Below are 57671 nucleotides of genomic sequence, written 5' to 3' on the forward strand. Positions count from 1 at the left end.
CAATTTTGCGCACAGCTTCGAGCAGCGCGACGTCGTTGGCCTCGCCCGGATTGTAAGGCAGACCGAGCCGCTTGGCGTTCGGCAGGAGCTTCCTGGTGAAGTCGAGCACCGCCGCCATGTCCTGGCTGTCGGTCGCACCGGTGATGCCGTCATCACCGCTTTCGCGGGAAGGCACGAGCTTGGCCGCGACCGGATCGGTCACGGCCGTGAAGATCACCGGGATGCCGGAGCCTGCGAGCGCCTTCTTGGCGATCTGCGAAACCGGGGTGGTGACGGTGTAGACGAGCTTTGGCTGTTCGGCCTGCAGCTTGGCGATCATCTGCGGCACCAGCGAGGCGTCGAAATTGGTGTGGCTCTCCGTGTAGACGACGTCCTTGCCCTCGACGAAGCCGTTTTCGGCGAGCGCCGCCTTGAAGCCGGCGATGGCGGCGTTGAGCGGTGGGTGTTCGCCGAAATTGGCGATGCCGATGCGGATCGGATCGGCAGCCGCCGAACCGATGCCGGCAAGCACCAGGCCCGCCGCCATCAGGCCTGTGATGAGTTTCGATTTTGTCGTCGCCATGTGTTCCTCCTCCAGCTGTTGCAGTGACAGCACGAGCGATGAGGAAGCGCAGCCCAACGGCAAAGTCAACGATATAGTATACAATTATAGCAATTGGCGATTATCATATATTATTCTCGCATATATGATTACCGAACATTCGGGCGGTGAATTTTGGAGGTGCCTTTGGTCGACGAGCAGGAAAACAGCACAAAAACAGAGGCCGCCTACAGGATTTTGCGGACCGAGATCCTCATGGCCCGCCTGCAACCGGGGGCGCCGTTGCGGCCCGACCTTCTGAGCAAGACCTATGATGTCGGGCGGACACCTCTTCGAGAGGCACTGTCACGGCTGGAGGCCGAGCGGCTGGTAGTGGCGATCTCCAACCGCGGCTTCACCGTCGCACCCGTGTCGCGCAAGGGGCTGGAGGATCTGACAAAAGCCCGCGCAGTCGTCGAAATCCCTCTGTTGCTGGAAGCCATGGAGCGCGGCGGCTCGGAATGGGAATCGGCGATCGTCACGGCGCACTACCGTCTGTCTCGTTGCAAGACGATCGTCGAGGATTCTTCCGACCTTGCCGTGGATACCTGGATGGAACGGCACGAGGCATTTCACGCCGCCCTCTTGAGCGCTGCGCAATCGAGTTGGCTGATGCACTTCCGCTCGACCATCTCCGACCAGCTCCAACGCCACTACCGGTTCCTCGCCTTCGCCCCTGTTCTGCGCGCGGCGCACGGAGAGACGACCGGCTACGCGGAGGCCATGGCCGCGCTGCATAAGGCGCAATCCATCGGTCCGCACACCGAGCTGATGGAGGCCGTACTCGACCGCAACGCCGAACGCGCTCGGATCCTGATGGACGAGCATTTCGGCTATCCGCTCGAAGTCTACGCCGTCGAGGAAGGGGAAGTTGCGTCATCTGGATCCCGCAAACCATCAACACGCCCGGGAACTCATAAGAAATCCGCATGAATTAATGCTGATTAAGGCGATTGTTATGGGGAAAGCGACCCTGTTTCATGGCGCCTAAGCAAACGGAAGCGGCGTGATTTGCGCGGGCATGAGGAGGCCTTCGCGATCAACTGACACGACGAAAGAAGAATTCGGAACGCGACACAGGGGTGTGTTCGCCGCCGAGCTGTCGTTTGCTTGCGCCGCTGCCAGCCTTGGACGCGTCCGTTCACCGATATTCCAGGAGGAGACCAACATGCCGAGAAGGCTGATCATCACGTGCTCAATTTTGTGTCTGGCCGCGGGCACTGCGCTTGCCGCGGGTTGGGAAAAGGAAGTACCGACGGAGATCAACATCCAGGATCCCCACCTCAAGCGCTGGTCGGAACTGACCTACGACAAGCAGCCGCCGGCGCTGACGCCGGGCAAGGACTACGGCATGGATCCGGCGACGGGCAAGTTCAACGCGCCGCGCGCCACAGCACTCGGCGCATCGCCGAACTTCCCCGGCCAGCTCACCCATTGGGACGACAAAACCTACAAGAGCAACGTCGAGGAAATCGCCTTCTACCCGCACATCACATCGCCCTGGCATGCCTGGCCCGACGTCGCGGATTTTGACGGCAAGCGCTACATGTACCTGCATGACCGCGACTACATGCGCGTGCTCGACATCACCGACCCGGCCAAGGCCAAGGTCGTCTATTCCAAGGGCGGCGTCTGGGGACAGGACGGTTCAAGCGAAGACTGGGACGCCAAGACGGTCCAGGACTATTTCGGCGGTATGACGATTGCCTGGAGTGAAAAGCTCCAGAAAAACGTCGTCGTAGCCTCCTACGAGATCGGCCGCTTCGGCATTCTCGACAACAAGCGCACCCAGCCCGACATCGTCGAGACGCTACGCCACTACAATTCGCTCAAGGGCTTCAAGGTCTACGAGATGAACGGGCCGCTGCCGAGTGACTGGACGCTGATCGCCACCCGCACGACCGACATCAACAACCCGGACGCGCCCATCGGCAAGCAGCAGGGCTCCGGTTCGCTCGACGCACCCGCCTGGTTTGGCGGCAAGTACATGTACCTCTCGTCGGCGCCCGACGACAGCTACGCATTGACCGAGTATCCGGACTACCTGCATTCGCCGGGCTACCAGGCTTGGGACATGACGGACCCGGCCAATCCTCTTTTCGTCAGCCAGGTCACCGTTCCCGGACAGGTCGTCGGCGACAAGGCAAGCGAGGACGCCTACCTGATGAACCCGCGCGCCGGCAACCGCACGTCTTGGATGGGCTCGCGCATGCCGCTGTTCCTGCCGAAGCCGGTGGAAAAAGGTGGCAAGATCGGCTTCGGCGCGATGGGCGGCCTCGGCTTCTACACCTTCGATCTCACCAATCCCGGCACGCCGGAAATGATGGGCCATCTGAGCATCCCGCCAAGCTTTGCCGGTACCGAATTCGACAATGCCGATACCAGCCAGTACGAGCGCACCGGCTATGTCTTTGCCAACGGCTACCCGATGAACTCCAACTGCTACGAGCCCTACAAGGACGTGCTGGTCATCGACGCCAAGGATCCGAAGGACCCGAAGGTCGTCGCCACCTTCCCGCGTCCGACACCCCCGGCAGAGGCCGAATTCACCGACTATTGCCAGCGGCGCGGCAGTTTTGGTCCGAAGCGGTCCGGCACGACCCACCAGCCGGGTCACAGCCGCGACGGCATCCTGCCCTATGCCTTCTACAATGCCGGGCTGCAGATCTTCGACGTCAAGGACCCGAAGGATCCGAAGATCGCCGGCTACTACGTGCCGCGCTTCCCCAAGCCTGAGGAAATGCCCGAATACACCTATGAAAACGCCAGCTTCGCGGTCTTTACCGAGTACGACCGCAACATCATCTGGCTGATCAGCATCGACGGCATCCGCGCCCTGAAGACGCCGCTTCTCGGTGTACCGAAAACCGGCCTTGCCGGCGAAGTCTGGCCGCCGCGCGGGTAACCCCCGACTGGCCGGTATCGCAAACGATACCGGCCCTTTTTTCTCTCATTCCATACAGACCCGCTCAGCACCCGCTTGTCCCGCACGCCACGGACGGAGCCGGCGAAGCTTTGCCAATTTTCAAGAACCGACAAGGGAACGAACTCGATATGTACAAACCAACCAGTGCTACGGCACTTCTCCTCCTGAAAGGTGCCGCAGCGGCGCTCTGCCTGATGGCCGCCACCCAAGCGGCAACGGCTGCAGACGCGGAACCGGTCGAATATGTCCGCGTCTGCGATGCCTATGGCAACGGTTTCTTCTATGTTCCGGGCACCGAAACCTGCCTGAAGATCAGCGGCTACCTGCGCCACGAGGTTGCGGCCGGCGACGATGTCTACTGGGGCGGCTCGCTCGATGGCTTGCCCGGCAAGGCGCGGGCGACACTACGCTTCGACGCTCGCAATGAAACCGAGTTCGGTACGCTGCGCTCCTATCTGGAGACGCGCTTCGAGCACAAGGCATCGGGCGAGCGCATCTACATTTCGGAAGCGCTTATCGAGCTTGCCGGCTTCTCGGTCGGCATCGCCGATTCGCTCTTTGCCAACTGGACCTGGGGTGCCGGCAACGTCATCTACGACGACGTCATTTACTACTCGGGCGACCGTACGATGCAGGCGAGCTATACCCACGACTTCGGCAACGGCTTTTCCGCCATGGTGGGCGCAGAGGAAGGCAATGGCTCCTGGGAACTGGAGGTGGTCGACGCGTCCGGCGTGGCAAGCCGCGAGTGGTTTGACCTCCGGGCCGACAGCATTCCCCACCTCCTCGGCGGGGTGAAATACGAAGCGGACCGGATGACGCTTTTTGGCATGGCGGCCTATGACACGCGCTATGATGCCTGGGCCTTCAAGGCGCGCGTCAACCTCGACGTCACCGACACGCTCTCATTGTTCGTCATGGCTGCCTACCAGTCCGACCCGAGCCGGCCGAACTACTACGGCAGCTGGTACGGCGACTGGGCAATGTGGGGCGGTGCTTCCGTGAAGGTCAGCGAAAAGGCAACCATCAACAGCCAGATCGACTTCGAGGAGGATGGCACCTGGAACGCAGCCCTCAATGTTGCCTATGAGATCGCGCCGGGCTTCAAGATCACGCCGGAGCTCGACTACACCGCTTTTCGCGGGTTTCGCGGACACGAGGACGCCTTCGGTGGTGTCGTGCGCTTCCAAAGAAACTTTTAAGCTTCGCGTTGAGGAACCGGCGGCGACCTTGCTGCCGGTTTTTATCCGGCTGCAGCAACGATGCGGGCTGCCCTTGCCAGAGAAACCTTCGCGCTGTGCAACTCCCTGAACGGAATCGAACCCCGCCACCAGTTGTTTCAAAGCTTACGAGTATCTCACCACTCCAAGATGAGCATTCCAGGCGGCGACTGCTCGCGGCCAGGGTCCGTTCGCACGCGGCTTGACCGGTTGAAGGGTCGTGCGCCAAAGGATTTCAGCATAGGGCATGCCATCGGCCGGGAACCGGGCGCGAACTTTCCCTAGCAACGGAAAGAATTACCATCGCTAGGCTGTCAGCCTTTTGGCAGCCCCTCTGGCCTCAGGTACTTTCGTAGCGCTGCAATGCGAAAAATCGCGTTGGCGGCTCCGTAGCCGCGATAGCCCCGTCTTTCGACGATCTCGAAGAAGAAACCTTCGCCAAAGGTCGGGCTGTAGAGCTGGTAATACTCGCCGTCCTCGTCGCGGTCATAGAGGATGTTTTCGGACTTCAGCCTTTCGACGAGTTGAACGTCGAGACCGAAGCGCGCTTCAACGTCATCGTAGTAGTTCGGCGAAATCGGTAGCGCCTTGAAACCATTGGCGCGCAATGCCTGCGCAGTCGAAAAAATGTCATTGGTGGCAAAGGCCAGATGCTGGACGCCGGAACCGAAGGTTTCGGCGATGAACCGGCCGGCCAGCGTGTTGCGATTTTCCGCGCCGTTCAGTGTCAGGCGCAACGTGCCGGCGTCATTTTCCACGACCTGGCTGCGAACGATGCCTGCTGGATCGACGATGTCGATCATCGGCGTCTTATGAGCATCGAGTAGCGATGTGTAGAAGAGCAGCCAGGTCAGCATTTCCTCATATTTTACGGTCTGAGCGATGTGATCGATGGAGCATAATCCGGCCGCGATGACAGAGCCGCCGTCGCGCACTGGCTCAAACTCGATCTCCCAGATCTTGGAGAGCTCGGATTTGTCGTCCAGAAAATAGATGAGCCCTCCGCCCACTCCGTGGATCGCCGGAACCACGAGCTCGCCTGGACCAACCGGCTGCTCGAATGGTTCTGCCCCAAGCACCCGTGCCCTTTCTACCGTCGCCGCAGCATCATCCACCATGAGGCCGAAGGCATAGGCGGACGTGCCGTGAACGAGATAGGAAGCGCTGGCAAAGCCTTCGCGCTCGGTGTTGACCACCAAGTTGATGGCGCCCTGGCGATAAACCACCACTTGTTTCGTCCGATGCTGTGCTGTTTTCGTGAATCCGATTGAAATGAGCAACGCTTCGAGTTCGCTTGCTTCCTCTTCCGAGGCACTGAACTCCACGAACGCTACACCTCTCACGTCGGCGCGGGGGGGCATTATGGGGACCGGCAAACGAGTATCCGGTTCGGCGCGCCTAACCTGATCCCCGAGATAGATCAGCGAGCGATATCCGTCGACAGCGATCGCATTGGCATTGCCTCCACGAAATTGGTCGTTGAAGATTTCGAGCGATAGATAGCCGTCATATCCAGTTGCCGCCACCGCGCGGGTAAAGTCTGTCACTGGGAGATCGCCCTCGCCCGGCATATTGCGGAAGTGCCGGCTCCAATACAGCAGATCCATGTCGATCAGCGGGGCGTCGGCCAACTGGACTATGAAGATCTTCTCCTTCGGGATGGAGCGGATCGAGTTGATCTCGATCTTGCGCGACAGCGTATGAAAACTGTCGAGAATCAGCCCGATACTCGGGTGATCGACGCGTCGGACGATTTCCCAGGCGTCTCGATGATCGCTGATATGACGTCCCCAGGCGAGCGCTTCGTAACCGACGCGCAAGCCCCGCTTTGCGGCCCTTTCGCCGAGTTCGCTAAAGTCCGCGGCCGCCCTGTCAATGCCACCAACGGCAGCCGGCGAGACATTGGAACAGACAAGGACGAGGTCCGTGCCAAGCTCCTCCATCAAGTCGAACTTGCGCTCGGCACGGTCGAACGTTCGGGCTCTCAACGGCTCCGGCATGCCCTCAAAATCCCGGAACGGCTGGAACAGACTGATCTCCAAACCGAAATCTCGCACCATGCGGCCGACCTGACGCGGGCTCTCGTCAAAGGCGAGGAAATCGTTCTCGAAGATTTCGACACCGGCAAAGCCCGCCTTGGCGATGGCACGCAGCTTGTCCTTGAGGTCGCCGCTGAGCGAAACCGTTGCTATCGAGGTCTTCATCACTTGCTCCTCGGTGGAATTTTCGGGAATCAGCCGGTCATTGCCTTGAAATGGGCAAGCATCCGCGTTGTGTCGGGCTCAAGACCTGTGAACAGGCGAAAAGCGCCAACTGCCTGGAATACCGCCATTCCCCCACCGTCGAGCGCGCGGCATCCGCGTCGCCTCGCTTCTGAAAGCAGCGGCGTTTCGAGCGGGAAATAGACGATCTCGGCGACCCAGTGCCGCGGATCGAGAAGTTCGGCGTCAAGCGGCATCCCGGGATAGTTCGCCATGCCGGTCGGCGTGGCGTGAATCAACCCGGATGCCGATCGCATCGCAACAGAAAGGTCCGTACCGGCGGTGATGTCGGCTTCTGGAAACAAGGCGGTCAGCATCGCGGCAAGCAATCGCGCCCGTTCCGGCTCGCGATCGAAAACGATGAGACGCTTCAGGCCAAACGAAAGCGCGGCATAGGCTGTTGCGACGCCCGCACCTCCTGCTCCCAGCTGCACGCCCGAGGAAAGATCTGCATCGGGCAATCCGCGCCTGAAGCCTTCGGCAAAGCCCCACCAATCGGTGTTGTGGCCATATCGTCGCCCTCCCGTGAGCACGACCGTGTTGACGGCACCAAGCCTGTGTGCGTCTGGCGAGAGTTCATCGAGATGGGCAATGACCGCCTGCTTGCACGGATGGGTTATGTTGAGGCCGGCAAACCCCTGCCTCTCAGCGTGGGCGAGCAGCCGCGGCAGATCATTTTCCGTCGCACCAATTTCGGAAAGATCGATAAGCTCATAAGCATAGCGGAGTCCCTGAGCTGCACCTTCGGCCATGTGCATGGCGGGCGTCAACGAGGCCTGGATGCCTGCACCGATCAGGCCCGCCTTCAAGGGTCTTACAAGCGTTTCGGACATTGTTTCCGTTTCCATCTTCTGAGCCCGTTGCAAAGGGCAGCCAGCCTGCGGCCCGCCGCGACTTTGCGGGCGGGCCGAAGTATTCGCGCGGTTACTGGCCCCGCGCGGCACCTATCTCCTTGAACAACAACTGCACGGTGTCAGCGCCGATCTCGGCGCTAAACTTCTCGATCACCGGCTTGACGGCGTCGCGCAGCTTCTGCGTCTCCTCGGGACTGAATTCGCTGACCTCCATGCCTGTCTTGCGGATTTCCTCAAGGGCTGCGGTATCCGCCTCGCGCGAGACCTTGCGCTGATAGTCGCGGGCCTCGGTCGCGGCCGCCTGCAGGACGGTCTTTTCCTCGTCGTTCAGGCCGTCCCAGAACTTCTTGCTGACGAGCACGATCTGCGGATTGTACTGGTGACGGGTCAGCGTCATGTATTTCTGCACTTCATAGAACTTGGCGTTCAGGATGTTTGAGGCGGGGTTTTCCTGGCCATCGACCGTTCCGGTCTCGAGCGCTGTATAGAGTTCGGTGTAGGGCAGCGGCACGGCGTTGGCCCCGAGCGTGTTGAAGAGCTCGATCGGGATCGGGGACTGGATCGTGCGGATCTTAAGGCCCTTGATGTCTTCAAGCTTGGTCACTGCATGGCGATTGTTTGTGAGATTGCGGAAGCCGAGTTCCCAGTATCCAAGTCCGACTAGGCCGGTATCGGGCAAAAGCTTGCTGAGGCTCTCGCCAAAGGGGCCATCCATCACCTTGTCCGCCTCCTCGCCACTATTGAAGAGGAAAGGAAGGTCGACGGCACCGAATTGCTTGACGTTGTTGGCAAGAATACCGGCGTTCAACACGGTCATCTCGATAACGCCGCCCTGGAGAGCGGAGACGGTCTGCACGTCACCACCAAGCGTGCCGCCGGGGAACAGCTTCACCTCGATCTTGCCGCCACTCTTTTCATTCACGAGCTCGGCGAACTTCTCCATGCCCGTCACTTGGGGGTGACCCTTGTTGTTGGCTGACGCGAACTTGATGGTCTGGTCGCGTATCTCTGCAAGCGTTGGCGCTGCTGCAAACAAAACGATCGGCAGGGCGACGCCCAGTGCCATTTTTGTCAATCGGTTCAACATGTTATCCTCCCAGATTGAGCCGGTAATCCCGCCGGCCTGTTGAAGCGCAATAAAAAGTTGCCGTCAGTGCCCAAACCAGGAGACCGGTACGGTCACCAGTTCTGGGAACAGGACGAGCAGGAAAAGGACGATCAGTTCGGCAATGAGGAAGGGCCACACGCCCTTCATCAGGTCCTCCATCGTCAGTTTCGAGACGCCGCAGATAACGTTGAGAACGGTGCCCACTGGCGGGGTGATCAGGCCGATCGAATTGTTGATGATGAACAGCACGCCGAAATAGACCGGGTCGATCCCCGCTTGCTTGATGATCGGCATCAGAACCGGCGTCATGACGAGGATCGTCGGCGTCATGTCCATCGCTGTCCCGACGACGACGATCAGGACCATGATTGCGATGAGCAAAAGGGTCTGGTTGTCCATAAGCGGTTCGACAAGCGCGGCAAGCGCACCGGGGACGTCTGCAACCGTAATCAGCCAGGCGGAAACGGCAGCGCAGGCAACCAGGAACATCACGACGGATGTAATTTTCGCGGCCGCTACGAAGACATGGAAGAGCTGGCCCGGCGTCAGCTCGCGGTAGATGACCATCGAGACGAACAGGGCGTAGACCGCGGCAACAACGCCGGCTTCGGTTGGCGTGAAAACACCAAACTTCAGACCAACGATGATGATCACCGGCAACAGAAGCGCCCAGACACTGTCGAGCAGCGCTCCAAGCCGCACGCGGGCGCTTTGTCTTGGCGGGAGCTCGAACTGCTCCTTGCGAGCGACGATAAGCCAAGTGATGCAAAGGGCCGCGGCGATCATCAAACCCGGGAAAATGCCCGCAAGAAAGAGTTTGGTGATCGAGACGCCGCCAACCACACCATAGAGGATGAAGCCGATCGACGGCGGAATGATAGGCCCGATGATCGATGCAGAGGCAAGCAGCCCTCCGGCGCGCGCCGGATCATGACCGCTCTTCAGCATCATCGGCAGAAGCAGCGCGCCAAGGGCCGCCGCGTCGGCGACAGCTGAACCAGAGAGGCTGGAAAGAATGCAGGCGGCAAAGATCGCCACGAAGCCGAGGCCGCCGCGGATGTGACCGACCATGGCCATCGCCAGGGCGACGATGCGGCGGGAAAGCCCGCCGGTGTTCATGACCTCGCCTGCAAGCAGGAAGAAGGGCACGGCCATCAACGGAAAGCTGTCGGCGCCGTTCAAGACATTTTGGGCGACGATCTGTGCATCGAAGAGCCCGAGAAAGAGCATCAGGGCGACGCCGCTGATGATCAGCGCAAATGCAATCGGCACGCCGAGCGCCATGGGGCCGAGAAGTGCGCCAAGGAAGATGGTGACCGTCATCGGCTCGTCCTCAGCGTTTGACGGGCAGCGGCCCGAGCGTGGCCGTGGGGTGTGGGTCAAGCGCCACTTCGTCTTCGCTGTCGCGCACCAGTTCCGCCGTCGTCACGTCGATGCGTCCGGTCGCGATGGCGAAAGCGTCGGCAAGCAGGATGAGGAATGCGGGTACCCCAAAGGCGAGACCGGCCCCGTAGAAGAAGCCCATGGAAAGCCCAGTCGCAGGCGCGCCGACATGCAGGTTGATGAGCGTCTGCGTCCAGCTGCCGCTGATCATCAGCCAGGTAGCGTAGAGCATCAACACATGGCCAAGAAGCACCGCGACCTTCGCGGCGGCCGGCGGCAGTCGTTTGATGAGCGTATCAACGCCGAGATGCCCGTGTTCGCGCAAGGCAACCACGGCGCCAAGAAACGTGAGCCAGACGAAGAAGATGCGTGATAGCTCCTCAGAGACCGTGATGCCCTGATTGAACGCATAGCGCAAAACGACGTTGCCGAAGACGAGGACGACCATGCCGGCAAGCAGCAAGGCAATCGCCACCTTCAGCGCGAAGAAATAGAAATCGATAATGCGGATCATGCGCTCCTCCCAAAGCGGAGTGCCGTCTTGGCGCCCGCGCATCACATTGGCGTCACGGGGCGGCGTTAGGGCACCGGTGCGAACACATCCTCCTCAAGTTGTCTTCGCCACTACAAAATGTACGAACTAGTACGTATGTCAAGCAGACTCTCTTGAAAGACCCCCGTAACCTCAATATGAATCTCACGGGAGGCGGTGTGGCGAGCCTCTGCGCTCGCCCGTTTCGATTTGGTTTCATTGGAAAATTTCGGCGAGTGCCGGGGGAGTGATCAAAAAGAATGGCGGGGCGGGTTGAGGCAAGTCGGAAGAACGATCCGGAACGCACCAAGGAAGACATCCTTGTCGTCGCCACGGAAGAGTTCTCCACACACGGCCTTGCGGGCGGACGCGTTGACGCGATCGCAGAACGGACCCGAACCTCCAAGCGCATGATCTATTACTATTTCGGGGGCAAGGAGGGACTTTACCTGTCCGTGCTTGAGCGCGCCTATCGCAAGATCCGCACGCTCGAGGAGGACCTGAAGCTTTCAAGCCTTGCCCCGGAAGAGGCGTTGCGTACGCTAATTTCCAGCACATTCGACCACGACGAGGCCAATCCCGACTTTGTGCGATTGGTCAGCATCGAAAACATCCACCACGCAGCGCATATGCTGCGGTCGGAAGCGATCCGTGATCTGAATGTCTCGGTCATCGAAACGATCGCGGGCATTCTGGAACGCGGTATCGCTGAGGGTGCATTCAAGCGAAAGGCCGACCCGATAGATGTGCATATGCTGATCAGTGCCTTCTGCTTCTTCCGGGTTTCGAACCGATATACATTCGGAACTATCTTTCGCAGGGATCTTTCCGAATCGGCCACGATCGGCCGCCATCGCCGAATGATCGCCGACGCCGTGATCAGCTACCTCCAGACGGAGGAAGGGGCAGCGAACCCCATATCCTAGGGCTATCGCGCATGGGATGGGAAGCACTCAGGCAATGGGGTGTTAATGCCAGAACGCTGCCGATCTCAACGACGTGCAGCCCAGACCTCGATAGGCCTCGTCGGCAAGCGCTTGGCTGACGCACGTCACCGTCCACCGTTGGCTTGACGTTGTCGATGAGAGTGTGTCAGCTTTCCCGTCAGGAGGGCGCTCGATGTCGACGTCGCTGTCGCATATTCGTGAGATAGAACGAGTCGCCTCCGGGGCCGCGAGCCCACGCGACGAGCCCGTCGTCCAATCCTGGCTTCGCTGCCTCAATGATTACAAGCTGGATCCGACGATCGCGCAGGAAGCCTATATCGTTCCGGGATCGAAGCTGCGCGAGCATCGCGAACAGGCGGAAGAACTGATCCGCATCGGGCGTTCCGGGCTTGAAGGGCTGTTCAACCAAGTCGCCGAACAGAACTATGTCCTGTTGCTGTCCGATGCCCGCGGCGTCACCGTCGATTTCATGGGGGATCCGACCTTCGACAATCAGCTGCGTAAGGCGGGCCTCTATCTCGGCTCGGAGTGGTCTGAGAGCCGGGCGGGCACCTGTGCCGTCGGGGCGTGCATCGTCTCCGGCCAGCCGGTCATCATCCATCAGGACGATCATTTCGACGCGAGCCATATCGGTCTGACCTGTACGGCGGCGCCGGTCTTCGACACGCTTGGCGACCTGACCGCCGTGCTCGACATCTCCCAGCTCCGGTCGCCCACTGCCAAGGCAAGCCAGCAGCTGGCGCTGCATCTGGTATCCGCCACTGCGCGGCGGATCGAGCTTGCCAACCTCATGACCCGCACCCGCAACGACTGGGTCCTGCGGCTTGCCCGCTCCCCGGAATTCCTGGATGTCGACCCGGACGCCGCCATCGCCCTCGACGGCAGCGGCCGCATCACCGGCATGACCCATGGTGGCTTCGGCGCACTCGCCCGCTCGATGAACATCCGCGGCCTCCAGACACGCAATTTCCTCGGCCTTCCGCTCTCGGAGGTGTTCGATATCGACGTGGACGATTTGCCCAACTTCATGCGCGGTCGTCCGAACGGCGAACGCTTGCTGAGAGCCAAGAGCGGCCTAGTCCTATTCGCCAGCGCCATCGCGCCCGTCGTCAGCCTGCGCACGCCCGCCGCGCCCGAAGCGCGCCTCCCCCGGGCCCTGCGCGATCTCAGCCAGGGCGACGCGACAATGGAACGGGTGCAGACCCGCGCGGCAAAATTGGCCACACGCCGCATCCCAATTCTCATTCAAGGGGAGACGGGCAGCGGCAAGGAGTATCTTGCTCGCGCGATCCATGACAGCTGCGGCGACAATGGCAATTTCGTCGCCGTAAATTGCGCAGCCATTCCCGAACATCTCATCGAATCCGAACTGTTCGGCTACGCACCCGGTGCATTCACGGGCGCCAGCCAGAAAGGTAAGCGCGGCCTGATCGAGGATGCGGACGGTGGCACCCTGTTCCTCGACGAGATCGGCGACATGCCGTTCACGCTGCAAAGCCGGCTGTTGCGCGTGCTCTCGGAAAATGAGATTCAGCCGATTGGGGCGCTGAAGGCCCGGCCAATCCGCCTGCGCGTCGTCTCCGCCTCCCACCGCGATCTGGCGGAACTGGTTAAGCAGGGCCGTTTCCGGGAAGACCTCTATTACCGCCTGAACGCCGCAACGCTCTCGCTCCCCGCCTTGCGAGAGCGTCAGGATCTTAGCTGGCTGATCGATCAATTACGCGCTCGTGTCGAGAAGGAGAACCACGAGTCCTACCGCATCGACAAGACGGCTCGGGCGGCCTTGCTCGCGCATGAATGGCCCGGAAATCTGCGTGAGCTTTCCAATGTTCTGCGCGTGGCCGCGGCCCTTTCCGAAAATGGTCTCATCGATAGCGAGTGCCTGCCGGAACATCTCTTCTCCGAAGCCATCCACTCGTTGCCCGGCGAGGATGATGCGTTACGCCAGGCACTCAGGGACTGCGGCGACAACGTTTCGGCGCTTGCGAGAAAGCTCGGCGTCAACCGTTCCACGATCCACCGCCGTCTGAAGCGGCTCAACTGACGCAACGCCTGCAACACCTGTTGCACCCGGACTGTTGCATTTTCGGTGACTTTCGCTCCCGTCACGTTTCAAGCCTTTGATATCACAAACAAAATAGACGCAGTTGCGATCTGGCATGCTGCTTGCTGCCTCTCCTGTGCAAGAACAAACAGGAGGAAACACAATGAAAGCTCTGCGCTTTCACGCCGCCAAGGACCTACGCATTGACGATGTCGACGCTCCGCCTGCCCCTGGCCCCGGTGAGGTACTGGTGGAAAATCGTTTCTGCGGCATCTGCGGGACCGATCTGCACGAATACGCCTATGGCCCGATCTTCATCCCGAAGGAACCGCATCCCTTCACGGGTGCTCATGGACCGCAGATCCTCGGCCATGAATTCGGCGGCGTCGTGAAGGCGATCGGCGAAGGGGTTAGCCATGTGAAGCCGGGCGACAGGGTCTCCGTCCAGCCGCTGATCATGCCGCGCCGCGGAGACTATTATGCCGACCGTGGTCTGTTTCACCTGAGCGCCAACCTGGCACTGGCCGGCCTATCCTGGCACTCCGGCGGAATGGCGGAAGCGGCGCTGCTCAACGACTACAATGTCCAGCCCATTCCCGATGCGCTATCCGACGAAGAAGCCGCGCTGATAGAGCCGACCGCAGTCGCCGTATATGCGTGCGATCGCGGCAGCGTCACCGCCGGCAACAGCGTGCTGGTCACGGGCGCAGGACCGATCGGCATTCTCGTTGCCATGGCAGCGCGGGCGGCCGGCGCGTCGAAGATTTTTCTCTCCGATCTCAACGAGACGCGGCTTTCACTGGCGAAGGAAGCACTCCGCGAGGTCCGCACCATCAATCCCAAGATCGAAAAGGTCAGCGATGTTGTCCAGGCCGAAACCGAGGGCGGCGTTGGCTGCGATGTCGCCATCGAATGCGTCGGCAACGAACATGCGCTCAAGAACTGCGCGAGCGCGGTGCGCAAGCAGGGCGTCGTCGTGCAGACCGGCCTTCATCCAGGCGAGAACCCGCTGAACTGGTTCGACGTGACCTTCAAGGACATCGATATCCGCGGTTCCTGGGCCTATCCGACCCACTACTGGCCGCGCGTGGCGCGCCTGATCGCGAGCGGCCAAATACCGGCTCGCCGCATCGTCACCAAACATGTCTCACTGAGCGAAGCTGTTTCGGCAGGCTTCGACCAGTTGCTCGATCCCGCCGGTACGCACCTGAAAATACTGATCGACCTCAAGCGTTAGGCCGGTCCCCATTGCGGGACGGTTGAGGAGCCGTTCCGTTTGTCATCACAGAGCAGGAGGATAAAGGATGCTCGAGAAGACCCCCACCACCCGCGTTCAGGCACAGCTTGATGCCCTTGGCGCTGCACTCGAAACCGGCCGTATCGACGATGCGGTCAACCTCTTTGCAGAGGAATGCTACTGGCGCGACCTCGTCGCCTTCACCTGGAACCTCAAGACTGTCGAAGGCCGGGACGAGGTGCGCGACATGCTTCAGGCACAGCTTGCCTCGGCAAAACCCTCCAACTGGCGCGTCGCCGCCGGCGAAGAAGCAACCGAGGCGGATGGCGTGCTTGAAAGCTGGATCTCGTTCGAGACTGCGACGGGACGCGGCTACGGCCTCGTGCGCATCAAGAACGGCCTGATCTGGACGCTGCTGACGGCACTGGCCGAACTCAAGGGCCACGAGGAGAAATCCGGCTTTACCCGGCCGCTTGGCGCCAAGCACGGCCAGAATGTCGGCGCGAAAACCTGGAAGGAGGAGCGCGAGCACGAGGAGCGCACGCTCGGCTATGAGACGCAACCCTATGTCGTGATCATCGGCGGCGGACAGGGCGGCATTGCGCTCGGGGCCCGGCTTCGCCAACTTGGCGTGCCCACCATCATCCTCGAAAAGAACGACCGGCCAGGCGACAGCTGGCGCAAGCGCTACAAGTCGCTCTGCCTGCATGACCCCGTCTGGTACGACCACCTGCCCTACATCGATTTCCCGAAGAACTGGCCGGTCTTCGCACCGAAGGACAAGATTGGCGACTGGCTGGAATTCTATACCAAGGTGATGGAGCTGAACTACTGGACACGCTCCACCGCCAAATCGGCAAAATGGGACGAAGCCGCGAAGGAATGGACCATCGTCGTTGACCGCGACGGTGAGGAAGTGGTGTTGCGGCCAAAGCAGCTCGTCTTTGCGACCGGCATGTCTGGCAAGGCCAACATTCCGAATTTCAACGGCCGTGAGCGCTTTGTTGGTGACCAGCATCATTCCTCGCAGCACCCGGGGCCGGATGGCTACAAGGGCAAGAAGGTCGTTGTGATCGGTTCCAACAATTCGGCCCACGACATCTGTGCCGCGCTGTACGAGGCGGGCGTCGACGTCACGATGGAGTTGCCCCCAAAAGACCGGACATGCTCAGGTTTGAGATTGCGAGCTGATGAACTCGCGCGGCGATTGATATCCTAAAGCACTGTGCGGGTGAAGATTGTTGTAGTGCTCGAACCAGAACGGCAGTTGCGCCATGACGGTTTCGGCGTCGGGGGTTGGATTCACCGAGACGTAATCGCGCTTGAAGGTTTTGACGAACGCCTCGGCCATGCCGTTCGACTGTGGGCTTCGCACCGGTGTCGTGCACGGTTCCATGCCGATCTCGCGCAGCAAGGATGCGGTGTCCCTGGCGATGAAGCAAGAGCCGTTGTCGGTGAGCCATTCGATGGGTTCGGACAGCATGTTGATGCGGTACGAAGCGGTTCTCGACAGCGGTGATCACGAGGTCCTGCACGTCTTCGCTCTTGATACCTTCGGTGGTGGCGACATGGGCGATTGCTTCACGGTCGCAGCAGTCGAGGGCGAAGGCGACACGGACCTTCTCCTTGTTGTCGCAGCCGATCTCGAAGCCGTCGGAGCACCATCTGATGTTCGAACGCTCGACGGCGACCCTGCCGTCGTGAAGGCGATCATCGACCGCTCCGGTATGACGCACCAGCAGCAGATTGTGCAGCTTCATCACCCGGTAGACCCGCTTGGCATTGGGCCACGAACGCCCCAGTTTCCGGGCATTCCGACGCAGGATGGCATGGACACGCCGATAGCCGTAGGTGGGCGTATCGGCGATGACGGCCTTGATGTCCTCCACCAGCTCGCGATCAGGTAGAGGCGGGCGTCCTCTGGCTCTGGAAGGGGAACCTGCGGCACGCGCAGCGATATTCGAGCGGGCGACACCTAGAGTTTCGCAGACGGTCTTCATTCCAAAATCCCCCTCGGAAGAGAGAGCGAGCGCAACAGATGTTTTTTTGGGCCACCGGCGATTTCGAGGGCTTCCTTCAGGATTTCGCTCTCCATAGTCTTCTTGCCCAACAGGCGTTGCAACTCCTTCACCTGGGCCTGAAGCGCCCGGTATTCGGAAGCCGGAACGACCTCCTCTTCGGCGGCCTTCGCCGTCAGTGCCCCTTGGGACGCCAGCTTGCGCCAGGCGAACAACTGGTTCGGCTGGATGCCGTGCCGACGTGCGACGATGCTCACCGTCGCGTCCGCCTCATAGGTCTCATGGATGATCGCCAGCTTCTCTGCCGTGCTCCAGCGCCGCCGACGCTCCGGCCCGGAGAGAACTTCCATCTTAAAATTGCTGCTAGTCATATTACCAACATTACTCCTACCCACTTAGCTAAGTGGGGGAGCATGTCCGGGCCTTTCGGGGGCTAATTCAGGCGTCGACGTCACGATGATCCAGCGCTCGACGACCCATATCGTCAAGTCCGACACGCTGATGGATATCGGCCTCGGTGGGCTTTATTCGGAACAGGCGCTGGCCAACGGCGTAACGACGGGCAAGGCGGATCTCATCTTCGCGTCGCTTCCCTACCGGATCATGCACGAGTTCCAGATCCCGCTTTACGACAAGATGCGCGAGCGCGACGCCGATTTCTACGCGGCGCTGGAAAAGGCGGGCTTCCAACTCGATTGGGGCGCGGATGGCTCAGGTCTCTTCATGAAGTACCTGCGCCGCGGGTCCGGATACTACATCGATATCGGCGCGTCGCAGCTGATCATCGACGGCAAGGTGAAGCTTGCCGCAGGACAGGTGGAAGAGATCACCGAAACCTCGATAAAACTGGCTGACGGCAAGGAGATCCCGGCCGACGTCATCGTCTATGCGACGGGCTACGGCTCGATGAATGGCTGGGTCGCCGATCTCATCGACCAGGAGACAGCCGACAGGGTCGGCAAGGTCTGGGGACTTGGCTCCGATACGCCGAAGGACCCCGGCCCCTGGGAGGGCGAGCAGCGCAACATGTGGAAGCCCACGCAACAGGATGCCCTGTGGTTCCATGGTGGTAACTTGCACCAATCGCGCCATTATTCGCAGTACCTGTCACTGCAACTGAAGGCACGATTGGAGGGTATTCAGACGCCGGTTTACGGTCTGCAAAGCGTCCATCACAAGCGCTGAACCATTTAAGAGGCAGAGGGAGCTTGAGCGCCCTCTGCCTGTCGGTCGTGTCCGCGTGCAGGCACCCCAGTGCGGCTGTGTGCCATGCGGACATAGCCAGGAGATTGACGCTGAGCCCGCACTTAATCCTCGTCCGAGACTTGCCAGACCCTCCGGTCCGAACATTAGAGACATCACCTAGCTGGAACCCTGGCCATCGGGTTAGGGCGCATCTGCGGAGACAATCAAGACTGACAGGAACCAGTAGCAGCGAGGAGCGTTAATGCAACGGATCCTTCATGTCGTCTTCAGGTTGGGTCCAACGCGAGCCCCACACGCTTCGGGCCCCTAAAGTCGCCTTCGGGGCCATTGTACCGGGTGTGGCCGGTTGCACCCTTGTCTTAAGCCAGGAGCTCCCATGCGCATCGCCTTCCTTGTCAACGCGATCGAAACCGAAAGGCCATCCTATACGACAACATCCTTGGCGCTTGCTGCGCTTGCTCGTGGCCATGAGGTCCTCTACATCACGCCGGGTGATTTCATACTTGGGCCCGACGACGCATTGATGATCCGGGCGGCACATCTTGGCGACGCACGCCCCAAGAAGTCCGAAACACTGCTACGCGCTTTGATCGCGCCCGAACAGCAAAGAGCCCTTGTCAATGTTGAAGAGGTGGATGTTCTGTTCTTACGGAACGATCCGTCGCTGGATGCCGATACTCGCCCCTGGGCCGCGCATGCGGGTGCAAATTTTGGTCGGCTTGCCGCAGAAAGAGGCACGATCGTCGTCAACGACCCATGTGGTCTGGCCTTGGCGCAAGACAAGCTTTACTTCCAGGATTTCCCGGCCATCGTTCGTCCGACCACTTTGATTTCCAAGGACATCGAGGAGATCAGGGCGTTTATCGACGATCATTCAGACGGCGTAATCATCAAACCGCTACAGGGATCTGGCGGCAAGAACGTTTTTCGGGTCGGAAGCAGCACCGAATCCAACCTCAATCAAATCATCGATGCGGTGGGTGAGGTCGGCTATCTCATTGCGCAATGTTACCTTCCGAAGGCGTCGGAAGGAGATACCAGATTGTTTCTCATGAACGGGCGACCTTTGCAGCGCGGCGACGTCTACGCTGCGTTCAGGCGCGTTCCCGCGAAGGGAGACGTGCGCTCCAATATTCACGCGCGTGGGACGCCAAAACGGGCGCATGTGACAAAGGAAATGCTGGCGATCGCCGAGACCTTGCGCCCGAAGCTTGTCGAAGATGGCATGTTCCTGGTCGGCCTCGACATCGTCGGCGACAAGCTGCTTGAGATAAACGTGTTCACGCCCGGTGGTCTCCAGACCATTCGTGAACTCTACGACGTCGACTTCTGCGAGGACATCCTCGAGTCGCTGGAGAACAAAATTGCGACCAGGAAGACGTATCAAGGAGCGTTGAACAACCGGATCTTGTCGACCCACTAGGACTTTGCCGAAGAACTCTGGGCACAAGGTCGCTAGCAAATTGGTGCTTTAAAAAAGATCTTTCCAAGGATTCGGAACCGATGGCGCTGTCCTCGGTTTCTCCTGCATACGCGATAGGAGAAGAAGGCGATGGCCAAAGACGACGATCTAAAAGCCGGCTTTACCGGCACACCCGAAGAACCTCTCGCTGGCGTTCGCAAAGCTGCGCAGACAGCCACCGAAGCAGTGAAGAGAGAGACGAGCGCTGTCGCGACTGCCGCAGCAGATCATCCTCACACCGCGACCACTCTCGGATTGCTGATCGGCGCCCTCGCCTTTACCATCGGCTACGTCGTGGGACGGTCATCGGTCGATACCGGGCGGGGATACTGGCGATAGATCCGCCAGCCGGCGAAGCTGATGTTCGCCGCCGCCTCTCAAATCACGATAACTCCCTCGTTACCATGAATTTAGGCGCCGCTAATATCTATTGACTATAGCGTGCACTATGCAAGGCTGAAAGCTCTTGATTGTGTCGTGACGCTGTAGGGTTTCTTCATGTTCTTGGTCCGCACCGATCTCGATGTCGCCATCACACGATGGCGCGAGATCATCTTGACTTCCTTGCCGTGGGACCAACTTGGCGGCTACGTTGCGTTGCGCAAGCATGATTTGACAATCGAACTTCACAACCTCGATGAGGATAGCGATCTGCTCGTCTTTGCCACCGATGGCGAAGTTCTGGCCAGCCGGTTCCGTTCAGCTTATCCCTTTGTGGTGACATACGGGAGGAATCCCGGCTACCCGCTGGAATACCTGGTCTGGCTTTCATTCCACATGCAAGCGAACTTCGATCGGTTGGGTGTCCTGGAGATGAGCGCGACTTACGAGGACGAAGAGGGCGACATCGAAAGCATGTCTGCCATGGCGATGGGCTTCTCGCGTCAGGCCGACCTTGACGACTTTATAGCGCGGTTCGACGGCAAGGACCTGAGCCAGGATTTGTTGTTCGGCTATGACGCTTATCTATTGGAGGTGGGAGAGAAGATCGGCTAAGGCATCCTTCCCCAAGGAATATCTCGCTCCCGCCCCTCGACTGAAGCTCATCTCGCTGAACCAGCGCCGGCCACTCGATTTTCTAGCGTGCCTGACGGTGAGCGTTCGCCGGCGTCGGTTCCAGCGACTTCTGCTCGGCCGATCCGCCAGTCTCCTCCCATCCAAACACACTGCGACCGCCCCATTCGGGCGAGTGGCGAAACTCTCCGGCAACAATTTCCTTGAGGTCCGGGCCGGTGGCGTATCTTTCGAGCTGCCGTGCCTGGTCGTCAAGACGCTTCAGCGCCTCCAGTTCCTCGCCAAGTCCGAGCCGCGCTTTCGTCACGGCCGATCGCATGACCGCGATCGTGTGGTCGTACACCTTGAGGGGCACGGGAAACGGATGGCGGTCCTTGCCACCGTGCGCAAGCGAAAACCGGGCCGGATCGGCGAAACGGCAAGGCGCGCCATGAACGACTTCAGCCACCATCGCGAGCGCGTTGACCGTGCGGGCACCGACGCCCGGAACCATCAAAAGCTGCTCGAAATCTTCCGGCCCGCGATCGGCAGCCGCAGAAAGTGTCGCATGCAGCCGTCGCATGTTGACGTTTTCCTCCCGTACGTCGTGATGTGCCGGCATCACGAGATGTGGGAGCAACGGCTGATCGGCCTCCTTCGGTTTAACCTTCGGATCCATAGCGACGACTTCCCGGACAATTCGGTCAGGCCCAAGCGATGCCAAAAGCTCAAGCTGCCCGTGGCGTGATGCGGCAGCCCGTCTGTCTGCGAGATTGACGATTTCCCCCTGACCTTTTCCCTCGATCGCGGCATGGGGAGAGTCGACGAAGCTGGAAACGCCCTCCGACAACCAATGATAGCGCCGGGCCTGGCGTTTATCGCCGTTCATGCCTTGCTGTACCACCACCCATTTGCCATCGTCAGCGACGATGAAACCGTGCAGGTAGAGGTCGAAGCCGTCCTGGACCGCGGCACTATCGACCTTTGCAACAAGCCGGCTGGTGGCCGCAAGGCCGGCACCATCGATGCCGACGCGGTTGCCGATGGCGATCAGTTCGTCTGGCGTCTGCCGCGAATGTCGTCCGCGACCGCCGCAGACGCTTATCCCGAGATCCCGCGAACGAGGAGCGAGACCGCGCTTGAGAGCGCCGATGACGCTGGTGGTGATGCCGGATGAGTGCCAATCCATGCCCATGACGCAGCCGAAGGACTGGAACCAGAAAGGATGGGCCAGACGGCGCAGAAACTCGTCACGGCCGTATTCGATGACGATGGCTTCGGCGATGATCGTCCCGAGCTTCGTCATGCGATCGCCGAGCCACGGGGGAACCCTGCCGCCATGAAGAGGGAGATCTGCACTTCCAGCTCGCTGAACCATTCGTGTCTTATAGGCCGCTTACAGGCATTGTGACAGGGGAAAGTTCTTCAAACGTTCCTACCGCCGGGAACAAGTCGCAACCCTTGCTGTTTTGTGGTTGGAATGTTGCGAGGCGCCGTTGCGTCACGATGAGATGGGCCAATCCCTGCGGAGGCCTTCCAATGCAAAACCGTTTCCCGTGTGCGGCAGTCGTCATCCTCCTAACCGCAGCTTTACTGGCGGGTTGCGCCAACGTCTCAGCCAGGCAGACAGCGAGCAACACCGGCAAGGTTGGATACGGTTCGGATCCGGTTCTGCCAAAACCACGCCCAACCGTGATCCCGACGGTCAACATCGCCGATGCGACCGGGTGGCGGGGCGGAGAACATCCACTCGCTGCCAAAGGATTGAAGGTCAACGCCTTTGCGACGAATTTGGACCATCCGCGCTGGCTGCGCGTCCTTCCCAACGGTGACGTTCTGGTGGCCGAAAGCAATGCTCCGGCCAAACACGACGAGGGCTTCAGCCTGAAGAAGGTCTTCATGAGCGCGGCCATGAAGCGCGCTGGCGCCGCCACACCAAGCGCAAACAGGATCACGCTGCTTCGCGACACCGATGGCGACGGGGTGGCCGACCTGCGGACCACGTTCGCCGAAGGTCTCAACTCGCCTTTCGGCATGACGCTGTCGCGGGGCAAGCTCTATGTCGCCAACACCGACGCTCTCGTCGCCTTCCCCTATTCGAACGGACAGACCCGGATCACGGCGCCGCCGCAAAAGATCGCGGATCTACCGGCCGGCGATCTCAATCACCATTGGACCAAGGATGTGATCGCAAGCCCGGACGGCCGCAAGCTCTACGTTACGGTCGGCTCCAACAGCAATGTTGCCGAAAACGGCATGGCCGTCGAACGGCACCGTGCAGCCGTGCTCGAGATCGACAAGGCAAGCGGCCACATGCGCCCCTTCGCCTCGGGCCTGCGCAATCCCAACGGGCTCTCCTGGAACCCTCAGAATGGAAAGCTGTGGGTCGCGGTCAACGAACGCGACGAACTCGGTGACGATCTCGTCCCGGACTACATGACATCCGTGCGCGATGGCGCCTTCTATGGCTGGCCCTACAGCTACTTCGGCCAGAACGTCGACACCCGCGTCAGGCCGCAGCGTCCTGACCTCGTCGCAAGGGCCATCAAGCCCGACTACGCGCTGGGCGCCCACACGGCATCATTGGGACTGGTGTTCTCGAGGGGCTCGTCGCTCGGCCCCACCTATTCGAACGGCGCATTCGTTGGACAGCATGGCTCCTGGAACCGAAGCGTACCCAGCGGCTACAAGGTCATCTTCGTCCCGTTTTTGAATGGCAAGCCCAGCGGTACCGGCCAAAAGATGTCCTCACCGGGTTCGTCGGCAAAGGCGGCAGCGCCATGGGGCGCCCCGCCGGCGTGGCAATCGATAAGACTGGTAGTTTGCTGGTTGCCGACGATGTCGGCAATGTCGTGTGGCGTGTCAGCAGAGAATGACCTTTTGCCTGTTTCAAAAGCGATCAATGTGCATTTGGTCGTCCCGCGTCGGCAATCGCCCGATGAGAACGGGATGCCGCGCGCCGGCGCTCTTGAGTTCGGGCCTGTTTCCTGGAAACCCGCAATTCCTCCAGATCTGGAAGCCACCAGCCGCTGCAATGATCGGGACCGGTGCGTGCCGACCATACAGAGATCAATTCCGGTAGTGTTGTGGGCCGCCAGGAGGCCCAGACAAACTCCATCAGGCTATTGTTCATGAATGGATACGAGCAGGAGAAAGTTCGAGGAACAATCTCCTGTGAAATCCCGATGAATATTATGACGCCGTAGGTTTCAGTGGAGACGGCACGCCCGAGCCGCGGTGGAAAAACCGCAGGAACAGGATATCGCCGTCTTCTCCGTTCGACGCTGCGACTTCTCGCTTCCAATTCCTCGGCGGACCCCCGCGACGCAAGTCGGCGTTGCTTTCGTGCATCCGGTTCATTGCGGCGGGCGGCCGCTTCGATCACAGGCCACCGTTTCCGCAATTCCTCGTAGGAGCGGAACGGAACATGCCACGTCCTGGAATTGTCATCCCAACGCGCCCACGGCACCTGTCGCAATTCCTCAACGATGGTGCGGGAGAAAGGTGTCCGCAGGCAAAGGTCATCGCCTGCCTCCAGATACGGACTGCCGATGGGATCGAAGTCGTAAGCGTCCCTGCCCTTTGATTCACCGAACGGATCTCGTTCCGACAATTGGCCGTCCATCCATCTGGTAAACCGGCGGTCGGCAGTCTTGCCCGGAATAAACCAATTGCGCCTATCATCGCTCCATATGGCCCGGGGAAAAGCCCGTCGAAACTCTCCCAGCATGGTTCGGTCGTAGGGAAACGAAATATACGCACCGGGGCGATTTGATGGCTCACCCGACATTGCTTCGCGAACCCCTCCTCGTTCCGACACATTCTCCCGTCTCACTCAACGAATAGGCTTGGCCCGCTGTTCCCCGATTGCGCAAAAAAACGAGAGCCGAACGGCTTTTTTCGATGCTGTAAACCGAGGCGCGAAGTCCACATCGCGCCCAATGGCGGACATCGAACCGCGTTCGGATGAGGTGGGCCGAAGCAAATCCCGGTGAGAGGATGAGCGGACTACGCCGCAAAGGCGTGCACGCCCGCGCGGACTGTCTCCGGGTCACGGTTTTCGACGCCGTACAGAATGTCGAGAAGCGGAAAGGTCATTCGATAAAAACCCATACGATCCCTTGCCGCCGTGTCTGGGGAAAAGTGCGCGAGCACCAGGTCGACGAACGGGTCACCAAGCCCTGCCGCGAGGCTCGCAAAATCGTAAGCTGGGTCGCCGGGGCCGCAGCCGGAGAAATCGATGACGCCTGAAAGTCTGCCGCGATCGACGAGAATGTTTCCGGTCCCAAAATCCCCGTGAATAAGGCACTGCGGAAGCGCGTCGCAGGTCGCTAAAAAGTCGGAAAAGCGCTTCCGCAGACCGGTAACGACATCAGGCGAAAGCAGAGGAAAGGCCACTGCTTCGCATTGCGCCAAAAGGCCATTCCACTCGGATGAAGACGCCTCGGCAGGCTCGGCCTCCACGCTGTCGATGGGGAGCGAATGCAGAGCCTTTAGAAAGGCGGCAAGATCCGCGGCCAAAACCCTCTGTGCGCCTATCCTCAGGCCGGTCAGGTCCGAAAGCGATTCCCCCAAGATCTTGGCGTGCAGCGAGACGAATTGGCCGTCGATGCGGCGCACCTCAAGATCAGGTACCGGCACCGGGAGAAGCGGCCGCACCGCGCGAAGCGCCGCGGCTTCGCGCACCAGGTCGCGTTCAGCGCCGCAATGACGCGGCAATCGAAGGATCCTGCCGTCAAGCTCGTAGGCCACCGAGTTCTGCCCCGAGCCGATCAGGACAGCCGCAGGCTCGGATGGCAAGCCAAGTTCCGCAACGATCCTCTGAAGGGGCATCGCATCGGTACCGCCACGAGTGGCGTCGACTTCCCTCTCAACGGAGGCGGTCGCGATTGGCTCTAGGGATAGATCCTTCACTGCGTTCGTCCTTTGCAATCCCACCCGGCAGGCCCTGGCCGCACGTCTGAATTCTGTAGCCGCTATTCTTCGCGATGACGGCCGGAGACCGACACCGAGACGAAGTCCGTGGCCGACGGGCTGGCTGAAATACTACGCCCGCTAAAGGGGGGTGTTGGGCTCGTGCTCCTGGCACCTGCGCAACCGCCCCCTCACAAAGTATCGAGGCCCATTCTTCGGCCGGCTTCGATTGGGGCCATGCGTGACGGCAAGCGAAACGCGCAAGGGATGGAACGGCATTCGTTCCCTCACCCTCGACCATATCTCATTGGTTGTATCGTTAGTAATTTATCGCAAGCAATGCGAACGCATGGCAGCGATATCCAATTGCGAAACGGACGAAAAAACTGCACCGCCAGTTCAAAGCCCTTCCGCAGCCGTTCTTGATTTGAGACCGATGGTCACGATCGCCACAAGCGCGGCCACCGCGTTGGCGCCTCCGCTGATCGCAATGGCCGGGAAGTAACTGTGGCTGGCGTCGTAGATAAAGCCGGCGAGGCTCGGGCCGATCAGCGTGCCGATTGCGACGCTCGTGTAAAGAAGCCCGATGATCCCGCCCACATTGCGGCGGCCGAAATGATCGGCAACCACGGCCGGCAGCACCGCGACCCAGCCACCGTAGAACAATCCGAACAACAGAGCGAAGGCAACAAGGGCCAAAAGCCCGGTCGCAAAGGCCCAAACCGCAAGCGACACGGCGATGCCCGCGTACATTGCCGCCAGGAAAGTGTCGCGACCCAAACGATCGGCAAGCCCCCCAAGGCAGAAGCGCCCCGCCGTGCTCCCAACACCGATCGCGCTCAGGAGGAGAACGGCGACCGTCGGAGCGATCTGGTGATCGACTGCAAACGGGACGAGATGAACAAAGGGAACGAACACGCCGACTGCACTCAACAGGCATGCGACATACATGCCGACAAATTGCCGAGTCCGTATCGCATCCTTGACCGAAACGCCCTCCTTTGCTGCCGAATTCACGACGCCCGGTTCGACGAAGACTCCGTCCGGCCGAAGACCACGTCGCCCCGGATCGTTTTCGAGCAGCAATGCGGCGCCTATGCCGAAGGCCGCGGCCGCTCCACCGAGCACCAGATAGGCCTCTCTCCAGCCCAAAGCGGCGATCAACCAAGTCGCCAGCGGCGGCATGACAAGCGTGCCCAAGCCGATACCGCTGACCGCAAGACCCGATGCCAGGCCACGTCGCGCGACGAACCAGCGCTGAACGGCCCCAAGGGCCGGCACATAGGCACATCCCACGCCCAGACCTATTCCGAGCCCATAGGCGGCATAGACCTCGGCGATGGTGCGCGCCTGGCCCGCCAAGGCAAGGCCGAAGCCGACAAGCACCATGCCGACAAGGCAAAGCGATCTTGCTCCGAACCGATCCGCAAGGGGACCGGAAATCACGCCCAGGGCGAAGTACAAAAACCCTGCCAAAGAAAAAACAAGCGAAACGGAGCCACGCGATGCCCCGAGATCCTGCTGCAATACCTCGATGAAGGCGCTGAAGGTATAGGCGCTACCAAAACCTACGAATGTCAGCGTAAACGTCGCGGCGACGACGACCCATCCGTAGAAGATGCCTTGGCGCTGGCGGTGAGCGTTCATGATCGTTCGTCTCCGTCACCCTTTTCCCGGGTGTCTCTGGTGCCAAGCCGTATGCCCCTGGAATGCCGCTCCGGCGCGCACAAGGGTCAGTTCCTGGAACTGACCAGCCAGCAATTGAAGGCCGATCGGCATCTCGTCGTTTGCGACACCTGCAGGGAAAGTCAGTGCCGGATGGCCGCTCATATCGAGGGGGCAGGTATAGCGCTGCAGCCTAGCGATCAGATCCGGCTGCTCACCAAGTGTCGCGATGGCAGCGAGTGTCAGGGGAGCGAACGGCTGAACCGGGGTCAAAATCAGGTCGACGGATGCAAACAAGGCTTCGACGTCACGGCGGAAAATCGCGCGTCGCAGAAGGATCTGCCGATACTCCGCCTCCGAGACGGCTTTGCCCTTTTCAATGACGCCGGCAAGGATAGGCCCGTACAAGTCTTTGTTCGCAGCAAAGTCTCGCGCGTGAACGGCTGCCGCCTCCACGGCGCAGTTCGGCACCCAATCGGCAACGGCCTGGCTCACGTCCGGGAACCTGATCTCGACCATGTGCGCGCCAAGATCGGAAAAAACGTCCGAGGCAGCGGCGAGTGCGGCCTGTGTCTGAGTCTCCACGTCCTCGCTGTTCCAACGTGGATCAAAGCCTATCCGCAGACCGCCGACCCCGCTTCGCGAAGCGGAAGCGAAATCCGGCACCGGTTGCGCTGCCGCCGTCGGGTCCTTCGGATCACTTCCCGCGATGGCGGCAAGAATGATCCCCGCATCCATGGCGTTTCGCGCAATCGTACCGATGTGGTCAAGGGAGGGAGCGAGATCGAAAACGCCGTGCCGGCTGACGCGCCCCCATGTCGGTTTGAGGCCCGTGACACCATTTGCGGCCGCCGGCCAGCGGATCGAGCCGCCGGTGTCGGACGCGATCGCACCGAAACAAAGGCCCGCTGCCGCCGCGACAGCTGAACCGCTCGAGGAAATCCCGGTCCAGTAGTCCGCGTTCCATGGATTGACAGACGGGGTTATTGCCGGATGGTAGTCCGAATACGCTCCCTCGGTCATTTGCGTCTTGCCGATAATGATCGCGCCTGCTTGCCTGAGGCGTCTGACGACAGTGGCGTCTTCGTCCGGAACAAAATTGCCATGGACGAGTGTGCCAGCCCTGGTTGGCACGCCTTCGATCCAGCACAGGTCTTTGACGGCGATCGGAACGCCGTGCAGCGGGCCGCGATGGCGTCCAGCGGCGATTTCCTCATCCGCCACCTTCGCCTGTTCCAGCGCGCTTGCGTCCATCACCTGCGCATAGGCGTGGAGGTCCGGTTCCAGTCGCGCGATGCGCCGAAGCTGCGCCTCGGTGATCGCCAGCGAGGAAATGCTCCCTCTTTTGATTCTGTCTCCGATCTCCGTGAGGCTGAGCAAAGTGAAATCATCCGAAACTATCGTCATTCAATTTTTCCCGACTGCGGTGAGCGACATGCATTAGAAAATCTACTATCTTCAATCGCGCCTCCTGTTCCTCGTGAGGAGCGAGACAAGCACAGCTTAATGTGATAAAGCACGTCATACTCGGCCGACAAACCAGATTTAATCATCCCTATAACTTAGAAGATCTAAATCATGAGCCGCCACCTTCCCCCCCTCAATGCCCTGAAGGCTTTCGAGGCGGCCGCCCGCCATCTCTCGGTCAAAATGGCGGCCGACGAGCTTTGCGTCACTCCGGGCGCTGTCAGCCAGATGCTGAAATCGCTCGAGACACATCTTGGGGTGAAGCTGTTCGAACGAGTGACACGCGGCATCTATTTGACCGATGCGGGCCAGGACTATCTGCCAGCGGTCCGCAATGCCTTTCGCCAGATTGCCGAAGCCTCGCGACGCGTCATGGCCTCCAACGACAGCGGCATGCTGACAGTCAGCGTCACGCCATTCTTCGCATCGGCATGGCTCCTGCCGCGCATGCATTCCTTCCAGGAGATCAGCCCCGAAATCGATCTTCAAATCGTCGCAAGCAGCACCCTTGCCGATTTCTCCCGCGGCAGCGTCGATGTCGCGGTGCGTCATGGTGCCGGCCGCTATCCGGGCTTGCGCAGCGACCGCGTCGTAACTGTCGAGATGGTTGCCGTGGCAGCCCCTGATCTCGTCGATCGCCTCGGCGCCCCTCGATGCGCGGACGATCTCATCCGCTGGCCGCATGTCCATGATGCCGACCGCAAGGGATGGAGCCTTTGGTTCCAGGCAAATGGCGTGGAAGAGTTCCGTTCTCCCCGCGGTCCGTCGTTTGACGATAGCAGCCTTATTTTGAAGGCGATCCTGTCTGGCCATGGCGCAGGGTTGCTGCCCGCTGCAATGATTGCAGCGGAACTCGCCAGCGGTGAGTTGGTACAGCTCCTGGACGCAGCTTTGATAGACGAGTTTGCCTATTACCTGGTGTGTCCCGAGCATGCCCAGAACAATCCAAAGATTGCGACCTTCCGGGATTGGATACTCAATGCGGAGAAGACGCAGCTGGCCGAAACGTCCGGCAAGGCTCAGAAAAGCCTCCATCCTGGCTGATGCGCTGCGGATCCCGACCGTGACAGACTCAGCATCCTGATCGATGGCGATGTCTCTGAGCCTCGAAGGACGATGCATCGGAATTACGCCAGAAGTGCTCGAGCGCGAGACTACAGCACTCGCCGGAATTCTTGCCAGGCGCCCGAACTGGCGCGCTCATTGCCGGTTTCAGCGAGATAGATCGCGAACTGGTCGTAGTGATAGTCAAAGGACAACAGGGAAGCGGAGGAGGATAATCAGGCGATCTTGAAGCGCTGGACCTTGGTCAGGCAGATCGGCGAAGATCCATTTCGTAGCGGGTAGCCCGCACCTGGTGCGGGCTACCCATTTGTCTCTGTCAAACTGGTTGCGTCCAAGCCGGTTATTGCTGTGTCGGAGCGGTGTCTTGGAGTTTTGCCTGAACCTTCTTGGCGACTGCCGGATCACTCTGTGCAGCTGTAAGGATTGCCGAATACTCTTCGATCGAAATGGCCGGTGAGGCTTGTACCGCCTCGACCATTTTCTTGCTGGCTTCGGTCTCCAAGTCCTTCTTCGCCGTTGCATCCGACGTTGCTTCTATCTTGGCGGAATATTCCTGCCTGACCTTGTCGACCTGAAGATAGGCAACCGCGAAGGCCTCGATTTTCTGGTCGCTGATCGCAGCGTCCGGGCCCTTGCTGCCAGCCTGGCCCTGCGTCGGCTGGGTCGTTTCGGCCTGAGCGATCTCAAGGGCGGATGCGGGACTGACGACCATGAAGCTAAAGACTGCCGCCGCGAGCGACGCGACGGGTTTGTAACCGGTGATCATATTCATTCCTCTCTGATGCGCATGACGTGATCAGGAGCGACACTGACTTTCAATCGCCCCTAAGGTCGGCCGGATACCGAATGCGCCGCGACGATGGAACGTTGGAATGGGCTCGATGCGGCCGTATCGGGGCCATTTGCTGACCATTCCACGGCAGCTTTACGGCTCACCCGACGGCTCCGGTCCCACACTTTCTCCCGGTCCCGGACCGACTACTTCTTCCCCACCCGTTCGCGCCGGACCCGGCGCGTCAGATTGAACGCGTCATGGCCGGCACCGGAAACGATGTCGCGATGGGAGAGTTGACGCTCTCTCGCGCTTGCTCTAACGGCCCCGATCAAATCGCGATCGAAAGCGATCCCCGGCGAGTGCCACGTCAGACGCCCCTGAAGATCGATCGCGCCATGGCAACGCCGCCGACATCGACGTCGCCTGCGATATCGCGGCCACGCGGTTTCGACAGGGTGTCTGTTCGCGCATGCCGCTCCGGCGGCGGACAGACGTCCTCATCCGTTTTTCCGAATTGATCGCCGAGAGCCGTGACATCCTGGCGGTGCTCGATACGATGGAGATGGGCAAGCCGATCGCCAAAATGGGTGCGAAGAACCGGGACCGATGCCGGTCGCCAAGATCGAGTACGTAGTCAACGAGGCGCAGGCGACGGTTGAATTCGCCTGAAAGCTGACGGCGGCACCGGCATCAGTCGCCGCCCGACGCTGCCTGATCCATGCGCATCTGGCGCAGCATGTTCCGCCCGGCGATCAGCATCTCGAACAGGAAAGCCAACAGCGACCCGATGAGCGAGACGATCGCGCCGCCGAAAAACCAGAAAAGGTTCTCCTCGCGAAACCCGAAGGCAAGCGCGCCGGCGAGCAGATTGAGAATGGCGCAGCCCGTGCAGATCGCCGCGAAAGTCCCCAGCGCAACGGCGATCTCGAGCGCCAGCGTCCGCCGGCGCAGATAGTCAAGCTGCATCCGCCGCGCGTCGTTCTGCTCGTATTTCTCCCCGATCTCGTTGACGCGATCGGACACCCTGCCAAGCCGGGAGGCATAGACACTGACAAAGCCGGCAGTGCCGGCGAGAAGAAAGACGGGCGCCAGCGAGGTTTGGACGATCGAAGCGAGATCGATGACGGTCGACGGCGTCTCCATGCTTGCCTTCATTTTGCGTCGCTCGCTTCCGGCGAGACCGGGAGGAGCACTCTAGTCAGTTTTGACGGATATAGTAGCGATACAAACACCGAGATATGGCGCAGATAGAAGCGCTTCATACCCTTATCAAGGGAATACGGGAGCGACCCAGCCCGACGTTCACACGCCCAACAGTAACGTCCGCACCAGGGGATGCTTGGCGTCGGCAAGGCCGTCGACGACGTTGAAGTGGTGCCGGTCCGGCTCCGCGACAGCAGCCGTCGTTGCACCCAATCCGGTCCAGATATTGGCAAGAAGCGCGTTCTGACGCAGGAACTCCGCACGCTCGCCGCCTCCGACCCAGCAGGTGATGCGGGCGTCTGGCATCGGCCGCAGCAGTGCCGGGCTCTGTGAAAGTGCCTCGGCCTCGTCGATCGCGAGCTTCTCGTTCATGGCCGTCGACATGATCGGGCGCAGGTCATGCACGCCGGAGATCGAGACGACGTTGCGGATCCGGCCCTGGACATCAGGCGAAAGCGGCGCGGTCGTCGTGATCATTCGGCTGACGAGGTGGCCGCCGGCCGAATGGCCGGTCAGCATCAAGGGACCCTCGACGCGTTTCGATGCCTCGCTTATAGCGGCGGCGACCTCTTCGACGATCCCGGCAATGCGAATCTTTGGGCAGAGCGTGTAGGACGGCATCGCGACGGCATAGCCGCGCTCCACTGCTCCGGCCGCCAGGTGCGACCAGAAGCTCTTGTCGAGCTGTAGCCAGTACCCGCCGTGGACGAAGACCACCAGGCCCTTGGGCGAACCGTCGGGAAGAAAGAGATCCATGCGGTTCCTCGGCCGATCGCCATAGGCCAGGTCGAGTTTGGCGCGTCCGGCGCTCAAGAGGGCGTTGCGGAACGCCTCGGCCGGTTTGACCCAGGCTTCCGGCCAGCGATCGCCGCGCGCGATGTTCGAGCCGTTCGCATAGGCGTCGTCCCAGTCGGAAATGCGGTGTTCCAGCATCGATTTCATCCTCCCTTTGATGTCTCCTCACAGATAGCAATCGCCTGCCCCACCGGGAAAGGCAATGCCGGTCGAAAAAAACTTTAGGCTTGAAATAATTTTGGACTGGTGCGATGCTGCCCCATGTTCAGCCGAGAAGTGGAGGTCTCGCTGTGCCTATCGCCATAACTGGAGTCGCGTCGCCGACGGCCCGTGTCACTTTGAATAGTGCCGCGACGCTTGCCGCTTGTCCGCAGACCAGGGCTTTGAACCACCGCAAGACTTTCAGCCGGCTTTGAACAATGCCTGGGCAACAGGCACGAACGAAATTAGGGAACAGCCGCCACATGCTTGGACCGACTTCGCACGTCGATACGTTCACCCGCGACCATCTTCCGCCACAGGAAGAATGGCCGGAGTTTCTTCTCGAAGGTTTTGACTACCCGGATCACCTCAACGCCGCCGTCGAATTGACGGACGCCATGGTTGCCAAGGGTTTCGGCGATCATACCGCGTTGATCGGCAATGGCCGCCGCCGGACTTACAAGGAACTGTCCGATTGGACCAACCGTCTCGCCCACGCGCTGGTTGAGAATTACGGTGTGAAGCCCGGGCACCGCGTGCTCATCCGCTCCGCCAACAATCCGGCCATGGTCGCCTGCTGGCTGGCGGCCACCAAGGCCGGCGCCGTCGTCGTCAACACCATGCCGATGCTCCGGGCCGGGGAACTCGCCAAGATCGTCGACAAGGCCGAAGTCAGCCTGGCGCTTTGCGACACGCGGCTGATGGAAGAAATGATCGTCTGCGCCAAGGACAGCCGCTTCCTGAAGCAGGTCGTGAGTTTCGACGGGACCGCGAACCACGACGCCGAACTCGACCGCATTGCGCTCGACAAATCAGTGGTCTTCGAGGCGGTGCATACCGGTCGCGACGATGTGGCGTTGCTCGGTTTCACCTCTGGCACGACGGGGATTCCGAAGGCGACCATGCACTTTCACCGCGATCTCCTGGCGATCGCCGACGGCTATGCCCGCGAAGTGCTCGGGGTCACGCCCGACGATATCTTCGTCGGCTCGCCGCCGCTCGCATTCACCTTTGGCCTTGGCGGCCTTGCGATCTTCCCCTTGCGCTTTGGAGCCGCAGCGACACTGCTCGAGCATGCGACGCCGGCCAACATGGTGGAGATCATCGAGAAGTACAAAGCGACGATCTCGTTTACCGCCCCCACCGCCTATCGGGCAATGATGAAGGCGATGGATAACGGCGCCGATCTTTCATCACTGCGCGTCGCGATCTCGGCGGGCGAGACCCTGCCCGGTCCGGTCTTCGAGGAGTGGACGGCCAAGACCGGCAAGCCGATCCTCGACGGGATCGGCGCGACCGAGATGCTGCATATCTTCATTTCCAACCGCTTCGAGGACCGCAAGCCCGCCTCGACCGGAAAGCCGGTCGGCGGCTACGAAGCGCGGATCGTCGATGACGACATGCAGGAAGTCCCCCGCGGCACGATCGGCAGGCTTGCGGTGCGTGGCCCGACCGGCTGCCGCTACATGGCCGACAGCCGACAGCGCGACTATGTGCGCGACGGCTGGAACCTGACCGGCGATGCCTTCTATCAGGACGAGGACGGCTTCTTCCATTTCGCCGCCCGTTCGGACGACATGATCATCACCGCCGGCTACAACATCGCCGGCCCCGAGGTCGAAGCCGCCCTGATTTCCCACCCGGAGGTCGCAGAATGCGCCGTCGTCGGTGCGCCCGATCAGGAACGCGGCCAGATTGTCGAAGCCTATGTCGTTCTGATATCTGGCGTGTCGGCAGACGACGCAACGATCAAGCGTCTGCAGGATCATGTGAAGGCGACGATCGCGCCTTACAAATATCCGCGATCGGTAAAGTTCCTGGACAACCTGCCGAAAACAGCCACGGGCAAGATCCAGCGGTTCCGATTGCGGTCGGAGAACTGAAAACATGAGCAAATCATACGACCCTTCGAAAGAAGGCGCCCAGATGTCGTTCGAGGGACGCATGTCCTATAGCGACTACCTGATGCTGGAAAAGGTACTGGATGCGCAGGAGCCGCTTTCCAAAGCCCATGACGAGATGCTGTTCATCATCCAGCATCAGACGTCCGAGCTCTGGATGAAGCTCGCGCTGCACGAGATCAACGCGGCGGTCCGCTCGATCCGCGACGACCGGCTGGAGCCCGCATTCAAGATGCTGACGCGCGTCGCCCGCATCTTCGAGCAGCTGAACAGCGCCTGGGATGTGCTGCGAACGATGACCCCCAGCGAATACACCACGTTCCGTGAATCGCTCGGCCAATCCTCCGGCTTCCAGTCCTGGCAGTACCGGGCGATCGAGTTCCTCGCCGGCAACCGCAATGTCGCGATGCTCGGGCCGCATGCGCACCGCCCCGACATCATGGAAAAGCTGGAAGCGATCCTGGCAGCGCCGTCGCTCTACGACGAGGCGATCCGGCTTCTTTCGCGCAACGGTTTCGATGTCGGCGCGGAGGCGGACAAGAGCGATTTCCGCGAGACGCGCACGGAAAGCGAAAAGGTCTTCGCCGCCTGGCAGATCGTCTACCGCGATCCCGAGCGCTATTGGATGCTCTACGAGCTCGCCGAGAAACTGGTCGATTTCGAGGACTACTTCCGTCGCTGGCGCTTCAACCACGTCACGACCGTCGAGCGCATCATCGGCATGAAACGCGGAACCGGGGGCACATCCGGCGCGTCCTATCTGAAAAAGATGCTCGAAGTGGAACTTTTCCCCGAGCTCTGGCACGTGCGCACGGGTCTCTGATAGAACACAACCCAAAAGGGAACCAACAAAGAGGAGAACAGCATGAACCGCATTCTGGCAGCAGGCCTTCTTGGCCTTTCACTTGCAACGTCAAGCCTTGCCCATGCCGAGCCGGTGAAGATCGGCGTCATCACCACGCTGTCGGGCGGCGGCGCCGGCCTCGGCATCGATATGCGCGACGCCTTCACGCTGGCGATCAAGCAGTCGGGCAACAAGGACGTGGAACTGGTGATCGAGGACGATGCCCAGAAGCCGGAACTTGCGGTGCAGATCGCCGAGAAGATGATCCAGGGCGACAAGGTCGACCTGATGACGGGCATCATCTGGTCGAACCTTGCGATGGCCGTCGTGCCGAACACGGTGGCACAGGACGTGATCTATCTGTCGCCGAACGCCGGTCCCTCGGCACTTGCCGGTGCGAACTGCAATGCGAACTATTTCAACGTCGCCTACCAGAACGACAATTTCCATGAGGCGATGGGGCAATACGCCAACAAGGATTACAAGAACGCCTTCATCCTCGCCCCCAACTATCCGGCCGGCAAGGACGCGCTGACCGGCTTCAAGCGCTATTACAAGGGCGCGCTTGCCGGCGAGATCTACACGCAGGTCGGGCAGACGGACTACGCTGCCGAAATCGCCCAGATCCGCGCCTCGGGTGCCGACACCGTCTACTTCTTCCTGCCCGGCGGCATGGGCATCGCCTTCATGAAGCAATATGCCCAGTCGGGTGTGAACATCCCCGTCATGGGCCCGGGCTTCTCCTTTAGCCAGGACGTCCTGCCGGCGATCGGCGACGCGGCGCTTGGCGTCAAGAACTCGGCGACCTGGTCGAAGGACCTCGACAACGAGGCCAACAAGAAGTTCGTCGAAGCCTTCAAGGCCGAGTACAAGCGCCTGCCCTCGATCTACGCGGCGCAGAGCTGGGATACCGCAAACCTGATCCTCGCCGCGCTGTCCAAGGCAAGCGTCAAAGACAAGGACGCCTTCCGCGCAGCACTTAAGGCAGCAGACTTCCAGTCGGTGCGCGGCAAATTCGTCTTCAACAACAACAACCACCCGATCCAGAACATCTACGTCCGCGAGGTGGTGAAGGAAGCCGACGGCGTGCTCACCAACAAGATTATCGCCACCGCCTTCGAAGACCACAAGGACGCCTACGCCGAGAAGTGCAGCATGTAGTGCCCTGCACCTGTCGTTGCCCGGGTGCGCGGCCTTGATGCCGCCATCCGGTCGATGATCCATGTCCTCCTGACATCAAGCTTGGACCGGTCTCTTGTTCACCGCACTTCTGATCGAACAACTGCTCAACGGGCTCCAGCTCGGTGTGATGCTGTTTCTGATGGCCGCCGGCCTGACCCTGATTTTCGGGGTCATGGGCCTCATCAACCTGGCGCACGGCTCACTGTATATGATCGGCGCGTTTGCCTGCGCCACGGTCGCAGCCGCCACCGGCTCCTTCTGGATCGGCCTCATCGCCAGCCTTGCAGCTGCAGCTGGTGTCGGCGCGATCATCGAGGTCGCCGTCATCCGCAGGCTCTACGACCGCGATCATCTCGATCAGGTCCTTGCGACCTTCGCCCTGATCCTGATCCTGTCGGAAGGCGCCCGCTGGCTCTTCGGCTCCTTCCCGCTCTATCTCGACATTCCCCCCTTGCTCCAGGGTGCCGTACCGCTGCCGGGCGGCGGCCAGTACCAGCTCTACCGCCTGGCGATCATCGGCGTCGGCATTGCCGTTGCGATCGGCCTCTATCTGTTGATCTCCAGAACCCGGCTCGGCATGCGCATCCGGGCGGGCGAGTCCGATCGAGAGATGATCGGAGCGCTCGGTGTCGACATCGGCACGCTCTATACGGTCGTCTTCGCACTCGGTGCAGCGCTTGCCGGGCTTGCCGGCGCGTTGGTGGGCGCATTGCAATCGGTGCAGGTCGGCATGGGCGAACCGGTCCTCATCCTCGCCTTCGTCGTCATCGTCATTGGCGGTATCGGCTCGATCAAGGGGGCACTGGTCGGCGCTGTCATCGTCGGTGTCGTCGACACGATGGGCCGTTTCCTGCTCCCATCGCTTCTGGCACTCACCATGCCCGCATCGCAGGCGACCACGATCGGGGCGGCGCTCGCCTCGATGCTGATCTACGTCGTCATGGCCCTTATCCTCGCCTTCAGGCCGAGTGGCCTGTTTTCGGCACAGTCGTGAGGCCAAGATGACCCGCGAAACCACAATCAACCTGCTGCTCGCCCTGCTGCTTCTCGGTGCGCCGATACTGGCTGCAAGCTTGGGCGAACCCTTCTACGTGACGCTCGCAACCCGCATCGTCGTGCTGGCGCTTGCCGCCGTCGGCCTCAACATGGCGCTCGGGCTTGGTGGGCTGCTCTCTTTCGGGCATGCGGCCTTTTTCGGCCTCGGCGGTTATGTCGCCGGCATCCTCGCCACGCACGCCTTCAATGCCGAGCCGCTCTTTGCCGGCATTCCGGCGACGACGTCCATGCCGCTGATCTGGGTCGTCGCCGTCGCAGTCGCCGGGCTCATCGCGTTGCCGATCGGTGCGATCAGCCTGCGCACCTCAGGCGTCTATTTCATCATGATCACGCTCGCCTTCGCGCAGATGATCTACTACTTCGCGATCTCCTGGCCGGCCTATGGCGGCGAGGACGGCCTGTCGCTGTCGATGCGCAACGCCTTTCCTGGCGTCAACACGGCCAAGCCCCTGCCCTATTTCCTGATCTGCTACGCGGCACTGATGGCGGCGCTGCTTCTGTTTCGCGTGGTCGAGGGGTCACGCTTCGGCAGCGCCCTGCAGGCGGCGAGACAGAACGGTACCCGCCTTGCCGCAGTCGGCATCGCACCTTTCAACATCCGCCTCGTCGCCTTCGCCGTCTCGGCGATGATCACCGGGTTTGCCGGCGCGCTCTATGCCGACCTCAATCGCTTCGTCGGTCCCTCTATGCTCTCCTGGCACATGTCGGGTGAACTGATCGTGCTGATCATCCTCGGCGGCAAAGGCCGACTGTTCGGCCCGGTTGCCGGCGCGATGATCTTCGTCTTCTTCGAATATGTGCTCGGCGGCATCACCGAGCGCTGGCAGTTCTTCCTCGGCCTCATCCTGCTCGGCATCGTGCTGTTTGCCCGCGGCGGTCTGCTGGGTCTCCTCTCCGGAAAGCCGCGCCATGTCTGAGCCCGTTCTCGAAACCCGCGACCTCAGAAAATCCTTCGGCGCCCTCAAGGCGACTGATGGCGTCAGCCTCGAGCTTCACCCGGGGCAGATCCATGCGCTGATTGGCCCGAACGGCGCCGGCAAGAGCACGCTGATCCACCAGATCGCCGGATCGCTCAAGGCCGACAGCGGCACGATCCGTTTTCTCGGCCAGGATATCGGCGGCCTCGATATGGCCGCCCGCGCAAGGCTCGGCCTTGCCCGTAGCTTCCAGATCTCCTCGCTGGCGCAGGAATTCTCGGCTCTTCGCAACGTCATGCTGGCGGTGCAGGCGCGCCACGGCAGCAGCTTCCACTTCTTTCGCCAGGTCAGCAACGACAAGGAACTGACCGAACCGGCGATGGCGATGCTGGAGCGCGTCGATCTTGCTGCGCGTGCCCACGTGCCGGCGGCCGAACTCTCGCACGGCGAACGCCGGCAACTCGAAATCGCCATCGCGCTGGCGCTGTCGCCGAAAGTCTTTCTGTTCGACGAGCCCATGGCCGGCATGGGACCGGAGGGCTCCAAGCGGCTGACTTCGTTCCTTGATGGGCTGCGTCACGAAGCGCCAATGCTCTTGGTGGAGCACGACATGGATGCGGTCTTTGCGCTGGCGGATCGCATCTCCGTGCTGGTCTACGGCCGCATCATCGCGTCAGGCACAGTCGATGAAATCCGCAGCGATCCGGATGTGCGCCGGGCCTATCTGGGAGAAGCCGCGTGAGCCTGCTCGAACTCAAAGGTCTCGAAACCTTCTACGGCGCATCCCAAGCGCTCTTCGGCGTCAACCTCGATGTGCGCGAGGGCGAGGTCGTCGCGCTCATGGGCCGCAACGGCATGGGCAAGACGACGACGATCAACTCAATCCTCGGGCTCGTGCGCCCGCGTTCAGGCGCCATCTCCTTTGCCGGCAAGACCATCTCCGGCCTGCGCCCGCACCGGATTGCAAGGCTCGGCCTCGGTCTCGTTCCTGAAGGACGGCGCTGCTTTCCCAATCTCACCGTCATGGAGAACCTCGTCGCCACGGCTCGCGGCAAGGAATGGACCTTCGAGAAAGTGACCGCGCTCTTCCCTCGCCTCGGCGAGCGGCGCGATCAGTATGCCAACACGCTTTCGGGCGGGGAGCAGCAGATGCTTGCGATCGGCCGGGCCTTGATGACCAATCCCAGCCTGCTCATTCTCGACGAGGCAACGGAAGGGCTGGCGCCGGTCATTCGCCAGGATATCTGGTCGGCGATCCGCACTCTGAAGGCGGCAGGGCAGTCGATCCTCGTCGTCGACAAGACGCTTTCGGAACTCCTGCCCGTTGCCGACCGCTGCTTCGTCCTGGAAAAGGGCGCGACCGTGTTCGAGGGAGCGCCGCTTGCGCTGACGCCAGAACTCCAGGATCGCTATCTCGGCGTTTGATCGGTCGCTCAGGCCGAGGGAATGCCACCGCCGAGCACTGTGGAATAGGCAGCCGCGTCGATGTTTCCGCCCGAGACCACGCAGACGATGTTTCCCTTGAGATCCGGTCGCGCGATTGCGGCGGCAAGCGAGGCAGCACCCGCGCCTTCGGCAACGATCTTCGCCTTCTTGAAGAGAATCCGCATCGCTTCGGTCACCTGCCCCGGGCTGACCGCAATCGCCCCATCGATCAGGTCACCGACCACCGGCCAGATCTGAGGCACCAGCGACGGCGCGCCGATGCTCTTGATAAAGGAGGGGCGGGTTTCGATCGTCACGATTTGGCCAGCGACCAGGGCCGCCGAAACAGGGGCGGCGCTGTCATCTTCAACCGCAAAGACACGGCAGCGGTCGGAAGCGGCCTTGATAGCGCTGGCCACCCCGGTGGTCATGCTGCCGCCGCCATACGGGGTAAGCACGACGTCGACATCGGGCAGATCCTCGATGATCTCCACACCGATGGAGCCGTTCCCGGCCAGCACCGCCTGATCGGTCACCGGATTGATCAGCAGTTCCGGCGCATCCGGATGATCGGCGCCAGTGATGTAGTCCCACCAGGTCTCGGCACTGACGAACCGTACTTCTCCGCCGAGCGCACGCACACCGTCGATCTTGGTCTGGGGTGCGCCGCGATACATGTAGGCAACCATCGGCACACCGATGAGGCGTGCCGCCCAGGCCATGCCATAGGCCATATTGCCGGAACTGGTGACTGCGACGCCGCTTTCGAGTTCGGCCGGATCGCGCGACAACACAGCGTTCAAGGCGGGACGGAGCTTGAACGCGCCAATTGGCGACAGCGTCTCCAGTTTCAGGAATATCTGACGGTCCGGAAACCCAAGATCGAGCCTGACCAGCGGTGTGCGCGCGAAATGCGGCGCGATGCGTTTACGAGCATCGGCGATTTCCTCCGGGGTCGGGCGGTGTGGCGCGATCATTGCTTAAATCCCCCGTTAGCCGTCCTCTCGCCTCCAGGCACAATGGCTCTGAACGAATCCGCTGCGGGGCGGCAACCTCGGTATGTGCCTGAACAAGAGGCAACGGGCGAAATACCGCCCGCTGCTCTTTGGTGCCATCAATCAGGTTACGGCCGCACGGACCGCGAAGCGCGCATCCTGCCATGCACCGGTGCTGAGGATGTCCTCCAGGATTTCGACCGCCTGCCAGACGTCGGCGTAGCTCACATAGAGCGGCGTGAAGCCGAAGCGCATCGTCGTCGGCGCGCGGAAATCACCGATAACGCCACGGGCAATCAGCGCCTGCATGATTTCGTAAGCGTGCGGGTGTTTGAACGACACCTGGCTTCCGCGCTTGGTTCCGTCGCGCGGGCTTTCGAGCGCCAGACCGTGGGCACCGCATTTCGCCTCAACGAGCGCGATGAAGAGATCCGTGAGCTGGATGCTCTTTTCGCGCAGCGCTTTCATGTCGACCTCGTCCCAGACGTCGAGCGCGCCCTTTAGCGCCCGCAGCGACAGGATCGGCTGTGTTCCGCAAAGGAAACGGCGGATGCCCTCACCGGCAGCATAGTGCTTCTCGAAGGCGAAGGGACGGGCGTGTCCCCACCAGCCGGTGAGCGGCTGGCGGATATCGCCGTGGTGACGGGTGGCTGCATAGATGAAGGCGGGGGCTCCGGGGCCACCGTTCAGGTACTTGTAGGTGCAGCCGACCGCGAAATCGACATTGGCGCCGTCAAGATCGACTGGCAACGCGCCGGCCGTATGGCAGAGGTCCCAGATGACCAGTGCGCCATGTTCGTGCGCCTTGCGGGTCAGGGCCGCCATATCGCGCAGCTCGCCGGACTTGTAGTTGACGTGGTTGACCAGAACGACGGCGACGCTGCCATCGATCAGATCCTCGATCTCGGGCGCATCGACCCCTTCGAGCCTGAGCGAGGCGCCCGGACGCGTCGAGACCACGCCTTCGGCCATGTAGAGATCGGTCGGGAAACTGCCGCCTTCGCTGACGATCACCGACCGATCGGGCCGCAAGGCCATGGCCGCATGGAGGGCTTTGTAGATGTTGATCGACGTGGTGTCGCAGACGACGGTTTGGCCGGCGGCCGCCCCGATCAGCCGCCCGACCCGGTCGCCGAGCGTCAGCGGCATCTCGAACCAGCCGGCCGTATTCCAGCTGCGGATGAGGTCCTGCCCCCATTCTTCGGTCGCGGCCTTGCGAAGCTCGTCGAAGGCGGCGGTCGAGGCAACGCCGAGCGAGTTGCCGTCGAGATAGATGAGACCCGGCGGCAGGATGAAACGCTCGCGCATCGGGCTGAGCACATCCGCCACATCCATGGCCTTTATCGCGGCAAGATCAGGAACTGCATTCATGAAGGTGGTCCTCATTTATTCGCGAACGGTTTCGCGGGCGGGCGCAGGGCCGCGGCTTCGCTTGAGGCTCGGAAGAGCCAGCATGGCCAGAACGAAGAGGCCGGTCGCAAGTTTCAGGTCCGGCGGTGGCATGCCGGCGGCCAGGCAGAAGGAGACGAGCTGGTAGTAGACGATCGCACCTACGAACGGCGCAGCGAGCTGGCGCGCCACGCTCTGCTTGCCGACGATCGCCTCGCCGATCATCAGCGCCGCAAGGCCGTTGATCAGGATGCCGAGGCCCATGTTGACGTCAGCAAAGCCCTGTGACTGCACCATCAGCGCGCCGCCTGCCGACGAAAACGCACCCGCAAGCCCGACGCCACCGATCGTCGCCATCCAGACATTGATCCCTTGAGCTTCAGCCATATCGGGATTGGCGCCGACGGCGCGAACGGCCGTGCCTTTTTCCGTGCGGAAGAAGTGGTAGAGCAGGACGAAGACGATGAGTGCGATCAGGCCCGCGACGACGATCTTGCTTGCGGGGAAGCCCGGCTGCAGCCCCGGCGCCCAGTCGAACACCGTTGGCGCACCGAAGACCGAGAGGTTCGAGCGCCCCATGATCCTGAGGTTGATCGAATAAAGCATCGTCATCATCAGGATGCCGGCGAGCAGCGTGTGGATCCGGAACCGCAGATGGATGAAGGCCGTGCAGCAGCCGGCAACGAATCCGGCGAGAAGTGCGATGGCGATCGCGGCGAGCGGCGACATGCCCGCCGCCATCAGCACGCCGCAGACGCAGCCGCCGAGCGGAAACGCACCCTCGCTGGTCAGATCCGGGAAGCTCAACATGCGGAACGGGATCATGATCCCGAGCACGACGAAGGCGAGGATCAGGCTCTGCGCGAGCGTGACGGGAACGAGCGAGACGAAGCTCGCGAAGGTATTTTGAAGAATATCCATGATCGTCAGCTCGCCAGGAACATGCGGTCGGTTTTGACGGAGAAGTGGCCGATCAGATCCGGCACGGTCGTCTGCGCCTTTTCCTTGCCGTCGATTTCGAGACGGACGCGCCCGGCGTCGAGCATGATGACCTTGTGACCGAAATCCACCGCGTGCTGCATGTTGTGCGTCACCATCAGCGTTGTCAGCTTCAGGGCTTCGACCGCGCGGATCGTCGCCTGCATGACGATATCGGCGGTGCGCGGATCAAGCGCTGCGGTGTGTTCGTCGAGCAGCAGCAGTTCCGGCTCGCCGCCGACCGCCATGATCAAGGACAGCGATTGCCGCTGGCCGCCGGAAAGCAGCTCCACCCGTGTGTCGAGGCGGTTTTCAAGGCCGAGCCCGAGCAGCGACAGGCGTTCCCTGTAGGTGGCGAGCCGCGTCGCGTTCAGGCCGCGCCGCAGGGTGCGTTTGTTGCTGCGCAATTCGGCAAGCAGCATGTTTTCGGCCACCGTCATAGAGGCAGCGGTGCCGCGCATCGGGTCCTGGAACACGCGGGCAAGCCGCATCGCGCGCTTGTGTACGGGCGTTGCGGTCACGTCGTCGCCATTGATGACGATCTGGCCGCTATCGAGCACCAATGCACCCGAAATGGCGTTGAGCATGCTGCTCTTGCCGGCGCCGTTGGAACCGATGACGACGCCAAATTCGCCCGTGGCAAGGCTGAGATTGAGGCCGTCGAGCGCGACTTTTTCGTCCGCCTGCCCCTTGTAGAAAACTTTGCGGGCCGATCTGATTTCCAGCATTGGCTCCCCCTTAACTTATGAGATGACGGCGCTCGGGGCGCCGTCACTGAAGAGACAAGACGGAGATCAATCGACCACGCAGTTGCATTCGGTCGCGAGCGCTGCCGGCACTTCGATGCCGAAGGCAGCGGCAGCCTTCTTCGAGATCAGCGGCGCGTGATCCTCATAGGCCGGGCGCGACGGCGCGATCGTCTTCGGGTCTGCACCTTTGAGGATCTGAGCAGCGATCTTGCCGGCATTGACGCCGACCTGCTCATAGTTGACCGCAAAGCTTGCCGGTACGACGCCGTCACGCACTGCACCGTCGTCGGAGTTTACGATCGGGATCTGCGCCTGGCGCGCGGCTGCCGACACAGCACCGATCGCCGGCTGCAGCAGGTTCGATGCGGGCGTATAGATCACGTCGGCCTTGCCGGCGAAGGAGGCGATGCGCTGCTGGATGTCGTTGACATTGTCGACGCCGACCTCCACGACCTCGAAGCCTGCGTCAGGCGCTGCTTCCTTGATCTTGTCGAGCAGGGCCTGGTCGTTCGCCTCACCCGGATTATAGGGCACGCCAAAGCGCTTCGCGTTCGGCAGCAGCTTGTGGGTGAAGGCCATGACGGCGGCCACGTCCTGAAGGTCGGTCGCACCGGTCATGCCGTCGTCACCGGCCTCCCAAGACGGAACGAGCTTGGCGGCCACCGGATCGGTAACGGCGGAGAAGACGACCGGAATGCCGGAGCCGGCGAGCGCCTTCTTGGCGATCTGCGAGACGGGCGTGGTGATCGTGTAGACCAGTTTCGGCTGTTCGGCCTGCAGCTTGGCGATCATCTGCGGCACCAGCGAGGCGTCGAAATTGGTGTGGCTCTCGGTGTAGACGACGTCCTTGCCTTCGACGAAGCCGTTTTCGGCCAGCGCCTTCTTGAAGCCGGCGATCGATGCGTTCAATTGCGGATGCTCGCCAAAATTGGCGATGCCGATGCGGATCGGATCAGCGGCCGCTGCTCCCAGTCCCCATGCCATTGCACCGGCGACAACCAATCCCGAAAGCCACGTGCTCTTAAGCCTGCTCATACATCCCTCCCAGAATTTGACGAGCGTTACCGCCCTCCTCGGCGGCTTGCGCGGATCATGGAACCGCTCCGGCCTCTTGTCAAATTAATATATATATTTTCACATGAGGCGCAGAACTATATATATTTGTATCGACCCGGTGTGGGCGCTAAGGGAACCTGATGCAAGACCACGAACAGTCGACCAAAACGGAATCGGCATACCGGTTGCTGCGCCGCGACATTCTCGCAACGCGGCTGAAGCCGGGCGCGCCGATGAAGCTGAGCACGCTGCGCGAAAGCTACGGGATCGGCTGGACGCCGCTACGCGAGGCTCTGTCGCGGCTGGAGGCGGAAGGGCTGGTGACCGCCATCAGTAATCGCGGCTTTGCTGTTGCTCCGGTGTCACGCGAGGAACTCGACGACCTCACCCGCGCCCGCCTTGCCGTCGAAATGCCGCTGCTCATCGAGTCGATCGAGAACGGCGACAGCGCCTGGGAATCCGCCGTCGTCACGGCACACTACCGGCTGTCGCGCTGCAAGGTTTCCGTCGAGCGCTTCTCCGAGAGCGAAGTCGACGAGTGGGACGAGAAGCATGCCGGGTTTCATACGGCCTTGATCAGCGCTGCGCGGTCGCGCTGGCTCACGCGCTTTCAGGCGACGATCTCCGACCAGCTTCGCCGTCACCACCGCTTCCTAAGTCTGGCGCCGACGATTAGGGCCGCCGCCGGTATGAGCGCAGGCTACGAGGAGGCCGTTTCGGCGCTTGAGGACGCGATGGCGATCGAGCACCATACCGAGCTGATGGAGGCAGCACTCGATCGCGATATCGAGCGTGCCCGCACCCTGATGGCCGAGCACATCGGCTTTACCGTCAACGTCTATGTCCAGTCCGAGGATGGCGGTCGCGCGTCGCCGCTGCTCGCCCAGTCGGTACCTGGGCTTGCGTCCAAATGACGGCCCGTGACAACCTGTCCAAGACCTGCTTACCTCTCTAAAAGCAGAAAAACGAAAGAGCCGCTGATTTGCGGCCAAGGGTTGGAAGCGGACGTTGGGAATGATGGGTGAAGACAAGTTCGACACCTCGCCGGAATGGGTCGATGGCGAGACCAAGGCGCTCGAGGCTCCGGGCGATCACCGTGCAGAGCTCCGGCTATGGCTGCGTCTCTTGACCTGTTCGACACTTGTCGAAAGCGAAATCCGTCGGCGGTTGCGGGAAGAATTCGATTCGACCTTGCCGCGTTTCGACCTGATGGCCCAGCTCGAGCGTGCGCCTGACGGCATGGTGCTTGGCGAAGTCTCCAAGCGCATGATGGTCTCCCCCGGCAACATCACGGTGCTGGTGGAACGGCTGACCGAGAGCGGCCACATCAGCCGCACGACGCTTCCGACCGACCGGCGTGTGCAGATCATCGCGCTTACCCCCTTCGGCCGCGCCGAATTCGAGAAGATGGCAGCAAGCCATGCCGACTGGATCTCGGATCTGTTTGCCGGCCTTCCGGCCAAGGAAGGCGGCGTGCTGATGGATGAGCTTGCCACACTCAAGCGGTCGATCATCGCCTCGCTCGCGCGAAATTCCTGAGTTCACGGCGCTTCTGCCTACAACTGCCTTACTTTCTGCCGCACCGGCCCCGAAGCGATGCGACGCCGCTCGGCGGCGCTGCGAGCGCCCGGCGTCGGCTTCCCATCTGCCCAAAACAATTTTAAGCTTGAAATTTCTCCTGAACGAGTCCACCCTGCTTGCAACAGTCCAGCATGGCCACTTGTGCCAGCTCGACGGTGACGCGCAGCCGGAACTCGGGAGGAGAACGACATGCGGATCGTCTGTATCGGTGGCGGGCCTGCCGGCCTTTATTTTGCGCTGCTGATGAAGCGGCAGCATCCGGAGCATCACGTCACCGTCGTCGAACGGAACCGCCCCTTTGACACATTCGGCTGGGGCGTCGTCTTTTCGGACGCGACCATGCAGTCGATGCGGCAATGGGACCCGGAGACCGCCGAGGCGATCGAGGTTTCCTTCAACCATTGGGACGACATCGAGCTGGTCTTCAAGGGCCGCAAGATCCGCACGACCGGCCACGGCTTCGTTGGCATCGGCCGCAAGAAGATGCTCAACATCCTCCAGGAACGCTGCCTCGAACTCGGCGTCGAACTGCTGTTCGAGCAGGACGTGGAAAGCGACGAGCAGTTCGCCGACGCCGATCTGATCATCGCCTCCGACGGCGTCAACTCAAGGATCCGCAACAAATACGCCGACATCTTCAAGCCGGACATGGTGATCCGGCCGAACCGCTATGTCTGGCTCGGCACGGACAAGAAGTTCGACGCCTTCACCTTCGACTTCCAGCGCACCGAGCATGGCTGGTTCCAGGCGCATATCTACCGCTTCGACGAGAACACCTCGACCTTCATCGTTGAGACCACCGACGACGTCTTCCGCGCCCATGGCCTCGACCAGATGGACCAGGACCAGTCGATCGCGTTCTGCGAAAAGCTCTTTGAAGGCACGCTCGACGGCCACAAGCTGATGACCAATGCGCGGCACTTGCGCGGCTCCGCCTGGCTGAACTTCGGCCGGCTGATCTGCGAAAAATGGAGCCATTTCAACGGCCACAGCCATGTCGTGTTGATGGGCGACAGTGCCCACACGGCCCATTTCGCCATCGGCTCGGGCACCAAGCTTGCGATCGATGACGCGATCGAGCTCACCCGCCAGTTCGATATTCTGGGCCACGACAAGGCAAACATTCCCGCCGTGCTGTCGGCTTACGAAGAGGTGCGCCGCGTCGATGTCGCCCGCATCCAGAATGCGGCCCGCAATGCGATGGAATGGTTCGAAGTGGTCGGCACGCGCTATGCCGACACGCTGGAGCCCGAACAGTTCATGTATTCGATGCTGACCCGCTCGCAGCGCATCAGCCACGAGAACCTTCGCCTGCGCGACAAGGACTGGCTCGAAGGCTTCGAGCGCTGGTTTGCCGAACGCGCCGGTGTGGCGCCGGCGGCGAACGGGGCGGTTCCGCCGCCGATGTTTACGCCGTTCAAGCTCCGCGGCCTGACGCTGAAGAACCGCATCGTGGTTTCGCCGATGGCGATGTATTCGGCAGCCGACGGCGTGCCGAACGATTTTCATCTCGTTCATCTCGGCGCGCGCGCCATGGGCGGTGCGGCGCTCGTCTTCCCGGAAATGACCTGTGTGTCGGCCGATGCCCGCATCACGCCCGGATGTCTGGGGCTCTGGAGCGACGAGCAGGCCCAGGCCTTCAAGCGCATCGTCGACTTCGTACACCAGCAGACCCCCGCCAAGATCGGCATCCAGCTCGGCCATGCCGGCCGCAAGGGCGCGACAAAGGTCGCCTGGGAGGGGATCGATCAGCCCTTGGCCGAAGGCGGCTGGCCACTCATTTCCGCGTCCGCCCTGCCCTACCTCAAGCATTCGGACATGCCGCGCGAAATGACGCGGGAGGATATGGACCGGGTCGTCACCGATTTCGTGCGGGCCACCGAACGGGCCCGTGACCTCGGTTTCGATATCCTCGAACTGCACGTCGCGCACGGCTACCTGCTGTCGAGCTTCCTGTCGCCGCTTACCAATCTGCGCACCGACGACTATGGCGGCGATCACGCTGCCCGCGCCCGCTTCCCGCTCGAAGTGTTCCACGCAGTGCGTAAAGTCTGGCCCGAGGACCGGCCGATGTCGGTTCGCCTCTCAACCCATGACTGGCACGAGGGCGGCAACACGCCCGAGGACGCGGCAATTTTCGCCCGCCTGTTCAAGGAGGCGGGCGCCGACATGATCGACTGCTCGTCCGGCCAGGTGGTGAAAGAAGAAAAACCGGTCTATGGTCGCCTGTTCCAGACGCCATTTTCCGATAAGATCCGCAACGAGATCCAGGTTCCGACCATTGCGGTCGGGGCGATTTCCGAGGCCGACCACGCCAATTCGATCATCGCAGCCGGTCGAGCCGATCTCTGCGCGATTGCCCGCCCGCATCTGGCCGATCCGTCCTTCGTGATGCACGAGGCGGCAAAGATTGGCTATGACGGCGAGCCCTGGCCGAAACAGTACCATTCGGCTCGGGCCCAGTACGTGAACAACCTGGCGCGCGCCGCAACGACGGCAGGCAAGCCATGACAAGGCACGCCCTCGTCACAGGCGCCGGCAGCGGTATCGGCAAGGCGATTGCCCTTAGGCTCGCCGCCGACGGCCACATCGTCAGCCTCGCCGGTCGGCGCGCAGCACCGCTTGAAGCGGTACGGGGCGACATCCTTGCTGCCGGCGGACAGGCCTTTGTCCGTGACGGCTTCGATGTGACCAACCCGCAGGCCGTCGAGCAAGGTATCACGGCTGCGATCGCTGAAGCCGGAGAGATTGCCGTTCTCGTCAACTGCGCCGGCGAAGCGCCCTCGGCGCCGTTCGAAAAGACCGACTTCGCGCTTTGGCAGCGGGTGCTTTCCATCAACCTCACCGGCGTCTATCTGGTGACGCAGGCAGCGCTTGCCTCCGTGCGGCGGGCCGGCAACGGCCGGATCGTCAACGTTGCGAGCACCGCGGGCCTGACCGGCTATGCTTATGTTTCGGCCTATTGCGCGTCGAAGCACGGCGTCATCGGCCTGACGAGGGCACTGGCGCTTGAGCTTGCGCGCACCGACGTCACCGTCAATGCCGTCTGCCCCGGCTTCACCGACACGCCGCTGATCGACGGCGCGCTCGATACGATCAGCGAAAAGACCGGCCGTTCGCGCGAGGAAGCGCGCGCCAGCCTTGCTCGCTCCAACCCGCAGGGACGCCTGGTGACGCCGGAAGAAGTCGCCCACACGGTCTCCTGGCTCGTCTCGGAAAAGGCGACGGCAATCACTGGTCAGGCGATCGCTGTCGCCGGCGGCGAAGTTCTTGGAGGATAGAGATGACAAACCCGATGCAGGCCAAGAAGCGCGCCTTCAAAGACCACAAGGCCAAGCACTTCCTGTTCGAAACGGATGCTGACGGACGCGTCGCCACGATCACCCTCAACCGTCCGGAAAAGAAGAACCCGCTGACCTTCGAAAGCTACGAGGAACTTTGCGATCTTTTCCGCTCGCTTGCCCGCGCCAGCGACGTGCGCGCGGTCGTGCTGGCCGGCGCCGGTGACAACTTTTCATCCGGTGGCGACGTGTTCGAGATCATCGAGCCGCTGACGCGTATGGCGATGCCCGATCTGCTGGATTTTACCCGCATGACCGGCGAACTGGTGCGCCAGATCCGCGCCTGCCCGCAGCCGGTCATAGCAGCCGTCGACGGCATCTGCGCCGGCGCCGGTGCCATTTTGGCCATGGCCTCGGACTTCCGTGTGGCAACGCCCGAGGCGAAGACGGCCTTTCTCTTTACCCGCGTCGGGCTGGCCGGCGCCGACATGGGCGCCTGCGGCATTCTTCCCCGCATCATCGGCCAGGGCCGCGCCGCCGACCTGCTCTTCACCGGCCGCGTCATGACCGCGTCGGAAGGCCACGCCTGGGGCTTCTACAATGCTCTGCATGAGCGTCCGTCGCTGCTTGCCGAAGCCCAGAAATTTGCACGCAGTATCGCCGACGGCCCCTGGTTTGCCCATGCGATGACCAAGAAGATGCTCGACCAGGAATGGGCGATGGGTATCGACCAACTGATCGAATCGGAAGCCCAGGCGCAAGCGATCTGCATGGCGACCGGCGACTTCCGCCGCGCCTTCGAGGCCTTTGCCGCCAAGGCGAAGCCTGAATTCAAGGGGAACTGAGCATGAGTTCCCATGGCACGACCTTGCGCCCACCTTCCCGCGATCATCTCGACTGGCCGTTCTACGATGACAGTCACCGTGCGCTCGCTGCGGAACTCGACGCCTTCGTGGCTCGTGGCGGCCTCGGCGAGATCGATCACGCTGATGTCGATGCCGCCTGCAAGCAGCTGGTCGCGGCACTCGGTACTGCAGGCGTGCTTCGCCATTGCGTGCCAAAGGCGTTCGGCGGTGCTAGCGACGAGATCGACAGCCGGTCGCTCTGCCTCATCCGCGAAACGCTCGCCTACACAGACGGGCTTGCCGACTTTGCCTTCGCCATGCAGGGCCTCGGGACGGGTGCGATCAGCCTGTCCGGCTCCGAGGCGTTGAAACACGCCGTCCTGTCCAAGGTCGCCCGCGGCGAATGGATCTCCGCCTTTGCGCTTTCCGAACCCGAGGCCGGCTCGGATGTCGCGGCGATGGCGTGCGCTGCGCGCCGGGATGGCGATCATTTCGTACTCGACGGTGAAAAGACCTGGATCTCGAACGGCGGCATCGCCGACGTCTATACCGTCTTTGCCCGCACAGGCGAGGCGCCGGGTACGCGCGGCATTTCCGCCTTCGTGGTCTTCGCCGATACGCCGGGCTTTACCATCCCCGAGCGCATCGAGACGATTGCGCCGCATCCGCTCGCCCGCCTTCGTTTCGACAATTGCCGCATCCCGGCGTCGCAACTTCTGGGCGCGTCTGGCGAAGGCTTCAAGATCGCCATGCGCACCCTCGACATTTTCCGCCCGTCCGTGGCAGCCGCCGCGATCGGATTTGCCCGGCGCGCGCTTGACGAGGCGGTGGCCCACGCGAAGAGCCGCAGGATGTTCGGCGCGACCCTTGGCGATCTGCCGACGGCGCAAAGCACGCTTGGCGAGATGGCGACCGCTATCGACGCGGCAGCCCTTCTGACCGGCCGCACGGCGTGGCAACGCGACGTGCAGAAACGACCAACGACGCGCGAAGCGGCGATGGCCAAGATGACCGCGACCGAGAACGCGCAATGGGTCATCGACCAGGCGCTGCAGCTCTTTGGCGGCCGCGGCGTGCGCGTCGGCGAGATCACCGAGCGGCTCTATCGCGAGATCCGCGCGCTCAGAATCTACGAGGGCGCGACCGAGGTTCAAAAGCTCATCATCGGCCGCGAGCTGATGAAGGGCACGGGACGATAACAAGGGGTGTCGAACATGCATGGTTCGAAGGCGTCATTCGACTGGCAGGACCCGTTCAACCTGGATCAGCAGTTGAGCGAAGAAGAACGCATGGTGCGCCAGACCGCTGCGCGCTATGCCGAAGACCGTCTGGCTCCGCGCGTCCAGGAGGCATTCCGCCACGAGAAAACCGATCCGTCGATCTTTGCCGAGGTGGGCGAACTCGGCCTGCTCGGTCCGATGGTGTCGGAGGAATACGGGGGCGCCGGCCTCAACTACGTTTCCTACGGCCTGATCGCCCGAGAGGTCGAACGCATCGACAGCGGCTACCGCTCGATGATGAGCGTGCAGTCTTCGCTCGTCATCGTGCCGATCTATACCTTCGGCAGTGAAGCGCAGAAGCGCAAATACCTGCCAGGACTGATTGCCGGCACCAAGATCGGCTGCTTTGGCCTGACCGAGCCAGACCACGGTTCTGATCCCGGATCGATGATCACCAAGGCCGCCAAGGTCGATGGCGGCTATCTGCTGTCCGGTTCAAAGACATGGATCTCCAATGCGCCGATCGCCGACGTGTTCGTCGTCTGGGCAAAGACATCAGATGGCGCCATCCGCGGCTTCATCCTCGAAAAGGGGTGGAAGGGTCTCAGCGCGCCGGCGATCCACGGCAAGGTGGGCTTAAGGGCATCGATCACCGGCCAGATCGTCATGGACGAGGTCTTCGTGCCGGACGAAAACATGCTGCCCGAGGTGACAGGACTGAAAGGCCCCTTCACCTGCCTCAACTCCGCGCGCTTCGGCATCGCCTGGGGCGCCCTCGGTGCAGCCGAGTCCTGCTATGACACGGCGCGGCAATACGTGATCGACCGCAAGCAGTTCGGCCGGCCGCTTGCCGCCAACCAGCTCATCCAGAAGAAGCTCGCGGACATGGCAACCGAAATCGCCCTTGGCCTGCAGGGCTGCCTTCGCCTCGGGCGCATGAAGGATGAAGGTAATCCGCCGGTCGAACTGACCTCGATCCTCAAGCGCAACTCCTGCGGCAAAGCGTTGGAAATCGCCAGAACTGCGCGCGACATGCTCGGCGGCAACGGCATTTCGGACGAATTTCCGGTGGCCCGCCACCTCGTCAATCTGGAAGTGGTCAACACCTATGAGGGTACCCACGACATCCATGCGCTGATCCTCGGCCGTGCCATCACCGGCATTGCCGCCTTTGCGAACTGAGGTCGGCATCGATGTTCAGGACCACGAGACCACTGCGGTTCGGAGACTGCGACCCCTCGGGGATCGCCTACTTCCCGTCCTATCTCAATATTCTTGTCGGGGTGACGGAGGACTTCTTCGCCTCGCTCGGCTTTCCCTGGAAAGCCATGAACGACGAGCGGCGGATCGGCGTGCCGACGGTGCGCCTCGATCTCACCTTCTCTCGACCGGGCTTCCAGGGCGACGATCTGGATTTCGCGCTGGCGGTGCGCGGCATTGGCCGCTCGTCGCTCGACATGGAGCACACGGTCTCGGCGAGAGGCACCGTGCTCTGGACAGCAAAACAGCGGGTCGTTGCCACCTCGCTCGACAATCACGCTTCTTGTGCCTGGCCGGACGATATCCGCGCCGCGCTGACACAACATCTGGAGACGACCGATGCACACCATCCTGCAACCTGAAGGCTGGGCTAAGCCCATCGGCTATGCCAACGGCGTCTCGGCCAAAGGCCGCACCGTCTTCATCGGCGGCCAAATCGGCTGGAACGCGCAGTCCGAGTTCGAGACCGACGATTTCGTCGAGCAGGTGCGCCAGACGCTGAAGAACGTGGTCGCAGTGCTTGCGGCCGGCGGCGCTGAGCCGCAGCACATCACCACCATGACCTGGTACTTCACCGACAAGCAGGAATATGTCGGCAATCTGCGCGGCATCGGTCAGGCCTATCGCGACATCATCGGCCGGCATTTCCCGGCCATGGCTGCGATGCAGGTCGTCTCGCTCGTCGAAGACCGCGCCAAGATCGAGATCCAGGCAACGGCCGTCGTCCCCGATTGAGGTTTGGCAGCATGGCCGAGATCCGATTTTCCGAAAGCGTTTCCGCCCGACTTGAAGGTGGCGTTCTCCTCGTTACCATCGACAACGCGCCCGTCAACGCGCTCTCCGCGCATGTCCGTTCCGGCCTGATGGCGGCGCTTGACCATGTTGCCGAACGGTCGACGATTGCGGGTCTCGTCATCACCGGCGCCGGCAATACCTTCATCGGCGGCGCGGATATCAGGGAGTTTGGCAAGCCGCCGGTCGACCCGCTGCTTCCCGAAGTGATCGAGCGCATCGAGACCTTCGACAAGCCGGTTGCCGCAGCCGTCAACGGCCCCGCCCTTGGCGGCGGCTGCGAGGTGGCGCTTGCCTGCCACGGCCGGATTGCCGGCGAGAAGGTGTCGTTCGGCCTGCCCGAGGTAAAGCTCGGGCTTGTCCCGGGTGCTGGCGGGACGCAGCGCTTGCCACGCCTGATCGGCACGGTCATGGCGATCGATCTCATCGGAACCGGTCGTGCCGTGAAGGCCGCCGAAGCTGTGGCGCTTGGGCTTGCCGACAGCATTGCCGGCGATCCTGTCGCTGTCGCTCTGGCTTTCGTTCAAGAGCAAGCTGGCAAGCCGCTCCGTCGGACCGGCATGATCGCCGTCCCGCCTGCGCACGCCAAAGCCGTCGGCGCGGTGGAAGCGAAGGTTCTGGCAAAGGCCCGCGGCCAGGCTGCCCCCGCCGAGGCAATCCGCCTCGTTAAGGCAGCCGGTGAACTCGACCTGAAGCAAGGACTGGCTGAGGAACGCGCGACTTTCCTGCGCCTGCGGGATTCGGTCGAGTCAGCGGCCCTCAGGCATGTGTTTTTTGCGGAGCGCGCCGCCGGCAAGGTCGAAGGGCTCGACAAGGTTTCGCCTCGGCCGATCGCGATCGTCGGTGTCGTCGGCACCGGGCTGATGGGGTCCGGCATCGCGGTCTCCGCCTTGACCTCCGGCTACCGCGTGGTCGCCTTGGAGCAGACGGAAGAAGCCGCAGCCGGCGGACGGGCACGCATTGTCGAGACGCTCGGCAAGACCGTGCGGGCTGGACGATTGACTGCTGACGGACGCGACGAATGCCTCGCGCGGCTGCAGACCACCGCAGAAGCCGTTGAGCTCGCGAAAGCTGACCTCGTCATCGAAGCGGTGTTCGACGACCTCCAGGTCAAGACGGAGTTGTTTCAGAAGCTTGACGACATAGTCGCACCGGGCGCCATCCTCGCGACCAACACCAGTTATCTCGACCCCGATGCGATCGCGGCGGCGACGGTCGATCCATCACGGGTGGTGGGCCTGCATTTCTTTTCGCCCGCCAACGTGATGCGGCTCGTCGAAGTCGTTGATTGCGCCAAGACCGCGCCGGATGTCCTGGCGACGGCGCTTGCCTTCGTCAAACGCCTCGGCAAGCTGCCGGTCGTAACCGGGGTCACCGAAGGCTTCATCGGCAACCGCATTTTCTCGGCCTATCGCCGCGAGGCGGAGTTCATGCTGGAAGATGGGGCACTGCCGCAGGAGATCGACGCCGCGCTCGAGGCCTATGGCTTTCCGATGGGCATCTTCGCCGTCAACGACATGGCCGGACTGGAGATTGCCTGGGCACGACGCAAGCGACAGGCGGCAACACGCGATCCTGCCGCACGCTATGTCGAAATCGCCGACAGGCTCTGCGAGGCCGGCCGTCTCGGCCGCAAGAGTGGCCGCGGCTGGTACGCCTATCCCGATGGTGAGCGCACCGTTGATCCCGACGTCACGGCGATGATCGAAACGGCGCGGGCAGCCAAGCGCATCACGCCGCGCGCCTTTAAATCCGATGAGATCATGAACCGGCTTCTGAACGCCATGTGCGACGAAGGCAAGGCGCTGCTCGCCGAAGGCATCGCCGCGCGTCCCGGCGACATCGATCTCGTGATGATCAACGGCTACGGATTTCCCGCGCACAAGGGAGGGCCGATGTTTGCAGCCGGGCAAAGCAAAGGATAAATCTCATGGCTGAAGCCTACATCGTCGGCGGCATGCGAACCCCCATCGGCCGCTACGGCGGAGCACTCTCGAGCGCCCGCCCGGACGATCTTGCGGCCCATGTCATCCGCGAGGCGCTGGCGCGCGTAGCATCCATTCCGGCCGAAGCGATCGACGAGGTCGTACTTGGCTGCGCCAACCAGGCGGGTGAGGACAATCGCAACGTCGCCCGCATGGCCGCCTTGCTCGCCGGGCTACCGGAGACGGTCGCCGGAACGACGATCAACCGGCTGTGCGGTTCCGGTCTGGACGCGGTCGGTTATGCCGCTCGCGCGATCCGGCTGGGAGAGGCCGAAATCGTGGTCGCCGGCGGCGTCGAAAGCATGTCGCGTGCGCCCTTCGTCATGCCGAAGGCCGAAGGCCCGTTCCAGCGCAGCACCGAGATCCACGACACGACGATCGGCTGGCGCTTCATCAACACGGCCATGAAAGACCGATACGGCATCGACTCGATGCCGGAGACCGCCGAAAACGTCGCCGCGGAATTTTCCATCTCCCGCAAAGATCAGGACGCCTTTGCAGTGCGCAGCCAGGCGCGCGCGGCAGTTGCGCAAAAGAGCGGGCGTCTCGCCCGCGAGATCGCCGCCTACGCGATCAAGGGACGCAAGGGCGAGACGACCCACGTCGAACACGACGAACATCCGCGCGAGACGACGCTCGAAAAGCTTGCGAGCCTGCCGACGCCCTTCCGCGCCAATGGCACGGTAACCGCGGGCAACGCATCGGGCGTCAACGACGGCGCGGCCGCGCTCATTCTCGCCTCAGCCGGCGCGGTCGAGCGCTGCGGACTTCAGCCCTTGGCCCGCGTCGACGGCATGGCAACGGCCGGTGTTGCCCCACGCATCATGGGCATCGGACCGGTCTTTTCCACGCACAAGCTCCTGGAACGTTTTGGTCTCGGCATCGGCGACATCGATGTCGTCGAGTTGAACGAGGCCTTTGCAGCGCAGGCGCTCGCCTGCATGCGGCAACTGGGGCTTGCCGACGATGCGCCCCGTGTCAATCCGAACGGCGGCGCCATCGCGCTCGGCCATCCGCTCGGCATGTCCGGTGCACGCCTGGCGTTGACCGCCGCGTTGGAGCTCGAAGCGCAGGGTGCCAAGCGTGCGATCGCCACCATGTGCATCGGCGTCGGACAGGGCATCTCGATGCTGTTGACACGGCCGTAGCGGCTGCACGCTTCGTGCCGTCAGCCGAAGGCCGCTCAAGACAATGAGAAAGCTGGGCTTGCTACTCAGCTGATGGGACTGAGACCGAGCCGCAAGCGGCTCGGTCTTCAAGCTTATTTTCCACCCCAGGCGGCGGGATAGTCCGGCAGCTTCTCGCAGCCGCACATGGCGTGATGCAGCGGGGGCATCTTGGCGTCGACATATTGATCGA

Annotated in this window: 48 protein-coding genes and 5 pseudogenes (2 of these 53 running past the window's edge); 32 read left to right on the plus strand and 21 right to left on the minus strand. The window is 61.8% G+C overall.

The features are described from left to right. A protein-coding gene (locus tag OVA00_RS37560; RefSeq protein ID WP_112772009.1) for an ABC transporter substrate-binding protein crosses the window boundary here: on the minus strand, positions 1-562 show its 5' portion. It extends 425 nt beyond the left edge of the window; the window shows 562 of its 987 coding nt (coding positions 1-562); the start codon lies at positions 560-562; its stop codon lies off the left edge, out of view. 165 nt (positions 563-727) lie between these two features. Between OVA00_RS37560 and OVA00_RS37565 the strand changes: the two genes are divergently transcribed. The 3 genes from OVA00_RS37565 (at position 728) to OVA00_RS37575 (ending at position 4708) form a co-directional block, all read left to right on the plus strand. After that, a complete protein-coding gene (locus OVA00_RS37565) occupies positions 728-1513 on the plus strand; it encodes a GntR family transcriptional regulator (RefSeq protein ID WP_060517974.1) in 786 nt (261 codons plus the stop codon). Positions 1514-1748: 235 nt separating this feature from the next. Beyond that, the gene (locus tag OVA00_RS37570) at positions 1749-3485 is read left to right on the plus strand and encodes a hypothetical protein (protein ID WP_268090936.1); all 1737 of its coding nucleotides are present in this window, start codon (positions 1749-1751) and stop codon (positions 3483-3485) included. A 149-nt stretch (positions 3486-3634) separates the two neighbouring features. Continuing rightward, entirely contained in the window at positions 3635-4708 is a 1074-nt protein-coding gene (locus OVA00_RS37575; protein WP_268090937.1) for a porin, read from the plus strand. 332 nt (positions 4709-5040) lie between these two features. Here the strand turns inward: OVA00_RS37575 and OVA00_RS37580 are convergent, their stop codons facing one another. The 5 genes from OVA00_RS37580 to OVA00_RS37600 all read right to left on the minus strand — a co-directional run bounded on the left by OVA00_RS37580 (position 5041) and on the right by OVA00_RS37600 (position 10846). Continuing rightward, entirely contained in the window at positions 5041-6930 is a 1890-nt protein-coding gene (locus OVA00_RS37580; protein WP_034796489.1) for a bifunctional sugar phosphate isomerase/epimerase/4-hydroxyphenylpyruvate dioxygenase family protein, read from the minus strand. A gap of 29 nt (positions 6931-6959) precedes the next feature. After that, the gene (locus OVA00_RS37585) at positions 6960-7820 is read right to left on the minus strand and encodes a shikimate dehydrogenase (protein ID WP_268090939.1); all 861 of its coding nucleotides are present in this window, start codon (positions 7818-7820) and stop codon (positions 6960-6962) included. 91 nt (positions 7821-7911) lie between these two features. Continuing rightward, positions 7912-8928, minus strand: a complete 1017-nt coding sequence (locus OVA00_RS37590; protein ID WP_268090940.1) for a TRAP transporter substrate-binding protein — start codon at positions 8926-8928, stop codon at positions 7912-7914. 63 nt (positions 8929-8991) lie between these two features. Further along, the gene (locus OVA00_RS37595; RefSeq protein ID WP_060517979.1) at positions 8992-10272 is read right to left on the minus strand and encodes a TRAP transporter large permease subunit; all 1281 of its coding nucleotides are present in this window, start codon (positions 10270-10272) and stop codon (positions 8992-8994) included. A 10-nt stretch (positions 10273-10282) separates the two neighbouring features. Then, positions 10283-10846, minus strand: a complete 564-nt coding sequence (locus tag OVA00_RS37600; RefSeq protein WP_034796497.1) for a TRAP transporter small permease — start codon at positions 10844-10846, stop codon at positions 10283-10285. 278 nt (positions 10847-11124) lie between these two features. On the opposite strand from OVA00_RS37600, the gene OVA00_RS37605 reads away from it, so the two are divergent. The 4 genes and pseudogenes from OVA00_RS37605 to OVA00_RS37620 form a co-directional block, all read left to right on the plus strand. After that, positions 11125-11790 carry a TetR/AcrR family transcriptional regulator gene (locus OVA00_RS37605; RefSeq protein WP_029742882.1) on the plus strand — a complete coding sequence of 222 codons (666 nt, stop codon included), beginning with the start codon at positions 11125-11127 and terminating at the stop codon, positions 11788-11790. Positions 11791-11983: 193 nt separating this feature from the next. Continuing rightward, on the plus strand, positions 11984-13855 hold the full coding sequence (locus OVA00_RS37610; RefSeq protein ID WP_060530147.1) for a sigma-54-dependent Fis family transcriptional regulator: 1872 nt from the start codon (positions 11984-11986) through the stop codon (positions 13853-13855). A gap of 163 nt (positions 13856-14018) precedes the next feature. After that, positions 14019-15092: a 2,3-butanediol dehydrogenase gene (locus OVA00_RS37615; RefSeq protein ID WP_029742884.1), complete on the plus strand. Its 1074-nt coding sequence runs from the start codon at positions 14019-14021 to the stop codon at positions 15090-15092. A 67-nt stretch (positions 15093-15159) separates the two neighbouring features. Next, positions 15160-16233, plus strand: a pseudogene (locus OVA00_RS37620) (NAD(P)-binding domain-containing protein); the annotation flags it as partial. A 27-nt stretch (positions 16234-16260) separates the two neighbouring features. Here the strand turns inward: OVA00_RS37620 and OVA00_RS37625 are convergent. Continuing rightward, a pseudogene (locus tag OVA00_RS37625) lies at positions 16261-17481 on the minus strand (IS3 family transposase). Between the two features lie 70 nt (positions 17482-17551). Here OVA00_RS37625 and OVA00_RS37630 point away from each other — a divergent pair. The 4 genes and pseudogenes from OVA00_RS37630 to OVA00_RS37645 all read left to right on the plus strand — a co-directional run. Then, positions 17552-18295: pseudogene (locus tag OVA00_RS37630) on the plus strand (NAD(P)/FAD-dependent oxidoreductase); the annotation flags it as partial. Positions 18296-18692: 397 nt separating this feature from the next. Beyond that, entirely contained in the window at positions 18693-19739 is a 1047-nt protein-coding gene (locus tag OVA00_RS37635) for a glutathione synthetase (RefSeq protein ID WP_029742886.1), read from the plus strand. A gap of 129 nt (positions 19740-19868) precedes the next feature. Beyond that, on the plus strand, positions 19869-20117 hold the full coding sequence (locus tag OVA00_RS37640; protein ID WP_034796515.1) for a hypothetical protein: 249 nt from the start codon (positions 19869-19871) through the stop codon (positions 20115-20117). A gap of 159 nt (positions 20118-20276) precedes the next feature. Beyond that, positions 20277-20774, plus strand: a complete 498-nt coding sequence (locus OVA00_RS37645; protein WP_034796517.1) for a hypothetical protein — start codon at positions 20277-20279, stop codon at positions 20772-20774. A gap of 82 nt (positions 20775-20856) precedes the next feature. Here OVA00_RS37645 and OVA00_RS37650 read toward each other — a convergent pair whose 3' ends face one another. Further along, positions 20857-22149, minus strand: coding sequence for a DUF763 domain-containing protein (locus tag OVA00_RS37650; protein WP_268090941.1), 1293 nt, complete (start codon positions 22147-22149; stop codon positions 20857-20859). 161 nt (positions 22150-22310) lie between these two features. Here OVA00_RS37650 and OVA00_RS37655 point away from each other — a divergent pair. Next, positions 22311-23647, plus strand: a pseudogene (locus OVA00_RS37655) (PQQ-dependent sugar dehydrogenase). 23 nt (positions 23648-23670) lie between these two features. Here the strand turns inward: OVA00_RS37655 and OVA00_RS37660 are convergent. From OVA00_RS37660 to OVA00_RS37675, 4 genes are all read right to left on the minus strand, one after another. Further along, positions 23671-24396 (minus strand): hypothetical protein, encoded by a 726-nt coding sequence (locus OVA00_RS37660; RefSeq protein ID WP_326494164.1) that lies wholly within the window; start codon positions 24394-24396, stop codon positions 23671-23673. Positions 24397-24779: 383 nt separating this feature from the next. Further along, a complete protein-coding gene (locus tag OVA00_RS37665; RefSeq protein WP_268090944.1) occupies positions 24780-25604 on the minus strand; it encodes a phosphotransferase family protein in 825 nt (274 codons plus the stop codon). 480 nt (positions 25605-26084) lie between these two features. Next, positions 26085-27332: an MFS transporter gene (locus OVA00_RS37670; protein WP_034796329.1), complete on the minus strand. Its 1248-nt coding sequence runs from the start codon at positions 27330-27332 to the stop codon at positions 26085-26087. A 15-nt stretch (positions 27333-27347) separates the two neighbouring features. Next, on the minus strand, positions 27348-28757 hold the full coding sequence (locus OVA00_RS37675; RefSeq protein ID WP_268090945.1) for an amidase: 1410 nt from the start codon (positions 28755-28757) through the stop codon (positions 27348-27350). A 171-nt stretch (positions 28758-28928) separates the two neighbouring features. On the opposite strand from OVA00_RS37675, the gene gcvA reads away from it, so the two are divergent. After that, the gene (gene gcvA / locus OVA00_RS37680) at positions 28929-29861 is read left to right on the plus strand and encodes a transcriptional regulator GcvA (RefSeq protein WP_060517993.1); all 933 of its coding nucleotides are present in this window, start codon (positions 28929-28931) and stop codon (positions 29859-29861) included. A 361-nt stretch (positions 29862-30222) separates the two neighbouring features. Here the strand turns inward: gcvA and OVA00_RS37685 are convergent, their stop codons facing one another. Further along, on the minus strand, positions 30223-30648 hold the full coding sequence (locus tag OVA00_RS37685; RefSeq protein WP_268090947.1) for a DUF4168 domain-containing protein: 426 nt from the start codon (positions 30646-30648) through the stop codon (positions 30223-30225). 409 nt (positions 30649-31057) lie between these two features. Here OVA00_RS37685 and OVA00_RS40220 point away from each other — a divergent pair. Beyond that, positions 31058-31291 (plus strand): annotated as a pseudogene (locus OVA00_RS40220) (aldehyde dehydrogenase family protein); the annotation flags it as partial. A gap of 56 nt (positions 31292-31347) precedes the next feature. Here the strand turns inward: OVA00_RS40220 and OVA00_RS37690 are convergent. Both OVA00_RS37690 and OVA00_RS37695 read right to left on the minus strand, forming a co-directional pair. Then, the gene (locus OVA00_RS37690) at positions 31348-31800 is read right to left on the minus strand and encodes a DUF2721 domain-containing protein (protein WP_034796355.1); all 453 of its coding nucleotides are present in this window, start codon (positions 31798-31800) and stop codon (positions 31348-31350) included. A 159-nt stretch (positions 31801-31959) separates the two neighbouring features. Continuing rightward, positions 31960-32793 (minus strand): alpha/beta hydrolase, encoded by an 834-nt coding sequence (locus OVA00_RS37695; protein WP_060530164.1) that lies wholly within the window; start codon positions 32791-32793, stop codon positions 31960-31962. Positions 32794-33119: 326 nt separating this feature from the next. Here OVA00_RS37695 and OVA00_RS37700 point away from each other — a divergent pair, with 326 nt between their 5' ends. From OVA00_RS37700 to OVA00_RS37730, 7 genes are all read left to right on the plus strand, one after another. Beyond that, positions 33120-34739: a benzoate-CoA ligase family protein gene (locus OVA00_RS37700; RefSeq protein ID WP_060603501.1), complete on the plus strand. Its 1620-nt coding sequence runs from the start codon at positions 33120-33122 to the stop codon at positions 34737-34739. Positions 34740-34743: 4 nt separating this feature from the next. After that, on the plus strand, positions 34744-35580 hold the full coding sequence (gene kynA, locus OVA00_RS37705) for a tryptophan 2,3-dioxygenase (RefSeq protein ID WP_060580767.1): 837 nt from the start codon (positions 34744-34746) through the stop codon (positions 35578-35580). 42 nt (positions 35581-35622) lie between these two features. Then, positions 35623-36762 (plus strand): ABC transporter substrate-binding protein, encoded by a 1140-nt coding sequence (locus OVA00_RS37710; RefSeq protein ID WP_060518003.1) that lies wholly within the window; start codon positions 35623-35625, stop codon positions 36760-36762. 94 nt (positions 36763-36856) lie between these two features. Beyond that, positions 36857-37777: a branched-chain amino acid ABC transporter permease gene (locus tag OVA00_RS37715; protein WP_034796285.1), complete on the plus strand. Its 921-nt coding sequence runs from the start codon at positions 36857-36859 to the stop codon at positions 37775-37777. A 7-nt stretch (positions 37778-37784) separates the two neighbouring features. Beyond that, positions 37785-38756, plus strand: a complete 972-nt coding sequence (locus OVA00_RS37720; protein ID WP_034796282.1) for a branched-chain amino acid ABC transporter permease — start codon at positions 37785-37787, stop codon at positions 38754-38756. Then, positions 38749-39498, plus strand: a complete 750-nt coding sequence (locus OVA00_RS37725; protein ID WP_134887117.1) for an ABC transporter ATP-binding protein — start codon at positions 38749-38751, stop codon at positions 39496-39498. The genes OVA00_RS37720 and OVA00_RS37725 overlap by 8 nt, the downstream gene beginning before the upstream one ends. Next, positions 39495-40181 carry an ABC transporter ATP-binding protein gene (locus OVA00_RS37730; protein WP_060643852.1) on the plus strand — a complete coding sequence of 229 codons (687 nt, stop codon included), beginning with the start codon at positions 39495-39497 and terminating at the stop codon, positions 40179-40181. The genes OVA00_RS37725 and OVA00_RS37730 overlap by 4 nt, the downstream gene beginning before the upstream one ends. Positions 40182-40189: 8 nt before the next feature. Here the strand turns inward: OVA00_RS37730 and OVA00_RS37735 are convergent, their stop codons facing one another. The 5 genes from OVA00_RS37735 to OVA00_RS37755 all read right to left on the minus strand — a co-directional run bounded on the left by OVA00_RS37735 (position 40190) and on the right by OVA00_RS37755 (position 45327). Continuing rightward, complete coding sequence (locus tag OVA00_RS37735) at positions 40190-41158, minus strand: threonine ammonia-lyase (protein ID WP_060643853.1); 969 nt, start codon at positions 41156-41158, stop codon at positions 40190-40192. Positions 41159-41299: 141 nt separating this feature from the next. Continuing rightward, positions 41300-42547, minus strand: a complete 1248-nt coding sequence (kynU, locus tag OVA00_RS37740; protein WP_060643891.1) for a kynureninase — start codon at positions 42545-42547, stop codon at positions 41300-41302. Positions 42548-42562: 15 nt separating this feature from the next. Beyond that, positions 42563-43486, minus strand: a complete 924-nt coding sequence (locus OVA00_RS37745; RefSeq protein ID WP_113080520.1) for an ABC transporter permease — start codon at positions 43484-43486, stop codon at positions 42563-42565. A gap of 5 nt (positions 43487-43491) precedes the next feature. Further along, a complete protein-coding gene (locus tag OVA00_RS37750) occupies positions 43492-44271 on the minus strand; it encodes an ABC transporter ATP-binding protein (protein WP_034796269.1) in 780 nt (259 codons plus the stop codon). Positions 44272-44337: 66 nt separating this feature from the next. Then, positions 44338-45327 carry an ABC transporter substrate-binding protein gene (locus OVA00_RS37755; protein WP_034796266.1) on the minus strand — a complete coding sequence of 330 codons (990 nt, stop codon included), beginning with the start codon at positions 45325-45327 and terminating at the stop codon, positions 44338-44340. Positions 45328-45488: 161 nt separating this feature from the next. Between OVA00_RS37755 and OVA00_RS37760 the strand changes: the two genes are divergently transcribed. From OVA00_RS37760 to pcaF, 11 genes are all read left to right on the plus strand, one after another. Next, positions 45489-46262, plus strand: a complete 774-nt coding sequence (locus OVA00_RS37760) for a GntR family transcriptional regulator (protein WP_060518015.1) — start codon at positions 45489-45491, stop codon at positions 46260-46262. 103 nt (positions 46263-46365) lie between these two features. Beyond that, entirely contained in the window at positions 46366-46887 is a 522-nt protein-coding gene (locus OVA00_RS37765) for a MarR family winged helix-turn-helix transcriptional regulator (RefSeq protein WP_034796343.1), read from the plus strand. A 231-nt stretch (positions 46888-47118) separates the two neighbouring features. After that, the gene (locus OVA00_RS37770; RefSeq protein WP_060518017.1) at positions 47119-49440 is read left to right on the plus strand and encodes a bifunctional salicylyl-CoA 5-hydroxylase/oxidoreductase; all 2322 of its coding nucleotides are present in this window, start codon (positions 47119-47121) and stop codon (positions 49438-49440) included. Continuing rightward, the gene (locus tag OVA00_RS37775; RefSeq protein ID WP_034796262.1) at positions 49437-50210 is read left to right on the plus strand and encodes an SDR family NAD(P)-dependent oxidoreductase; all 774 of its coding nucleotides are present in this window, start codon (positions 49437-49439) and stop codon (positions 50208-50210) included. The genes OVA00_RS37770 and OVA00_RS37775 overlap by 4 nt, the downstream gene beginning before the upstream one ends. A 2-nt stretch (positions 50211-50212) precedes the next feature. Beyond that, positions 50213-51055 (plus strand): enoyl-CoA hydratase family protein, encoded by an 843-nt coding sequence (locus OVA00_RS37780; RefSeq protein ID WP_268090948.1) that lies wholly within the window; start codon positions 50213-50215, stop codon positions 51053-51055. 2 nt (positions 51056-51057) lie between these two features. Further along, positions 51058-52254, plus strand: a complete 1197-nt coding sequence (locus OVA00_RS37785; protein ID WP_034796257.1) for an acyl-CoA dehydrogenase family protein — start codon at positions 51058-51060, stop codon at positions 52252-52254. 15 nt (positions 52255-52269) lie between these two features. Beyond that, positions 52270-53457, plus strand: coding sequence for an acyl-CoA dehydrogenase (locus OVA00_RS37790; RefSeq protein WP_268090949.1), 1188 nt, complete (start codon positions 52270-52272; stop codon positions 53455-53457). An 11-nt stretch (positions 53458-53468) separates the two neighbouring features. Further along, a complete protein-coding gene (locus OVA00_RS37795) occupies positions 53469-53897 on the plus strand; it encodes an acyl-CoA thioesterase (RefSeq protein ID WP_060518023.1) in 429 nt (142 codons plus the stop codon). Next, a complete protein-coding gene (locus tag OVA00_RS37800; RefSeq protein ID WP_034796252.1) occupies positions 53875-54270 on the plus strand; it encodes a RidA family protein in 396 nt (131 codons plus the stop codon). Before OVA00_RS37795 ends, OVA00_RS37800 begins: the two co-directional genes overlap by 23 nt. 11 nt (positions 54271-54281) lie before the next feature. Next, complete coding sequence (locus OVA00_RS37805) at positions 54282-56252, plus strand: 3-hydroxyacyl-CoA dehydrogenase NAD-binding domain-containing protein (RefSeq protein WP_268090950.1); 1971 nt, start codon at positions 54282-54284, stop codon at positions 56250-56252. Between the two features lie 5 nt (positions 56253-56257). Further along, the gene (pcaF, locus tag OVA00_RS37810; RefSeq protein WP_268090951.1) at positions 56258-57460 is read left to right on the plus strand and encodes a 3-oxoadipyl-CoA thiolase; all 1203 of its coding nucleotides are present in this window, start codon (positions 56258-56260) and stop codon (positions 57458-57460) included. A 113-nt stretch (positions 57461-57573) separates the two neighbouring features. Here the strand turns inward: pcaF and OVA00_RS37815 are convergent, their stop codons facing one another. Further along, on the minus strand, positions 57574-57671 hold the 3' end of the coding sequence (locus tag OVA00_RS37815; protein WP_060580779.1) for a substrate-binding domain-containing protein. Its footprint extends 1027 nt past the window's final position; the window shows 98 of its 1125 coding nt (coding positions 1028-1125); the start codon falls outside the window, past its right edge; it ends in the stop codon at positions 57574-57576.

Origin of the sequence: Ensifer sp. SL37 (assembly GCF_026672675.1) — a bacterium.
Classification (GTDB): domain Bacteria; phylum Pseudomonadota; class Alphaproteobacteria; order Rhizobiales; family Rhizobiaceae; genus Ensifer; species Ensifer adhaerens.

Bases quoted from the DNA above. Each gene is read 5' to 3' on its own strand.
- OVA00_RS37780 (WP_268090948.1), top strand. From the start codon at position 50,213: ATGACAAACCCGATGCAGGCCAAGAAGCGCGCCTTCAAAGACCACAAG.
- kynU (WP_060643891.1), bottom strand. From the start codon at position 42,547: ATGAATGCAGTTCCTGATCTTGCCGCGATAAAGGCCATGGATGTGGCG.
- OVA00_RS37745 (WP_113080520.1), bottom strand. From the start codon at position 43,486: ATGGATATTCTTCAAAATACCTTCGCGAGCTTCGTCTCGCTCGTTCCC.
- OVA00_RS37790 (WP_268090949.1), top strand. From the start codon at position 52,270: ATGCATGGTTCGAAGGCGTCATTCGACTGGCAGGACCCGTTCAACCTG.
- OVA00_RS37610 (WP_060530147.1), top strand. From the start codon at position 11,984: ATGTCGACGTCGCTGTCGCATATTCGTGAGATAGAACGAGTCGCCTCC.
- OVA00_RS37805 (WP_268090950.1), top strand. From the start codon at position 54,282: ATGGCCGAGATCCGATTTTCCGAAAGCGTTTCCGCCCGACTTGAAGGT.
- OVA00_RS37735 (WP_060643853.1), bottom strand. From the start codon at position 41,158: ATGATCGCGCCACACCGCCCGACCCCGGAGGAAATCGCCGATGCTCGT.
- OVA00_RS37660 (WP_326494164.1), bottom strand. From the start codon at position 24,396: ATGGACGGCCAATTGTCGGAACGAGATCCGTTCGGTGAATCAAAGGGC.
- OVA00_RS37675 (WP_268090945.1), bottom strand. From the start codon at position 28,757: ATGACGATAGTTTCGGATGATTTCACTTTGCTCAGCCTCACGGAGATC.
- OVA00_RS37725 (WP_134887117.1), top strand. From the start codon at position 38,749: ATGTCTGAGCCCGTTCTCGAAACCCGCGACCTCAGAAAATCCTTCGGC.
- OVA00_RS37615 (WP_029742884.1), top strand. From the start codon at position 14,019: ATGAAAGCTCTGCGCTTTCACGCCGCCAAGGACCTACGCATTGACGAT.
- kynA (WP_060580767.1), top strand. From the start codon at position 34,744: ATGAGCAAATCATACGACCCTTCGAAAGAAGGCGCCCAGATGTCGTTC.
- OVA00_RS37600 (WP_034796497.1), bottom strand. From the start codon at position 10,846: ATGATCCGCATTATCGATTTCTATTTCTTCGCGCTGAAGGTGGCGATT.
- OVA00_RS37800 (WP_034796252.1), top strand. From the start codon at position 53,875: ATGCACACCATCCTGCAACCTGAAGGCTGGGCTAAGCCCATCGGCTAT.
- OVA00_RS37760 (WP_060518015.1), top strand. From the start codon at position 45,489: ATGCAAGACCACGAACAGTCGACCAAAACGGAATCGGCATACCGGTTG.
- OVA00_RS37765 (WP_034796343.1), top strand. From the start codon at position 46,366: ATGGGTGAAGACAAGTTCGACACCTCGCCGGAATGGGTCGATGGCGAG.
- OVA00_RS37700 (WP_060603501.1), top strand. From the start codon at position 33,120: ATGCTTGGACCGACTTCGCACGTCGATACGTTCACCCGCGACCATCTT.
- OVA00_RS37650 (WP_268090941.1), bottom strand. From the start codon at position 22,149: ATGGTTCAGCGAGCTGGAAGTGCAGATCTCCCTCTTCATGGCGGCAGG.
- OVA00_RS37605 (WP_029742882.1), top strand. From the start codon at position 11,125: ATGGCGGGGCGGGTTGAGGCAAGTCGGAAGAACGATCCGGAACGCACC.
- OVA00_RS37690 (WP_034796355.1), bottom strand. From the start codon at position 31,800: ATGGAGACGCCGTCGACCGTCATCGATCTCGCTTCGATCGTCCAAACC.
- OVA00_RS37575 (WP_268090937.1), top strand. From the start codon at position 3,635: ATGTACAAACCAACCAGTGCTACGGCACTTCTCCTCCTGAAAGGTGCC.
- OVA00_RS37635 (WP_029742886.1), top strand. From the start codon at position 18,693: ATGCGCATCGCCTTCCTTGTCAACGCGATCGAAACCGAAAGGCCATCC.
- OVA00_RS37590 (WP_268090940.1), bottom strand. From the start codon at position 8,928: ATGTTGAACCGATTGACAAAAATGGCACTGGGCGTCGCCCTGCCGATC.
- OVA00_RS37665 (WP_268090944.1), bottom strand. From the start codon at position 25,604: ATGCCCCTTCAGAGGATCGTTGCGGAACTTGGCTTGCCATCCGAGCCT.
- OVA00_RS37685 (WP_268090947.1), bottom strand. From the start codon at position 30,648: ATGATCACCGGTTACAAACCCGTCGCGTCGCTCGCGGCGGCAGTCTTT.
- OVA00_RS37670 (WP_034796329.1), bottom strand. From the start codon at position 27,332: ATGAACGCTCACCGCCAGCGCCAAGGCATCTTCTACGGATGGGTCGTC.
- OVA00_RS37585 (WP_268090939.1), bottom strand. From the start codon at position 7,820: ATGTCCGAAACGCTTGTAAGACCCTTGAAGGCGGGCCTGATCGGTGCA.
- OVA00_RS37785 (WP_034796257.1), top strand. From the start codon at position 51,058: ATGAGTTCCCATGGCACGACCTTGCGCCCACCTTCCCGCGATCATCTC.
- OVA00_RS37755 (WP_034796266.1), bottom strand. From the start codon at position 45,327: ATGAGCAGGCTTAAGAGCACGTGGCTTTCGGGATTGGTTGTCGCCGGT.
- OVA00_RS37580 (WP_034796489.1), bottom strand. From the start codon at position 6,930: ATGAAGACCTCGATAGCAACGGTTTCGCTCAGCGGCGACCTCAAGGAC.
- OVA00_RS37720 (WP_034796282.1), top strand. From the start codon at position 37,785: ATGACCCGCGAAACCACAATCAACCTGCTGCTCGCCCTGCTGCTTCTC.
- OVA00_RS37645 (WP_034796517.1), top strand. From the start codon at position 20,277: ATGTTCTTGGTCCGCACCGATCTCGATGTCGCCATCACACGATGGCGC.
- OVA00_RS37595 (WP_060517979.1), bottom strand. From the start codon at position 10,272: ATGACGGTCACCATCTTCCTTGGCGCACTTCTCGGCCCCATGGCGCTC.
- OVA00_RS37570 (WP_268090936.1), top strand. From the start codon at position 1,749: ATGCCGAGAAGGCTGATCATCACGTGCTCAATTTTGTGTCTGGCCGCG.
- OVA00_RS37775 (WP_034796262.1), top strand. From the start codon at position 49,437: ATGACAAGGCACGCCCTCGTCACAGGCGCCGGCAGCGGTATCGGCAAG.
- OVA00_RS37750 (WP_034796269.1), bottom strand. From the start codon at position 44,271: ATGCTGGAAATCAGATCGGCCCGCAAAGTTTTCTACAAGGGGCAGGCG.
- OVA00_RS37795 (WP_060518023.1), top strand. From the start codon at position 53,469: ATGTTCAGGACCACGAGACCACTGCGGTTCGGAGACTGCGACCCCTCG.
- pcaF (WP_268090951.1), top strand. From the start codon at position 56,258: ATGGCTGAAGCCTACATCGTCGGCGGCATGCGAACCCCCATCGGCCGC.
- OVA00_RS37710 (WP_060518003.1), top strand. From the start codon at position 35,623: ATGAACCGCATTCTGGCAGCAGGCCTTCTTGGCCTTTCACTTGCAACG.
- OVA00_RS37640 (WP_034796515.1), top strand. From the start codon at position 19,869: ATGGCCAAAGACGACGATCTAAAAGCCGGCTTTACCGGCACACCCGAA.
- OVA00_RS37695 (WP_060530164.1), bottom strand. From the start codon at position 32,793: ATGCTGGAACACCGCATTTCCGACTGGGACGACGCCTATGCGAACGGC.
- gcvA (WP_060517993.1), top strand. From the start codon at position 28,929: ATGAGCCGCCACCTTCCCCCCCTCAATGCCCTGAAGGCTTTCGAGGCG.
- OVA00_RS37770 (WP_060518017.1), top strand. From the start codon at position 47,119: ATGCGGATCGTCTGTATCGGTGGCGGGCCTGCCGGCCTTTATTTTGCG.